General features: G+C 71.9%; 52 protein-coding genes and 1 pseudogene (1 of these 53 only partly in view). 37 read left to right on the plus strand and 16 right to left on the minus strand.

What is annotated here, in order from left to right; all coding sequences use genetic code 11:
- The coding region (locus ACW62_RS11095) for an FAD-dependent monooxygenase (RefSeq protein WP_205629285.1) at positions 1–937 on the minus strand (937 nt) is incomplete at its 3' end.
- A gap of 88 nt (positions 938–1,025) precedes the next feature.
- Here ACW62_RS11095 and ACW62_RS11100 point away from each other — a divergent pair.
- A complete protein-coding gene (locus tag ACW62_RS11100; RefSeq protein WP_053204169.1) occupies positions 1,026–1,769 on the plus strand; it encodes an IclR family transcriptional regulator in 744 nt (247 codons plus the stop codon).
- Between the two features lie 18 nt (positions 1,770–1,787).
- On the opposite strand, the gene ACW62_RS11105 is transcribed toward ACW62_RS11100, so the two are convergent.
- On the minus strand, positions 1,788–2,393 hold the full coding sequence (locus tag ACW62_RS11105; protein ID WP_053204170.1) for a M15 family metallopeptidase: 606 nt from the start codon (positions 2,391–2,393) through the stop codon (positions 1,788–1,790).
- 79 nt (positions 2,394–2,472) lie between these two features.
- Positions 2,473–4,032: an MFS transporter gene (locus ACW62_RS11110; RefSeq protein ID WP_205629286.1), complete on the minus strand. Its 1,560-nt coding sequence runs from the start codon at positions 4,030–4,032 to the stop codon at positions 2,473–2,475.
- A gap of 130 nt (positions 4,033–4,162) precedes the next feature.
- On the opposite strand from ACW62_RS11110, the gene pdxR reads away from it, so the two are divergent.
- The gene (gene pdxR, locus ACW62_RS11115) at positions 4,163–5,551 is read left to right on the plus strand and encodes a MocR-like pyridoxine biosynthesis transcription factor PdxR (RefSeq protein WP_205629287.1); all 1,389 of its coding nucleotides are present in this window, start codon (positions 4,163–4,165) and stop codon (positions 5,549–5,551) included.
- Between the two features lie 31 nt (positions 5,552–5,582).
- Here the strand turns inward: pdxR and ACW62_RS11120 are convergent, their stop codons facing one another.
- A complete protein-coding gene (locus ACW62_RS11120) occupies positions 5,583–6,374 on the minus strand; it encodes a carbon-nitrogen hydrolase family protein (RefSeq protein ID WP_053204172.1) in 792 nt (263 codons plus the stop codon).
- A gap of 138 nt (positions 6,375–6,512) precedes the next feature.
- On the opposite strand from ACW62_RS11120, the gene ACW62_RS35185 reads away from it, so the two are divergent.
- From ACW62_RS35185 to ACW62_RS11140, 4 genes and pseudogenes are all read left to right on the plus strand, one after another.
- Complete coding sequence (locus tag ACW62_RS35185; RefSeq protein ID WP_053204173.1) at positions 6,513–7,049, plus strand: RICIN domain-containing protein; 537 nt, start codon at positions 6,513–6,515, stop codon at positions 7,047–7,049.
- Between the two features lie 88 nt (positions 7,050–7,137).
- Positions 7,138–8,004, plus strand: coding sequence for an SDR family NAD(P)-dependent oxidoreductase (locus ACW62_RS11130; RefSeq protein WP_053204174.1), 867 nt, complete (start codon positions 7,138–7,140; stop codon positions 8,002–8,004).
- Positions 8,005–8,396: 392 nt separating this feature from the next.
- Positions 8,397–9,790: pseudogene (locus tag ACW62_RS11135) on the plus strand (IS256 family transposase).
- Positions 9,791–10,078: 288 nt separating this feature from the next.
- A complete protein-coding gene (locus ACW62_RS11140) occupies positions 10,079–12,403 on the plus strand; it encodes an arylsulfatase (RefSeq protein WP_053204175.1) in 2,325 nt (774 codons plus the stop codon).
- Positions 12,404–12,420: 17 nt separating this feature from the next.
- On the opposite strand, the gene ACW62_RS11145 is transcribed toward ACW62_RS11140, so the two are convergent.
- Positions 12,421–13,071, minus strand: a complete 651-nt coding sequence (locus ACW62_RS11145; protein WP_053204176.1) for a TetR family transcriptional regulator — start codon at positions 13,069–13,071, stop codon at positions 12,421–12,423.
- 104 nt (positions 13,072–13,175) lie between these two features.
- Between ACW62_RS11145 and ACW62_RS11150 the strand changes: the two genes are divergently transcribed.
- The 14 genes from ACW62_RS11150 (at position 13,176) to ACW62_RS11215 (ending at position 28,761) form a co-directional block, all read left to right on the plus strand.
- Positions 13,176–14,297, plus strand: a complete 1,122-nt coding sequence (locus tag ACW62_RS11150) for a ferredoxin reductase (protein WP_205629288.1) — start codon at positions 13,176–13,178, stop codon at positions 14,295–14,297.
- A 141-nt stretch (positions 14,298–14,438) separates the two neighbouring features.
- The gene (locus ACW62_RS11155; protein ID WP_053204345.1) at positions 14,439–15,575 is read left to right on the plus strand and encodes a fatty acid desaturase family protein; all 1,137 of its coding nucleotides are present in this window, start codon (positions 14,439–14,441) and stop codon (positions 15,573–15,575) included.
- 80 nt (positions 15,576–15,655) lie between these two features.
- On the plus strand, positions 15,656–16,960 hold the full coding sequence (locus ACW62_RS11160) for a guanine deaminase (protein WP_053204177.1): 1,305 nt from the start codon (positions 15,656–15,658) through the stop codon (positions 16,958–16,960).
- 163 nt (positions 16,961–17,123) lie between these two features.
- Positions 17,124–18,545 carry a xanthine dehydrogenase small subunit gene (locus ACW62_RS11165; RefSeq protein WP_053204178.1) on the plus strand — a complete coding sequence of 474 codons (1,422 nt, stop codon included), beginning with the start codon at positions 17,124–17,126 and terminating at the stop codon, positions 18,543–18,545.
- Positions 18,542–20,842: a xanthine dehydrogenase molybdopterin binding subunit gene (gene xdhB, locus ACW62_RS11170; protein ID WP_053204179.1), complete on the plus strand. Its 2,301-nt coding sequence runs from the start codon at positions 18,542–18,544 to the stop codon at positions 20,840–20,842. The genes ACW62_RS11165 and xdhB overlap by 4 nt, the downstream gene beginning before the upstream one ends.
- Positions 20,839–21,660 carry a xanthine dehydrogenase accessory protein XdhC gene (gene xdhC, locus ACW62_RS11175; protein ID WP_053204180.1) on the plus strand — a complete coding sequence of 274 codons (822 nt, stop codon included), beginning with the start codon at positions 20,839–20,841 and terminating at the stop codon, positions 21,658–21,660. The genes xdhB and xdhC overlap by 4 nt, the downstream gene beginning before the upstream one ends.
- Entirely contained in the window at positions 21,647–22,885 is a 1,239-nt protein-coding gene (locus ACW62_RS11180; RefSeq protein ID WP_157574675.1) for a DUF6986 family protein, read from the plus strand. The genes xdhC and ACW62_RS11180 overlap by 14 nt, the downstream gene beginning before the upstream one ends.
- Before the next feature lie 9 nt (positions 22,886–22,894).
- Positions 22,895–23,782: a factor-independent urate hydroxylase gene (pucL, locus tag ACW62_RS11185; protein ID WP_053204181.1), complete on the plus strand. Its 888-nt coding sequence runs from the start codon at positions 22,895–22,897 to the stop codon at positions 23,780–23,782.
- Entirely contained in the window at positions 23,782–24,222 is a 441-nt protein-coding gene (locus ACW62_RS11190) for a 2-oxo-4-hydroxy-4-carboxy-5-ureidoimidazoline decarboxylase (protein WP_053204182.1), read from the plus strand. The genes pucL and ACW62_RS11190 overlap by 1 nt, the downstream gene beginning before the upstream one ends.
- Positions 24,219–24,521 carry a hydroxyisourate hydrolase gene (uraH, locus tag ACW62_RS11195; RefSeq protein ID WP_053204183.1) on the plus strand — a complete coding sequence of 101 codons (303 nt, stop codon included), beginning with the start codon at positions 24,219–24,221 and terminating at the stop codon, positions 24,519–24,521. Before ACW62_RS11190 ends, uraH begins: the two co-directional genes overlap by 4 nt.
- Positions 24,511–25,845 carry an allantoinase AllB gene (allB, locus tag ACW62_RS11200; protein ID WP_053204184.1) on the plus strand — a complete coding sequence of 445 codons (1,335 nt, stop codon included), beginning with the start codon at positions 24,511–24,513 and terminating at the stop codon, positions 25,843–25,845. Before uraH ends, allB begins: the two co-directional genes overlap by 11 nt.
- Entirely contained in the window at positions 25,842–26,654 is an 813-nt protein-coding gene (locus tag ACW62_RS11205) for a bifunctional allantoicase/(S)-ureidoglycine aminohydrolase (RefSeq protein WP_053204185.1), read from the plus strand. Before allB ends, ACW62_RS11205 begins: the two co-directional genes overlap by 4 nt.
- Positions 26,655–27,415: 761 nt before the next feature.
- Positions 27,416–27,835 (plus strand): DUF7144 family membrane protein, encoded by a 420-nt coding sequence (locus tag ACW62_RS11210; RefSeq protein ID WP_053204186.1) that lies wholly within the window; start codon positions 27,416–27,418, stop codon positions 27,833–27,835.
- Positions 27,835–28,761 (plus strand): HAD family hydrolase, encoded by a 927-nt coding sequence (locus tag ACW62_RS11215; RefSeq protein WP_053204187.1) that lies wholly within the window; start codon positions 27,835–27,837, stop codon positions 28,759–28,761. The genes ACW62_RS11210 and ACW62_RS11215 overlap by 1 nt, the downstream gene beginning before the upstream one ends.
- A gap of 4 nt (positions 28,762–28,765) precedes the next feature.
- Here the strand turns inward: ACW62_RS11215 and ACW62_RS11220 are convergent, their stop codons facing one another.
- Both ACW62_RS11220 and ACW62_RS11225 read right to left on the minus strand, forming a co-directional pair.
- Positions 28,766–29,425 carry a hypothetical protein gene (locus ACW62_RS11220; RefSeq protein ID WP_053204188.1) on the minus strand — a complete coding sequence of 220 codons (660 nt, stop codon included), beginning with the start codon at positions 29,423–29,425 and terminating at the stop codon, positions 28,766–28,768.
- 75 nt (positions 29,426–29,500) lie between these two features.
- On the minus strand, positions 29,501–30,649 hold the full coding sequence (locus tag ACW62_RS11225) for a glycoside hydrolase family protein (protein WP_157574676.1): 1,149 nt from the start codon (positions 30,647–30,649) through the stop codon (positions 29,501–29,503).
- Positions 30,650–30,811: 162 nt separating this feature from the next.
- Between ACW62_RS11225 and ACW62_RS11230 the strand changes: the two genes are divergently transcribed.
- The 5 genes from ACW62_RS11230 to ACW62_RS11250 are packed head-to-tail and all read left to right on the plus strand — an operon-like array spanning position 30,812 to position 35,734.
- Positions 30,812–31,720: a nucleoside hydrolase gene (locus ACW62_RS11230; protein ID WP_053204190.1), complete on the plus strand. Its 909-nt coding sequence runs from the start codon at positions 30,812–30,814 to the stop codon at positions 31,718–31,720.
- 36 nt (positions 31,721–31,756) lie between these two features.
- A complete protein-coding gene (locus ACW62_RS11235; RefSeq protein WP_053204191.1) occupies positions 31,757–33,067 on the plus strand; it encodes an ABC transporter substrate-binding protein in 1,311 nt (436 codons plus the stop codon).
- Positions 33,067–33,996 (plus strand): carbohydrate ABC transporter permease, encoded by a 930-nt coding sequence (locus tag ACW62_RS11240; RefSeq protein ID WP_053204192.1) that lies wholly within the window; start codon positions 33,067–33,069, stop codon positions 33,994–33,996. The genes ACW62_RS11235 and ACW62_RS11240 overlap by 1 nt, the downstream gene beginning before the upstream one ends.
- A complete protein-coding gene (locus tag ACW62_RS11245; protein WP_053204193.1) occupies positions 33,993–34,829 on the plus strand; it encodes a carbohydrate ABC transporter permease in 837 nt (278 codons plus the stop codon). Before ACW62_RS11240 ends, ACW62_RS11245 begins: the two co-directional genes overlap by 4 nt.
- A complete protein-coding gene (locus ACW62_RS11250) occupies positions 34,826–35,734 on the plus strand; it encodes a ribokinase (protein ID WP_053204194.1) in 909 nt (302 codons plus the stop codon). The genes ACW62_RS11245 and ACW62_RS11250 overlap by 4 nt, the downstream gene beginning before the upstream one ends.
- Here ACW62_RS11250 and ACW62_RS11255 read toward each other — a convergent pair.
- Positions 35,728–36,747 (minus strand): LacI family DNA-binding transcriptional regulator, encoded by a 1,020-nt coding sequence (locus ACW62_RS11255; RefSeq protein WP_053204195.1) that lies wholly within the window; start codon positions 36,745–36,747, stop codon positions 35,728–35,730. The two genes, ACW62_RS11250 and ACW62_RS11255, sit on opposite strands and share 7 nt — an antisense overlap.
- 67 nt (positions 36,748–36,814) lie before the next feature.
- Here ACW62_RS11255 and ACW62_RS11260 point away from each other — a divergent pair, with 67 nt between their 5' ends.
- Positions 36,815–38,002 carry a nucleoside hydrolase gene (locus ACW62_RS11260; protein WP_053204196.1) on the plus strand — a complete coding sequence of 396 codons (1,188 nt, stop codon included), beginning with the start codon at positions 36,815–36,817 and terminating at the stop codon, positions 38,000–38,002.
- Here ACW62_RS11260 and ACW62_RS11265 read toward each other — a convergent pair.
- The 3 genes from ACW62_RS11265 to ACW62_RS11275 all read right to left on the minus strand — a co-directional run bounded on the left by ACW62_RS11265 (position 37,949) and on the right by ACW62_RS11275 (position 40,639).
- Positions 37,949–38,866, minus strand: a complete 918-nt coding sequence (locus ACW62_RS11265; protein ID WP_053204197.1) for a hypothetical protein — start codon at positions 38,864–38,866, stop codon at positions 37,949–37,951. The genes ACW62_RS11260 and ACW62_RS11265 overlap by 54 nt on opposite strands.
- A 113-nt stretch (positions 38,867–38,979) precedes the next feature.
- On the minus strand, positions 38,980–40,329 hold the full coding sequence (gdhA, locus tag ACW62_RS11270) for an NADP-specific glutamate dehydrogenase (protein WP_053204198.1): 1,350 nt from the start codon (positions 40,327–40,329) through the stop codon (positions 38,980–38,982).
- Positions 40,330–40,417: 88 nt separating this feature from the next.
- Positions 40,418–40,639: a hypothetical protein gene (locus tag ACW62_RS11275; protein WP_053204199.1), complete on the minus strand. Its 222-nt coding sequence runs from the start codon at positions 40,637–40,639 to the stop codon at positions 40,418–40,420.
- A gap of 171 nt (positions 40,640–40,810) precedes the next feature.
- Between ACW62_RS11275 and ACW62_RS11280 the strand changes: the two genes are divergently transcribed.
- From ACW62_RS11280 to ACW62_RS11295, 4 genes are read left to right on the plus strand one after another with little or no spacing between them, the layout of a single operon-like run.
- Positions 40,811–41,827 (plus strand): NAD-dependent epimerase/dehydratase family protein, encoded by a 1,017-nt coding sequence (locus tag ACW62_RS11280; protein WP_053204200.1) that lies wholly within the window; start codon positions 40,811–40,813, stop codon positions 41,825–41,827.
- Positions 41,827–42,861, plus strand: coding sequence for a dihydrodipicolinate synthase family protein (locus ACW62_RS11285; RefSeq protein ID WP_053204201.1), 1,035 nt, complete (start codon positions 41,827–41,829; stop codon positions 42,859–42,861). Before ACW62_RS11280 ends, ACW62_RS11285 begins: the two co-directional genes overlap by 1 nt.
- A gap of 45 nt (positions 42,862–42,906) precedes the next feature.
- Positions 42,907–43,662, plus strand: a complete 756-nt coding sequence (locus tag ACW62_RS11290; RefSeq protein ID WP_053204202.1) for a 6-phosphogluconolactonase — start codon at positions 42,907–42,909, stop codon at positions 43,660–43,662.
- A 4-nt stretch (positions 43,663–43,666) separates the two neighbouring features.
- A complete protein-coding gene (locus tag ACW62_RS11295; protein WP_205629289.1) occupies positions 43,667–44,695 on the plus strand; it encodes an N-acetylglucosamine-6-phosphate deacetylase in 1,029 nt (342 codons plus the stop codon).
- Between the two features lie 4 nt (positions 44,696–44,699).
- On the opposite strand, the gene manD is transcribed toward ACW62_RS11295, so the two are convergent.
- The 4 genes from manD to ACW62_RS11315 are packed head-to-tail and all read right to left on the minus strand — an operon-like array spanning position 44,700 to position 48,596.
- Positions 44,700–45,938 carry a D-mannonate dehydratase ManD gene (manD, locus tag ACW62_RS11300; RefSeq protein WP_053204204.1) on the minus strand — a complete coding sequence of 413 codons (1,239 nt, stop codon included), beginning with the start codon at positions 45,936–45,938 and terminating at the stop codon, positions 44,700–44,702.
- A 17-nt stretch (positions 45,939–45,955) separates the two neighbouring features.
- Positions 45,956–46,732 carry an SDR family oxidoreductase gene (locus ACW62_RS11305; protein ID WP_053204205.1) on the minus strand — a complete coding sequence of 259 codons (777 nt, stop codon included), beginning with the start codon at positions 46,730–46,732 and terminating at the stop codon, positions 45,956–45,958.
- Positions 46,729–47,727, minus strand: coding sequence for a Gfo/Idh/MocA family protein (locus ACW62_RS11310; protein ID WP_053204206.1), 999 nt, complete (start codon positions 47,725–47,727; stop codon positions 46,729–46,731). Before ACW62_RS11310 ends, ACW62_RS11305 begins: the two co-directional genes overlap by 4 nt.
- Positions 47,724–48,596, minus strand: coding sequence for a Gfo/Idh/MocA family protein (locus ACW62_RS11315; RefSeq protein ID WP_053204207.1), 873 nt, complete (start codon positions 48,594–48,596; stop codon positions 47,724–47,726). The genes ACW62_RS11310 and ACW62_RS11315 overlap by 4 nt, the downstream gene beginning before the upstream one ends.
- 259 nt (positions 48,597–48,855) lie before the next feature.
- On the opposite strand from ACW62_RS11315, the gene ACW62_RS11320 reads away from it, so the two are divergent.
- Positions 48,856–49,881, plus strand: a complete 1,026-nt coding sequence (locus ACW62_RS11320; protein WP_053204208.1) for a Gfo/Idh/MocA family protein — start codon at positions 48,856–48,858, stop codon at positions 49,879–49,881.
- A gap of 9 nt (positions 49,882–49,890) precedes the next feature.
- Here the strand turns inward: ACW62_RS11320 and ACW62_RS11325 are convergent, their stop codons facing one another.
- Positions 49,891–50,568, minus strand: a complete 678-nt coding sequence (locus ACW62_RS11325; RefSeq protein WP_053204209.1) for an N-acetylmannosamine-6-phosphate 2-epimerase — start codon at positions 50,566–50,568, stop codon at positions 49,891–49,893.
- Positions 50,569–50,723: 155 nt separating this feature from the next.
- On the opposite strand from ACW62_RS11325, the gene ACW62_RS11330 reads away from it, so the two are divergent.
- The 6 genes from ACW62_RS11330 to ACW62_RS11355 all read left to right on the plus strand — a co-directional run.
- Positions 50,724–51,731: a Gfo/Idh/MocA family protein gene (locus ACW62_RS11330; RefSeq protein WP_053204210.1), complete on the plus strand. Its 1,008-nt coding sequence runs from the start codon at positions 50,724–50,726 to the stop codon at positions 51,729–51,731.
- The gene (locus tag ACW62_RS11335; RefSeq protein ID WP_053204211.1) at positions 51,728–52,660 is read left to right on the plus strand and encodes a dienelactone hydrolase family protein; all 933 of its coding nucleotides are present in this window, start codon (positions 51,728–51,730) and stop codon (positions 52,658–52,660) included. The genes ACW62_RS11330 and ACW62_RS11335 overlap by 4 nt, the downstream gene beginning before the upstream one ends.
- Complete coding sequence (locus tag ACW62_RS11340) at positions 52,657–53,661, plus strand: hydroxyacid dehydrogenase (RefSeq protein ID WP_053204212.1); 1,005 nt, start codon at positions 52,657–52,659, stop codon at positions 53,659–53,661. The genes ACW62_RS11335 and ACW62_RS11340 overlap by 4 nt, the downstream gene beginning before the upstream one ends.
- 190 nt (positions 53,662–53,851) lie before the next feature.
- Complete coding sequence (locus tag ACW62_RS11345) at positions 53,852–55,078, plus strand: ABC transporter substrate-binding protein (RefSeq protein WP_053204213.1); 1,227 nt, start codon at positions 53,852–53,854, stop codon at positions 55,076–55,078.
- A gap of 79 nt (positions 55,079–55,157) precedes the next feature.
- Positions 55,158–56,072, plus strand: a complete 915-nt coding sequence (locus ACW62_RS11350; RefSeq protein ID WP_053204214.1) for a carbohydrate ABC transporter permease — start codon at positions 55,158–55,160, stop codon at positions 56,070–56,072.
- Positions 56,069–56,729: the 5' portion of a carbohydrate ABC transporter permease gene (locus ACW62_RS11355; protein ID WP_157574678.1), read on the plus strand. Its footprint extends 239 nt past the window's final position; the window shows 661 of its 900 coding nt (coding positions 1–661); it begins with the start codon at positions 56,069–56,071; the stop codon falls past the right edge of the window. Before ACW62_RS11350 ends, ACW62_RS11355 begins: the two co-directional genes overlap by 4 nt.

Raw genomic sequence — 56,729 nt, forward strand, 5'->3', positions numbered from 1 at the left:
TGGACCCTCGCGGCACCATCGGATGGGCCGCGTCACCCAGCAGGGTCAGCCGCCCGCGGCTCCAGAACGGGAGCGGATCCTGGTCGACCATCGGATACTCGAGGATCTGCTCGGACTGCCCGAGGAGCTTCGGCACGTCGAGCCAGTCGAAGCGCCAGTCGGCGAACCGGTCGGCGAAGTCCGTCAGGCGTCCCCGGCTCTGCCAGTCCCGCTCGCCCCGCCGCGGCATCTCGATCTCCGCGACCCAGTTGACCAGTTGGAGGCCACCGGGCAGGCCGTTGCGGATGGGGTAGGTGACCAGCTTGCCGGGCTGGAGCCAGCCGGCGCGGACCATCGTGGCGCCGCTCAGGAAGCGCGGGTGGGCGGCCACTCCCCGCCACATCATCACCCCGGAGTAGCGCGCGGGTCCTTCGTCCGGATGCAGCGTCTTGCGGATCACCGAGTGAATCCCGTCGCAGCCGACGACGGACTCGGCGACGACCGGGTCGAGCGGGTCGCCGTTGTCATCGGCGAACTCCAGCTCGACGCGGTCGCCGACCTCCCGGACCCGTTCGAGGCGGCTGTTCGTCACGATGGCGTCGGAGCCGCACCGGCGCCGTACCGCGTCCACCAGGACGGACTGCAGGTCGCCGCGGTGGATGGAGAACTGCGGGTGGTCGTGCCCCGCCCACCGGCCGGCCGGCTCGGTGAAGATGTGCTGACCGAAACGGTTGAAGAAGGACGCCTCGCGCGTCAGCACCGCCCGATCCGTGAGCTGCTCCTCGAGCCCGAGCCCGGCCAGGACCGCCGAGGCATGCGGCAGCACGTTGATCCCGACGCCCAAGGGCTGCAGGCGAGGCGCCGCCTCGTAGATCCGGCTCCGGATGCCGTGCCGCTCCAACTCCAGCGCCAGCACCAGACCCCCGATGCCGCCGCCGATTATGGAAACGGTTCTCACGCGTCCTCCCAGCTCGTCTCGTCCAGCGTGCGGCTCAGGCTACTGACGTGTTTCCGGCATGCGGGCAAGACTGCTAGGATTTCCCGCCATGCGGGAAACGCTCACGTCCGTCGTCAACGCCGTCCGCCTCGTACGACTGCTCGCCGAACGTGGTCACCTGCGGGTCACGGAGGCGAGCAAGGCCCTGGGAATCAGCACGTCCACCAGCCATCGACTGCTCACGACGCTGGAGGACGAGGGGTTCGTCGAACGCGATCGCGTCACCAAGGACTACCGACTGGGCCGGGTGCTGGTCGAGATCGGCCTTGCGGCCCTGGGCGATCTCGACATCCGCCGGTCCGCGCACCATCACATGGCGCGACTCGCCGCCCGGCTGGACGAGACGGTGCACCTGCTGGTGCTCCAGGGGGCCGGGGCACGGTTCATCGACGGTGTCGAGAGTCAGCAGTTGATCCGCGTGACGATACGGACGGGCACGCTGCTGCCGGCGCACGCGACCTCCGGTGGGAAGGTGCTCCTGGCCGAGATGCCGCGCAAGGAACTGGAACGGCTGCTCAGCGCCGACCTGCCGACCGTCACCGACCAGACCATCCACGCCCTCCCTGACCTGGTCGAGGAGTTCGAGGAGATCCGAAGGCTCGGCTACGCCCTCAACCGCGGTGAGAGCGACCAGGCGCTACGCGCCATCGCGGTACCGATCCGCGACGGCGCCGGTCGCGCCGTGGCCAGCATCGCCATCAGCGTGCCCACCGCCCGCGGCAAGATCAGCCGGCTTCGTGGTTTCGTCGAGCCGCTCCAGCAGACCGCCGCGGCCATCTCCAAGGATCTGTGAGCCGGCCGCGGGCGTCGCTCAGGATGCGCTGTCGGAGCGGGACGGCGGGCAGCTGTCGCCGGGTTCCACCGTCAGCTCGTAGTGCCAGATCTCGTTGGCGTAGGTCTGGCACAGTCCGTAGTCGGAGCCGTAGCGGCTCATCCAGTACGCGGCGTCGGTCGGCCCGACGTCCACGGCGTCGCCGGTGACGTGCGCCGACTCGTCGGGGGTCGACACCCAGCGCAGCGCTTCCTCGCGGCTGCCGTGTTCGTCGATCGCCTGGTCGAGGAGCCGGTTCTGGTAGTCGGGGTCGCGCCAGCCGCTGTTGAGCTGGATCGTGATGCCGTCCTCGGCCGCGTCGTGGGTGGCGTCCCGCAAGGCGGCGAGAAGGTCCGGGTCGAGGTTGGCGACGGCCGGCTCGTCGGTGTCCGCGACGGTCACGACGCGGTCTCCGATGTCCCCGTCGTCGGCGACGCTGCGGTTCCGCCCGGGCTCGTCCGAGGCCACGGTGCGCCCGGACGTCACGGGATCCGCGGGATCGCCGCCGCAGGCGGTGAGGGCGAGCAGGCTAGCCACAGCGGCGAACGCCAAGGCCCGGGCCGGGATCGTTGCCTTCGGGTCGAACGAGGGGGTTGAGATCGTCATGCTCGGCACGCTACGAACGGCCGCCGGCCCGGGTCCTCCGTCCCAGGTGCCGAAGCAGAGTCCCCGAGGACAAGAAACCTCACCGCGAGGACGAGGCGGTGGCCAGCTCGAGGACCGGGTGGATGGCCACCATCCCCGCGGCCGTCGCGATCACCATCTCCAGGTAGTGCCGGACGAACCTCCGCCTCGAGACGCTCGTGCGGCAGGCCGCGCGGACGACCGGGGTCGGATTCCGGATCGCGAGCAGAGCGACCACGGCCGCCACGGTGGCGACGGCGGACGCGAGAGCGAGCCCGTGGGTGATTCCGGTCCGGCTGGTGCCGGCGATGCTCGCCGCGGCGAGGCTGGACGTGGCAGCCACACCGAGGGCGGCGCCGAACTCGTGGAAGGTGCTCAGGATGCCCGAGGCGATGCCGGCCTCGTGCTGCCCGGCCCGGGAGAGGGCGATGGTGGAGGCGCCGGCGAACACGGCGCCGAGCCCGACCGCGGCCACGCTCATCCCGGCCACGATCACCCCCGTGCCGGCGAGCACCACGGGCAGCGCGGTGCCGGCCGCGGCCACCAGCAGGCCGGCCGCGGACACCGGGCCGGGGCCGCGACTGCCGACCAGCCGGGCCGCGAGGTTGGCGCCGGCGACGGTGCCGAGCGCGACGGGCAGGAACATCAGGCTGGTGGCCAGCGCGCCGTACCCGCGGACGTGCTGCAGCGCGAACGTGCCGAGGAAGAACACCGAGATCATCAGCGCCGTGGCCACCATGATCAGGAACGTGCCGGTCGCGACCGAACGTCGCGCCAGCAACGCGGGGTCGATCAGCGGCGCGGCCGCTGCCCGCTGATGGGCGGCGAACCCCAGGGAGAGGGCGACGGCGACCGTGGCCGGCAGCAGGGTCGGCACGGCCAGCCAGCCGTGCTCGCCCGCGTTGGTCAGCCCGTACGCCGCGCTCGCCGCGGCGGCGGTCACCAGCAGCGCGCCGGCCGGGTCCAGTCGTCGCGTTCCGGCCGCGGCCGGGCGGTCGTCGCCGAGCCACCGGGCGAGCACCAGCAGGAGCACCACGCCGATCGGGACGTTGACGTAGAACACCCATGCCCAGCCGGGACCCGCGGTCAGCACCCCACCCAGGAGCACGCCGAGCGCCGCACCCGCGCCGCTCAGTGACGACCAGATGCCCAGCGCCTTGGTGCGCTCCTCCCCGTCGAACAGCCTGACCGCCAGCGAGAGGGCCGCCGGCGAGAGCAGGGCCGCGCCGAGCCCCTGCGCCGCCCGGCCGCCGATCAGGCTGCCGGGGCCGTCGGACAGCCCGATGACCAGCGACGCCGCGGTGAAGATGCCCAGTCCGGCCAGCACCACGGTTCGGCTCCCGAGCAGGTCGCTGAGGCGGCCGCCCAGGAGCAGCAGGCCGCCGAAGGTCAGCGTGTACGCGCTCACCACCCAGGTCAGTGACGACCGGCTCAAGCCGAGATCGGCGCCCAGCTGGGGCAGCGCGATCACCACCACCGTCACGTCGAGGATCACCATCAGCTGCGCCACGCCCAGCAGCGCCAGCATCCGCCACCGCCTCGACACGGGCCCGGCCATCGACCCTGACCCCGATGCCGTCGGCTGGCCGGCCGGATTGGCCGCCGTCGCGTTCCCGGTCATCGCCTGCCTTCTTCGACGTCGAACGGGCAGCTCGCGTCGATCACGTCCGCCACCGTAGGGGCGGGCCGGACCGCTGATAAGATCCAGTTCGATGACCGCTAAAGGGTCCACTTCGCCCGACCTGTTGCTCATGCTCGATCGGTCCCGCCCGCGCTCCTTGCGGGTGCAGATCGAGGCCGAGCTGCGCCGGGCGATCCGGGCCGGTCGGCTGCAGCCGGGATCGGCGTTGCCGTCGACCCGGGCGCTCGCGGTCGACCTCGGTGTCACGCGGGGTGTCGTCGTCGACGCGTACGATCAGCTGACCGCCGAGGGATACCTGCTGTCGCGGCCGGGCTCCGGAACCGTGGTGAGCCCGGCGACCGCTCGCCCGGCGAGCAGCCCGCCCACCGTCCCGGCTGACGCCGGTGTCGACGTCGACTTCTATGCCGGCGAGTCCGATCTCGACGGGTTCCCCCGTTCCGCCTGGGCCAGGGCCACCCGTACCGCGCTGCAGACCATGCCGACCAGCGAGCTCGCGTACGGCCACGTCCAGGGCATCCCGTCACTGCGACACGAACTCGCCGACTACCTGGGCCGGGTGCGCGGAGTCGACGCCGCGCCCGAGCACATCCTGGTCGGGCACGGGTTCAACCACGTCTTCGGTCTCGTCAGCAGGGTGCTCCGCGACTCCGGGCGGACGATCTTCGCGGTGGAGGACCCGGGCTACGATCGCGCCCGCGCCGGGCTCGAGTCGCTCGGCATCGCCTACCGCGGTGTCGACGTCGACGACAACGGCCTCGTGGTCGACCAGCTCCGCGCCACGGGCGCCCGGGTCGTCGTCGTGACACCGGCCCACCAGCACCCCACCGGGGTCGTTCTCACGCCCGAACGCCGGCATGAGCTGGTCGACTGGGCCCAGTCCGTCGACGGGTACGTGATCGAGGACGACTACGACGCGGAGTACCGCTACGACCGGCGCCCCGTCGGGGCGGTGCAGGGACTGGCGCCGGACCGGGTCATCCACGCCGGGACGACGTCGAAGGCGCTGGCGCCGGGCGTCCGGCTGGGCTGGCTGGTGCTTCCCCCTGCCCTCGTCGACCGCGTGGCCGATCACCGTCGCACCACCGACGGATCGACGTCGGGCATTCTCCAAGCCACGTTCGCATCGTTCCTGGGCAACGGCGATCTCGACCGCCACCTGCGGCGGATGCGTCGCGTCTATCGACAGCGCCGGGACGGACTGGTCGCCGCGCTGGCCCGGTGGCTGCCCGAGCTGACCCCGAGCGGGGCGGCCGCGGGACTCCACGTCCTGGTCCGGCTACCACCTCAGGCGGACGAGTCCGAGGTCGTCGATCGAACCCTGGCGGCGGGCGTCCGGGTCTACCCGCTCGCGCAGTACCGGCCACCGCACGGTCGTCCGCTTCCGCCGGCCCTCGTGCTGGGCTACGGCTCCGTCACGCCGCAGCAGTCCGATCACGGGGTGCGGGTGCTCGCGACGACGCTCGAGGAGGCGTTGCGCACGAGATCGGGACGCCGCTGAAGGACCGGGCGCCGCACCCGGGGGATCCCGCTCACAGGGTTCGGCGCACGCGTGGGCCCAGGGATCGACGCCGGTCCCTCCACATGCGCTGGTCTTCCCGGGTCCGAGCGACCAGCGCCGGGTCGATCTCGGCCATCGCCACACCCTCCTCGGCGCCGAGTCGGACGATGGGCCGGCCGAGCGGATCGTAGACCGCCGACCCGCCGATGAAGTCGCTCGGAGCGCCGACGAGGCCGCTGAACACGACGTACATCCCGTTGTCCAGCGCGCGGGCGGCCTTGTGCAGGTCCCGGCGATGACCGCCGCCGGGAAAGTAGGCGCCGCTGTTGACATAGACGATGGCACCGCCCGCGGCGGCGGCAGCGGCGTGCTCCGGGAAGTTGGCGTCGTAACAGACCGACAGTGCGAACTCGACCCCGTCGAGGCGGAAGCCGGCCCCGTTGTCCCCGGCCGTGAACACGGGGGTTTCCAGGTGGAAGAGGTGCTGCTTGTCGTACGCGGGCCAGGGCGCGTGGTCCGCCGAGAGGACGAGACTCGTGAGCGTCCTGCGGTCACCTCGATCCAGCGCGCTGTTGAGCACGACCACCACCCCGGTGGCGTCGACGACCGCTTGCACCGGAGCGAGCCACGCCGGCTCGTCGAGCGTGGGAAGCCCGCCCGTGAAGACCGTCGGGTCGTACCCCGTCGAGACGGCCTCCGGCAGGACCACGAGCTCGGCGCCCCCGTCGACGGCCTGGCCGACCCAGCGCGCCGCCACCTCCATGTTCCGGGAGACGTCGCCCGGCACGGCCTCGAACTGCACTGCGGCGACCCGCACACCCATCGGGACAGCATGACACCCGGCGACAGGGCATGAAGCCGGCGTGACGCCGATGCGACGTCACGTCCGGGTTGTCTGCCCTCGTCAGAGCTCACGGAACCACAAAGGCGGACCCGAAACATGAGATCAGGAAACCAGTGGATGACGTCCCCGGCGCGCGGTCGAGGGCGCACCCGGATCGTCATCGTCGTCCTTGTCGCGATCTTCGCCGCGGCCATGTCAACGGCCAGCGCGGCCGCCCGGCCCATTGACGTCCCCGTCCAGCCGAGCGACGTGGTCGCCCCGTCGGGGGTCTATATTCCGCCGGGCACCCCGGGGCCGTTCAGGATCCGGAACCCCACGACGGATATGTGCCTGGATTCCAACAGTACGTACATCTATTACGGAAAATGCAACTCCTCGGATGCAGGGCAGAAATGGGGTTGGTGGAACGGTGGATGGCTGATCAGCCTCCAGACGGGGAAGTGCGTCGCCCCCTACGGGGACTGGCTCCCGCCGTACCTCTCGCTAGGCTCCTGCTGGCCGGAGCCCAAGAGTCTGCAATGGGTCCATCAGAACCAGGCGATCAAGAACGAGCTCAATGGAAACTGCGTCCATGCGGGGCCTGAAGGCAACATCGTGTTCACGCAATCGTGCTCGACGTCGCAATTCCAGGCGTGGTCAGTGACGTACTGGTAAGTGGGCGGTCCGGTGGCGATGTCACAGCCTTGCCGGTCCATCTCGTCTGGGGGTTGAGAGTCAACCCCCAGAGAGATTCGGAGCAACGATGAGCAAGGTGTGGTTCGTCACCGGTTCGTCCCGCGGCCTGGGTCGCGAGTTCGTCGAGGCGGCCCTGTCCCGCGGTGACAAGGTGGCAGCGACCGCCCGGAACAGCGCGACCCTGAAGGATCTGGTCGCCGCCCACGGCGATGCGGTGCTCCCGCTCGACCTGGACGTCACCGACAGGGTCGCCGTGTTCGCGGGCGTACGGCGGGCCGCCGAGCACTTCGGCCGTCTCGACGTCGTCGTCAACAACGCCGGCTACGCCCTGGTCGGCGCGGTCGAGGAACTGGCCGAGCAGCAACTGCGGAACGTGCTGGAGACCAATCTGTTCGGCGCGCTGCGGGTCGTCCAGGCAGCGCTGCCGTACCTGCGCGCGCAGGGCAGCGGGCACGTCATCCAGATCTCGTCCATGGCCGGCCTGTTCTCGGCGCCACTCGGCGGCGGATACCACGCGTCGAAGTGGGCGCTGGAGGGCCTGATCGACTCCCTCGCGCAGGAGGTCGGCCCGTTCGGCATCAAGGTGACGGTGGTCGCGCCGGGCGGCTTCGCCACCAGGCGTGGCGGGGAGAAGCCCGATCCGCTCACCGACGGCGACCAGGCCGAGCGCAACCCGATCTACGACGGCATCCGTGAGCGCATCGCCGCGTTCGTGGACAAGTCGCCCGGCGGCGACCCGGCGGCCGCGGCCCGGGCGCTGCTCACGATCGTCGACGCCGAGAACCCGCCATTGCGGGTGTTCTTCGGCCCGCAGGGCTATCAGATCGTCCAGAAGGTCTACGCCGACCGGCTCCAGACCTGGGCCGACTGGCAGGAGCTCGCCGTCGAAGCCCACGGCAAGGCCGAACACGACCTCGGGCCCACCGAGGTCTGAGCACTTCTGTGACCCACGGCATAGGCCGCTCCCGTCAGCAATCGGGGCGCCGTCCCGGGGGTCGTGCTCTGGGTGTGTCGAGGACGGTTTCTGCCATCGAGGACGGCTTTCGCTGGTGAGGACGGCGGGGCGGGTCCTGGTCTGGGGTGACGTCCTGGTCTGTGGTTGCGCTTTATGGCGGGGTTCGGGGCTGGTGGCGTGACTGGGGACCAGGACGTGACGGCAGACCAGGACGTCGGCGCTACCAACCTGGGTGTGAGGCGCGTCCTGGGTGTGAGGCGCGCTTTCGGGCTCGAAATGGGTGTTCGGCGCGCGTGAGACCCAGGACGCGCCTCACGCCCGGGCGTGTCAGATGGTCTGTGTAAGCGGTCGGTCCTACCGAAGGGGCCATCATGACCGCTGTGACCAATGGGACTGGCGTGACGAGGGACAAGAAGGGCGCTGCGGCGCGGCGGGCTGACCGGGCGGATCTGCCGGGTTCGAGGGCCGCGGCCGAGCTGGCCGGGTCCGGAGCGCTGGACGAGTTGTTCGCGAAGATCGATGCTGGCGAGATCGAGTTGACCGGCGACGGCGGGTTCATCCCGGGTTTGATCAGGGCCACCCTCGAGCGCGGTCTGCAGGCCGAGCTGACCGAGCACCTGGGGTATGAGAAGGGCGACCCGGACGCGGCGCAGTTCCCGAACAGCCGCAACGGGTCGACGCCGAAGACGGTCGCTACCCAGACCGGTGACGTCGACCTCGCGATCCCACGCGACCGCGACGGCGTGTTCGTGCCGCGGCTGGTCCCGAGGGGCAGCCGCCGGCTGGGCGGGCTCGACGAGATGATCATCTCGCTGTATGCGGGCGGGATGACGGTCCGCGACATCGAGCACCACCTCGCGACCACGATCGGCACCGAGCTGTCGGCCGAGACGATCAGCAACATCACCGACCAGGTCGCCGACGAGGTGCTGGCCTGGCAGCAGCGGCCGCTGGACGCGCTCTACCCGGTGATCTACCTCGACGCCATCATCGTGAAGGTCCGCGACGGCGCGCACGTGGTCAACAAGGCCGCCCACATCGCCGTCGGCGTCGACATGGACGGCATCAAGCACGTGCTCGGGATCTGGCTCCAGCACAGCGAGGGCGCGAAGTTCTGGGCCGGGGTGTGCGCCGACCTGGCCAACCGCGGGATCCGCGACGTGCTCATCGTGTGCTGCGACGGACTGGCCGGGCCCCCGGAGGCGATCGAGGCGACCTGGGCGGCAGCCACCGTCCAGACCTGCGTGGTCCACCTGATCCGCGCCTCGATGCGGTTCGTCGGCTACGGCGACCGCAAGGCCGTCGCCGCGGCGCTCAAGCCGGTCTACACCGCCGCCGGCGCCGATGCCGCCCGGACCGCGTTCGAGACCTTCCGCGACACCGCGTTGGGCCGCAAGTATCCTCACGCGGTCGCGACCTGGGAGAACGCCTGGGAGCGGTTCATCCCGTTCTGGCGTTCCCGCCCCAGCTGCGCCGGGTCATCTACACCACCAACTCGATCGAGTCGCTGAACTACCAGCTACGCAAGATCATCAAGAATCGCGGCCACTTCCCCAACGACGACGCCGTGATCAAGCTGCTGTGGCTGGCGATCTGCAACATCGAGGACAAACGAGCCCGGCAACGCGCCAAAGAACGCGGCATCCCCGCCGACCAACGCAAGGCACCCGGCCGACTCGTCGAGGGCCAGATCGTCACGAACTGGAAACAGGCCCTGGCCCAACTCGCCATCGCCTACCCCGACCGCATCAACCCCCACCTATAAACCGCTCACGAGAGAAGAACAACCGGCTCCTTACACAGAAACTTGACAGGCTCACGGCCAACGTGTGGACCCCGGCGAACGCGGCAGACCCGGGCGCACGGTCGGCCAGCCAGCGAGAAGCCCGGCCCGACCGGGCCGGTCGGCAGCACCGGCAGCAGCGGCCGCCGGGCGAAGGCAGTCTCACCCCGATCGGGTGGTGAAAGGAACGTCCCGGCGACCGAACGATGGATGGACCCGACATCGGCCGGTCGACGAGCGGCGTACTCGCCGGAGAGGAGCCCCCCAATCATGGCTGACAAGGACTTCAACGGGGTGATCAACCTCGATGTCCGCGACTCCGTGCCCGACTGGGGCCCGTACACGCTGCCGACGGCGCCCGAGGACGCACCCAACGTGCTGGTCGTCCTCTACGACGACACGGGGATGGCGTCCTGGTCGCCGTATGGCGGGCGGATCAACATGCCGACCCTGCAGCGGCTGGCGGACAACGGGCTGACCTATACGCAGTGGCACACCACGGCGTTGTGCTCGCCGACGCGTTCCTGCCTGCTCACCGGCCGCAACCACACGATGAACGCGATCGCGAACATCATGGAAGGCGCGAACGGCTTCCCGGGGAACTCCGGCCGGATCCCGGCCGAGTGCGCCACCGTCGGCCACGTCCTGCAGGACAACGGCTACAGCACCTTCTGGCTGGGCAAGAATCACAACGTTCCCGAGCAGGACAACTGCAGCGGTGGCAGCCGGTCGCAATGGCCGCTGCAAATGGGCTTCGACCGGTTCTACGGCTTCCTCGGCGGCGAGACCAACAACTGGTACCCCGACCTGTGCGAGGACAACCACTACATCGAGCAGCCCTACACGCCGGAAGAGGGCTATCACCTGTCCAAGGATCTCGCCGACCAGGGCATCAAGATGCTCCGTGACCAGCAGGCGTCGAATCCGTCGAAGCCCTGGTACATGTGGTTCTGCCCAGGGGCCAACCACGCGCCGCACCACGCCCCGAAGGAGTACATCGAGAAGTACCGGGGCAGGTTCGACGACGGGTACGAGGCGTACCGCGAATGGGTGCTCGCCCGGATGGTCGAGCGTGGCGTGCTGCCGGCCGGTACCGAGCTGACGCCCGTCAACCCGATGGCGGACGACGCGGCCAACCCGGCCGATGTCGTGCGTCCGTGGGATTCGCTCAGCGACGACGAGAAGAGACTGTTCGCCCGCATGGCCGAGGTGTTCGCCGGGTTCTCCGAGTACACCGACGCCCAAGTGGGCCGCATCGTGGACTACCTGGAAGAGACCGGCCAGCTGGACAACACCATCATCTTCTACTGCGCCGACAACGGGGCGTCGGGGGAGGGATCGCCGGACGGATCGGTGAACGAGAACAAGTTCTTCAACAACTACCCCGACGACATCGACGAGAACCTGGCGCAGTTGGAGAACCTCGGCAGCCCGGAGACCTACAACCACTACCCGACCGGTTGGGCCGTGGCCTTCAGCACGCCGTTCCAGATGTTCAAGCGGTACTCGCAGTACTCCGGCGGGACGTGCGACCCGATGGTGATCCACTGGCCTCAAGGTATCGAGGCGCGCGGCGAGATCCGCCACCAGTACCACCACGCGACCGACGTGGTGCCGACGGTCCTGGACGTGGCCGGCCTGGAGATGCCGGACACCTACCGCGGGGTTCGCCAGCACCCGCTGGCCGGCGTGTCGATGCGCTACAGCTTCGACGCGCCCGACGCGCCGACGCGGAAGCGGCGCCAGTACTACAACATGCTCGGCACCCGCGGCATCTGGCAGGACGGCTGGAAGGCGTCGGCCGTGCATGCCCCGTTGACCAGCAAAGGGCACTTCGACCAGGACGAGTGGGAGCTCTATCACGTCGACGAGGACCGCTCCGAGTCGAAGGATCTGGCGGCGGAGCACCCCGAGAAGCTGCGGGAGTTGATCGGCGTCTGGTTCGAGGAGGCCGAGGCCAACAACGGGCTGCCGCTGGACGACCGCACGGCGATGGAGCAGCTGACCATCGAACGGCCACAGGCCGAGCCGCCGCGGACCCGCTACGTCTACTACCCGGGCAGCAGCGCCGTCCCCGAGGGCGTGGCGGTCAACGTCCGCGGCCGGTCATTCAAGATCATCGCGGACGTCGACCTCACCGAGGGCGCTGAGGGCGTGATCTTCGCCCACGGCTCCCGGTTCGGCGGTCACGCCCTGTTCCTCCAGGACGGGAGACTGCACTACGTGTACAACTTCCTGGGCATCCCGCCGGAGCAGGCCTTCCGGTCCGACCCGCTCACCCCCGGCCCGCACGCGCTGGGCATGGCGTTCACCCGGGAGGCGGCGGGCCCGCACAAGGAATCGGTCGGCACCACCCGGCTGTACGTCGACGACCAGGTGGTCGCCGAGGGGCCGATGCGGGCCCAGGTCGGCAAGTTCACCCTCTGCGGTGACGGCCTCTGTGTCGGCTTCGACAGCGCCGACGCGGTGAGCCGCGGCTACCGGGCGCCGTTCACCTTCACCGGCGGCAAGATCCTCGGCGTCGGCGTCGACATCAGCGACGAGAGCTACCTCGACCTCGAAACGGAGGCGATGGCGGCGCTGGCCCGGGACTGACGCGCGCCGGCCCGGGATCACCGATCGTCGTCACGCCGGGCCGCGGAGCGCCAGTCGCGGAAGCCGATGACGATGACCCGCATCTCGCGGCGGGCGCCGTCCTTGATCCGTTCTTCGAGGTCGGGACGTCCGTCGGGCAGGTCCGCGACCTCTTCGGCGTGGGAGACCATGTTCCGCACGAACAGCCGCGCGACCATCTGCACGTCCTCGCTGCTCCAGGTCTCGATGTGCGGCAGCCGCGCGAGCACGATCGCCAGCTCGCTGACGAACAGGTCGAGTTCGTGCTGGATCGCCCGGCGGACGGCCGGCGATCCGCCGACGCGTTCCCGGGCGACGAAGTCGAAGTGCGCGCGGTTCTGCTTGACGGCGTCGACGAGGATCTCCGCGGACGCGTCGATGATGTGGTCGAAGACGTGCGGGTCGCGCTGTGCGTCGCGGATCATCCGCCGCAGCGTCGCGAACGACTGCTCGACCAACGCCAGGCCGAGTTGTTCCATCGAGTCGAAGTGGCGGTAGAACGCCGTCGGCACGACGCCCGCCCGGCCGGCGACCTGCCGCAGGCTGATCTGCGCGAACCCGTAGCGGCGGCTCAGCTCGAGAGCGGCGTGCAGCAGCGCCTCGTGGGTGCGTTCCTTCTGAGCTTGTCGGGCGGCGGCCTGGGCGGGCATGACGCCGAGCTTAGGGCGTGTCGCCGGTGTACGCGTGTTCTCCTCGTGCGCGAGGTCACACGGCGTTCCCATTGTCTTTCGCCCGCGCTCGGCCCACGATTTGAGTGCACGCGTGTTCACTGAGCGAGGAGGCCGCGATCAGCGTCATCCGCAGGCTGCTCGGCTCGCGCGCCGTGGCGGCGCTGACCTCACCGCACTCGGTCGACCACTACCTCGAGTATCTGCATCCGATGCTCACGGTCGCACTCGTCCGCGCCCGGGTCGTCGAGGTGATCCGCGACACCGCGCAGGCGAGCACGGTCGTGCTGCGCCCGAACGGGGCCTGGGACGGCTTCGCCGCGGGGCAGCACGTGCAGTTCGGGGTCGAGGTCGACGGCACCCGGCGGATTCGCTGCTTCTCCGTGTCCAGCTCGGCCGCTCGCGCCGATGGCACCTTCAGCGTGTCGGTCAAGGCGCATCCGGACGGCTATGTCTCGCAGTTCGTGCACCGTGACCTCCGGCCGGGCACCATCGTCCGGCTCTCCCAGGCCGGCGGCGAGTTCGTCCTGCCCGCCCGGGTTCCCGACGACCTGTTGCTGCTCAGCGGCGGCAGCGGCATCACGCCGCTCATGTCGATGCTGCGCACGCTGCGCGACACCGGGCACCGCGGCCGGGTGACGTTCCTGCACTATGCCCGCTCCCGGGCGGACGAGATGTTCACCGCCGAGCTCGACCAGCTGGCCGGCGCCGAGTTCGCGCACCTGCACCGCGTCTACACCCGCGAGCCCGGCCGCGGCGGCGAGCTCACCGGACGGTTCACCCCCGAGCACCTCGAGCGGCTCGGCGTCGACCCCGCCGCCACGCTCGGCTACGTCTGCGGGCCGGCCGGGCTCATCGCGACCGTCCGGGACACCTATGAGCGCCTCGGCGCCGGCGCGATGCTCCGCACCGAGCACTTCAAGGTGCCCGCGGTCGACACCGACGCGGCCGACGCCACCGGGGCGCTGACGTTCGACGAGAGCGACGTCGTGGTCGACAACGACGGCGGCACCATCCTGCGGCAGGCCGAGGCGGCCGGCCTGCGCCCGGACTTCGGCTGCCGGATGGGCGTCTGCAACACCTGCGCGGTCAAGAAGAACCACGGCGCCGTACGCCACGTCATCAGCGGCGACGTGAGCGCCAACACCGACGAGACGATCAAGATCTGCGTGAACGTCCCCGTCGGTGACGTGAGCATGGCCCTGTGACGGGCGACGGAGAGGACACCGATGTTCGGCAAGCGCAAGCCCGCACCGATCGAGCCGTTGAGCGCCTCCAGCCACGACGAGGCGCCGAAGCCGCTGGTCGGCGCCGACGCTGAGAAGCGGTCCCCGATCGGCCTGGACTACATGAGCTACGAACAGCTCGAGGAGTTCGGCAACGAGCTCGACACCGTCCGCCGGCGCGTCCTCGACGATCTCGGCCAGACCGACGCCGACTACATCCGCCGGGTCATCAAGGTCCAGCGCGCCTTCGAGGTCCTCGGGCGCATCGGGCTGTTCTTCCCGTTCTTCTGGCCGGTGTTCGTCGCCGGCATCGCGCTGCTCGCGCTGGCCAAGATCCTGGAGAACATGGAGATCGGGCACAACGTCATGCACGGCCAGTACGACTGGATGAACGACCCGATGGTCGACGGCAAGCGGTACGAGTGGGACATCGTCGCGCCCGCGCAGGACTGGAAGCACGGTCACAACTACGTCCACCACACGTACACGAACATCCACGGCATGGACCGCGACATCGGCTACAACCTGTTCCGCATCGACAAGGACCAACCCTGGTACCCCAGCCACCGCTTCAACCTGCCGCTGGCATTCGGGCTCATGCTGGTCTTCGAGTGGGGCGTGATGTACCACGGCGTCGAGCTCGACGAGTACCTCGCGGGCAGGCTGCCGAAGGACGAGTTCCAGGCCCGCAAGAAGCGGGCGCTGCGCAAGATCGGCCGCCAGCTGCTCAAGGACTACCTGCTCTTCCCCGCGCTCACGCTGCCGCTGGTGCCGTTCACCTCGTGGTGGGTGCCGCTGGCGGTCCTGGGCGGCAACGCCATCGCCAACGTCATCCGCAACATCTGGGCGTTCAACGTCATCTTCTGCGGCCACTTCCCGGCCGACGTGGAGACGTTCGCCAAGGAGGACGCCGAGAACGAGACGCGCGGCCAGTGGTACCTGCGCCAGCTGCTCGGCTCGGCCAACATCAGCGGGAGCCGGCTGTTCCACCTGCTGACCGGCAACCTCAGCCACCAGATCGAGCATCACCTGTTCCCCGACATCCCGGCCCGCCGCTATCCCGAAGTGGCCCGGGACGTGCGCCGCCTGGTCGAGAAGTACGGGCTGCAGTACAACACCGGGCGGTTGTCCAAGCAGCTGCTCAGCGTCGCCCGGCAGCTGGCCACCCTCGCCGTCCGGCCGGACGATCCCTACCAGCGCGGCAACAGCCCGGAGTCCAAGGCCCTGCGCCGGGCCCGGCGCGAGCGGCAGGCGGCCTGACGCTCTGCACGCGTAGTGCCTGCCATGATGGGGGAGCGTCGCCGCGCAGGTCCCCTCGCCGCGAACGCGAGGGGGTACGCATGACGATCTTCCGCGGGGCGGTGTTCGACACTCCGGAGAGCCCGTTCGCCGGCGGACGGCTGCGTGCGTCCTCGGACGAGGGCATCGTGGTGCGCGACGGGGTCATCGAGGCGCGCGGGCCGTTCACCGAGCTGCGCGGCGCCCACCGGGACGACGACGTCGTCGCGCTGGACGGTGGGCTGCTGCTCCCGGGGTTCGTCGACACGCACGTGCACTTCCCGCAGGTGCGGGTCATCGGCGGGATCGGCCTGCCGCTGCTGGAGTGGCTGGAGCGCCGGGCGCTGCCGGAGGAGGGCCGCCTGGCGGACCCGGCGTACGCGGCGCGGGTGGCGGCGGATTTCGTGTCCGGGCTGGTGGCCGCGGGTACCACGGCCGCGATGGTGTTCGGGTCGCACTTCCAGGCAGCGGTCGACGCGCTCTTCGAGTCGGCGGCCACGGCCGGGCTACGGGTGACCAGTGGGCTCGTCGTCAGCGATCGGAACCTGCCCGCGGAGCTGCTCAGCACGCCGGAGCGGGCCTACGAGGAGAGCGCCGGGGCCGCGCGTCGCTGGCACGGCGTCGGGCGGGCCCGGTACGCCGTCACGCCGCGCTTCTCGCTGTCGTCCAGCGACGCGCTCCTCGCGGCCTGTGCGGCCGTGCTCGACGACGTCCCCGGCGCGTTCTTCACGTCGCACGTCAACGAGAACCTCCAGGAGATCGAGCAGGTCACCCGGCTCTTCCAGCTGAGCACGTACGTCGCCACCTACGATCGGCACGGACTCCTCGGCCGGCGCAGCGTGCTCGCGCACAACGTCCACCCGGGTGACGACGAGCTCGCGACGCTGGCCGCGCGGACCGCGTCGATCGCGCACTGCCCGACCAGCAACGCCGCGCTGGGGAGCGGTCTCTTCCCGCTGGCCCGGCACGTCCATCAGGGCGTCCGGGTGGCCCTCGGTTCGGACGTCGGGGCCGGCTCCGGCTTCTCGCTGCTGAAGGAGGGCCTGCAGGCGTACTACACGCAGCAGCAGCTCGGTGCGGACGGTTATGCGCTCTGGCCCGCCCACCTGCTCCACCTGGCGACGTCGGCCGGCGCCGCCGCGCTCGACCTGCCCGACGTGGGTCACCTCTCCGTCGGGCAGCGGTTCGACGCGGTATGGCTGCGGCCGGCGCCGGGCTCGACGTACGACGTGGCGTTGCGGCACGCGAGCGGGCCGGACGACGCGCTGGGCAAGACCTTCACGCTCGGCACGACGGCCGACGTCGCCGGGGTGTGGATCGACGGCGAGCCCGTGCGGCTCGTTGACCGGCGGCGACCCACGGGCTAGCGTGGATCGCATGAGGACGTCGCCGTCGGTTCCGGGTGACGTTCGCGCGCGCGTGCATTCGACCGCGTGGACTCGAGGCCGTATCGCCCACGGCGTCTAGCCGACCTCCAAACCGCCGATCACACCCATCGAACGATGGGGCGATACGACTTTGGAGTGCCGTATGGCCGAGATCATGGTCAATGGCCGGTCACATGACCTGACCGGTGTTCCACCACACACCAACGCCCTCGACTTCTTCCGTGCCTGCGGTCTGACGGGCGCCAAGGAGGGGTGCGCCGAGGGCGAGTGCGGCGCCTGCGCGGTGCTGGTCGCGCGGCCCGCCGCCGACGGCTCGGGGACCGCCGAATGGACCGCGATCAACTCCTGTCTCGCGCCGGCGGCGGCGCTGGACGGCCAGGAGGTCGTCACGTCCGAAGGCCTCGGCACGCCGGACGCGCTGCACCCGGTCCAGCGGGAGCTGGCGGTGCGCGGCGGCTCGCAGTGCGGGTACTGCACGCCCGGCTTCGTCTGCGCGATGGGCGCGGAGTACTACCGGACGGATCGGGCGCCGGCCGGAGCCGGCGGCCGCTACCACGGCGCGAACGGCTTCGACCTGCATGCGATCGGCGGCAACCTGTGTCGCTGCACGGGCTATCGGCCGATCAAGGACGCCGCCTTCGCGCTCGGCTTCCCGGCGCCCGACGACGTCATGGCGCAGCGTCGCGAGCAGGCCGCGCCGGCCGCGGTGGCCACGACGCTCGGCGGCGACGAGGCGGCATTCGTCCGGCCCGCGAGCCTGGCCGACGCGCTGCGCCTGCTCCGCGAGCACCCGGGCGCCGTGATCGTCGCGGGCAGCACGGACTGGGGCGTCGACGTGAACGTGCGTGGCCATCGGGCCGGGCTGGTGGTCGCGGTCGACCGGCTGCCGGAGCTGCGCGGCTTCTCGGTGACCGATGCCGAGCTGCGCATCGGCGCGGCGCTGACCTTGACCGAGGTCGACACGCGACTGGCCGGGCGACTCCCGCTGGTGTCCGCGATGATCGCGCGGTTCGCGTCGCGGCTGATCCGCAACAGCGCCACGCTCGGCGGCAATCTCGGCACCGGCTCGCCGATCGGCGACGCGCCGCCGGCGCTGCTCGCCCTGGACGCCGCCGTGGTGCTGGCCTCGGCAGAGGGGACACGGACGCTGCCGCTGGCCGACTACTTCACCGGCTACCGGGAGTCGAAGCGCCGTCCGGACGAGCTGATCACCGAGGTGGTCGTGCCCCGGCCGGTGAGCGAGCTGACGGCGTTCCACAAGATCGCCAAACGGCCGTTCGACGACATCTCCTCGGTGGCGGCCGCCTTCGCCCTCGACGTCGCCGCCGGCGTGGTCCGGCGGGCGCGCGTCGGGCTCGGCGGGGTGGCCGCGACGCCGATCAGGGCGCTCGCGACCGAGGCCGCACTGGAGGGGCGCCCGTGGACCGCCGAAACCGCCGACGCGGCCGCGGCGGTGCTGGCGGCCGAGGGCACGCCGATCTCGGACCAGCGGGCGAGCGCGGCCTATCGGTCGGCGATGCTCGGGCAATCGATCCGCAAGCTGTTCGCGGAGGTGACACCATGACGACCATCGCCAGTCCGGTGGGCAGCCCGCTCAGCCGGCGGCCGGACGACGCCGTCGTCGGGACGCCGCTGCCGCACGAGAGCGCGGCCCTGCACGTCACCGGTCAGGCGCTCTACACCGACGACCTGGTCGGCCGCACCAGCAACGTGCTGCACGCGCACCCGGTGCAGGCGCCGCACGCCCACGCGACGATCACGAGCCTCGACGTCGCCGCGGCCTACGACGTGCCCGGCGTCGTCCGCGTGCTCACCGCCGCGGACGTTCCCGGCACCAACGACGCCGGCGTCAAGCACGACGAGCCACTGTTCCCGTCCGAGGTCATGTACCACGGCCACGCGATCTGCTGGGTGCTCGGCGAGTCCCTCGAAGCCGCCCGGCTGGGGGCGGCGGCGGTGGCGGCGACGTACGCGCCGCTGCCCGCGCTGCTCACCGTCGAGGAGGCGATCGAGGCGGAGAGCTTCCAGGGCGCGCGCCCGACGCTCGCCCGCGGCGACTCCGCGGCCGGGCTGGGGCGAGCGTCCCGCGTCTTCGCGGGTGTGACGTCGTTCGCGGGGCAGGAACACTTCTATCTGGAGACGCACTGCTCGCTGGCGCTGGTCGACGAGGGCGGCCAGGTCTTCGTCCAGTCGAGCACCCAGCACCCGACCGAGACGCAGGAGATCGTCGCGCACGTGCTCGGCGTCCCGAGCCACGCCGTCACGGTCCAGTGCCTGCGCATGGGCGGCGGCTTCGGCGGCAAGGAGATGCAGCCGCACGGGCTGGCCGCCGTGGCTGCCCTGGGCGCGACGCTCACCGGGCGGCCGGTGCGGCTGCGGCTGACCCGGGCCCAGGACATGACGATGACCGGCAAGCGGCACGGCTTCCACGCGACCTGGCAGGCGGGGTTCGACGCCGACGGGCGGTTCACCGGGCTGGAGGCGACGCTGACGTCCGACGGCGGGTGGAGCCTCGACCTGTCCGAGCCGGTGCTGTCGCGGGCGATGTGCCACGTCGACAACGCGTACTGGATTCCCGACATCACCGTGCACGGCCGGATCGCGCGGACCCACAAGACCTCGCAGACCGCGTTCCGCGGCTTCGGCGGGCCGCAGGGCATGCTCGTGATCGAGGACATCATCGGCCGGTGCGCGCCCGCGCTGGGGTTCGACCCGGCCGAGCTGCGCCGCCGGAACTTCTACGTCGAGGGACAGACGACGCCGTACGGCCAGCCGGTGCGGCATCCGGGGCGGCTGGTGACGGCCTGGGAGCAGGTCAGCCGGACGTCGTCGCTGCCGGCCCGGCGCGCCGAGATCGACCGGTGGAACGCCGGCCGGCCGCACCGCAAGCGCGGCATCGCCATCACGCCGGTGAAGTTCGGCATCTCGTTCAACCACACGACGTTCAACCAGGGCGGCGCGCTGGTGCACGTCTACAAGGACGGGTCGGTGCTGGTCAGCCACGGTGGCACCGAGATGGGCCAGGGCCTGCACACCAAGATGCTGCAGGTCGCGGCGACGGCGCTGGGGGTGCCGCTGGAGCGGGTCCGGCTGGCGCCGACGCGCACGGACAAGGTGCCGAACACGTCCGCCACCGCGGCGTCGGCGGGCGCCGACCTGAACGGCGGCGCCGTCAAGAACGCCTGCGAGCAGATCCTGGCCCGCCTGACGCCGGTCCGCGACCTGGTACCCGACGCGTCGTGGAACGAGCTGGTCGCGACGGCGTACCGCGAGCGGGTCCAGCTCTGGGCCGCCGGCTTCTACCGGACCGAGGGGCTGCGCTGGGACGCCGCCACCATGACCGGTCATCCGTTCAAGTACTTCGCCTACGGCGCCGCGGTGACCGAGGTCGAGGTCGACGGGTTCACCGGGGCGAACACCACCCGGCGGGTCGACATCGTCCACGACGTCGGCGACAGCCTGTCGCCGCTGGTCGACCTCGGGCAGATCGAGGGCGGCTTCGTGCAGGGCGCCGGCTGGCTGACGCTGGAGGACCTGCGCTGGGACGTGTCCGACGGGCCGGGCCGGGGCCGGCTCGCCACCCAGGCGGCGTCGACCTACAAGCTGCCGTCGTTCTCGGAGCTGCCCGAGCGCTTCGACGTCGCCCTGCTGGACGAGGCGCACGAGGACGGCGTCGTCTACGGGTCCAAGGCGGTGGGGGAGCCGCCGCTGATGCTGGCGCTCAGCGTGCGCGAGGCGCTGCGCGACGCGTGCGCGGCGTTCGGCCCGGCCGGGCACTCGGTCGAACTCGCCTCGCCGGCCACGCCGGAGGCGGTCTACTGGGCCCTCTCCGCCGCCCGCGCCGCCGGGGGTGCGTCGTGACGACGTGGCTCGCGGGGGTGGCCGGGCTGCGGGCGGCACGGGAGCCCGGAGTGCTCGTGACCATCACGGGCGTGCGCGGCCACGCGCCGCGCGAGGCGGGCGCCAAGATGGTCGTCTCGGCATCGTCGAGCTGGGCGTCGATCGGCGGCGGCAACCTGGAGGCCGACGCCGTCACCCGGGCGCGCACCCTGCTGTCCGCCGGCGGCGTCGCGCCCGAGTCGTACACGGTGAGCCTGTCGGACAAGGCGCCCGGGCCGCACGGCGTCCAGTGCTGCGGCGGTGAGGTGACGGTGTTGCTGGAGCCGCTGCCGGTCGTGCCGGCCGTCGCGATCTTCGGGGTGGGCCACGTCGGCCTGGAGCTGGCCCGGATCCTGGCCCGGCACGACCTGGAGCTGCACCTGGTGGACTCGCGTGCGGAGTCGCTGTCCGACGCCGCCCTCGCGCCGCTGGCCGACGCGGTCGCGGCCGTGCACGCGCACCACATCCCGGTGATCCCCGAGCTGGTGCTGGCCGAGCTGCCACCCGGCACCCGCGTGCTGGTGCTGACGCACGACCACGCCGAGGACTTCGCGATCGTCGACGCCGCGCTGCGCTGCGACCATCTCGGCGGCATCGGGCTGATCGGATCGTCGGCGAAGTGGGCGCGGTTCCGGTCCCGGCTGCTGGAGTCGCTGCCGGCCGAGGTCGTGGACCGGGTGGAGACGCCGATCGGGCTCGCGGGCCTCTCGACGAGTAAGGACCCGGCCGCCATCGCGGTGTCGGTGGCCGCCGCGCTGCTGGCCGCGACCGAGCACGAGGAGACCCATGCCGGACGGTGAGGCGCGCGGCGTCGAGGAGCTGGCGGCGTCGTTGCTCGGCCAGTTCGACGCGCGGCTGGCGGCGGCGGACGCGGCGCTGGCCAGGGCGTATCCGGGGGCGCGGCCGGGGCGGCAGCCGGTGCACACGGTGTACGTCCCGGCGGACCGGCACACCGCCGGGCTGGTGCCGGCCTACGGCGCTGTCGCACTGGAACTGCTGGACGAGCACGCGGACCGGTTCGCGGCGATCGTCCGGGACCCCGACCTGGTGGCGCGGGTGCGGGACAAGCTCGCGGCCGAACCCGTCGAGGACCTCCGCGTCGACTTCGAGGACGGCTATGTCGGCCGGACCGACGCCGACGAGGACGCCGACGTCGTCCGTTCCGCCACGGCCCTGGTGCAGAGCAGGGCGACGGGCGAGGCGGCGCCGTTCGGCGGCATCCGGATCAAGAGCCTGGAGGCCGCGACCCGGGCCCGCGCCGTCCGGACCCTCACGTCGTACGTCGCGGCGCTGGCCGGAGCCGGCGCCGGCCTCGACGGCTGGGTCGTGACGCTGCCCAAGGTGACCAGCGTCGACCAGGTCGCGGCGATGGTGCATGCGTGCGAGGTGCTGGAGACCGGGCTGGGCCTGGAACCGGGCGCGCTGAGGTTCGAGGTGCAGGTCGAGACGCCGCAGTCGATCCTCGGACCCGACGGGACCGCGCTGGTGGCGCGGATGGTCCAGGCGGCCGGGGACCGGCTGACCGGGCTGCACTACGGCACCTACGACTACTCGGCCTACTGCGGGATCGCCGCCGAGCAGCAGTCGCTGGAGCATCCGGTGGCCGATCACGCGAAGCTGGTGATGCAGGCCGCCGCGGCCGGCACCGGCGTGCGGCTGTCCGACGGCTCCACCAACCTGCTCCCGGTCGGCGGCGCCGACGACGTCGCCGCGGCCTGGGCCAACCACCACCGCCTCGTCCGCCGGTCGCTGGCGCGCGGCTTCTACCAGGGCTGGGACCTGCACCCGGCGCAGTTGCCGACGCGGTACGCCGCGACCTACGCCTTCTACCGGGACGGACTGGCCCGCGCGACGGCCCGGCTGGCGGACTACACCCGCAACACCATGACCGGCATCGCCGACGAGCCGGCGACCGCCCGGGCGCTGGCCGCGTTCCTGCTGCGCGCCGTCGACTGCGGTGCCGTCGACGCGGCCGAGGTCGTCGACGCCGATGTCCTCCACACGCTGGCCAACCCGAGACGCTAGGAGCAGCCGATGGCCCACACGCTGGGGCTCAACCAGTACGGCAAGGCGGAGTCCCGCGTCGTCCGGATCGTCCGGGACACGCGGCGGCACGAGCTCCGCGACCTGAACGTGTCGACGTCGCTGCGGGGCGACTTCGCCGCCGCGCACATCACCGGCGACCAGGCCGCGGTGCTGCCGACGGACACGCAGAAGAACACCGCGTTCGCCTACGCGAAGCTGCACGGCGTCACGTCGGTCGAGGACTACGCGCTCGCGCTGGGCAGACGGCTGCTGGAGGCGTGTCCCGCCGCCGAGGCGGCGCAGGTGCGGGTCGAGGAGTACGGCTGGGACCGCATCGGGGACCACTCGTTCGTCCGCCGCGGCGGCAGCGTCCGCACGGCCGCGGTGACCGTCGGGCGCGACGCCACGCACGTGCTGTCGGGGATCTCGGGCCTCGCGCTGCTCAACACGACGGACTCGGAGTTCACCGGCTTCCTGAAGGACGAGTTCACCACGCTGGCCGAGACCGACGACCGGGTCCTCGCCACCTCGCTCGTGGCGAGGTGGCGGCACACCGACGTTGACGGCGTCGACTGGAACGCCTCGCACGAGGCCGTCACCGCGACGCTGCTGAGCACCTTCGCCGGCACGTATTCGCGCGCCCTGCAGGAGACGCTGTACGCGATGGGCTGCGCCGTTCTCGACGCGCAGCCGGGGCTGGCCGAGATCAGGTTCTCGGCGCCCAACCTGCATCACTTCCCGGTCGACTTCAGCGGCTTCGACGTCGACGGGCTCAGCAACGACGGCGAGGTGTTCGTCGCCGCGGACCGGCCGTACGGGCTGATCGAAGCGCAGGTGACCCGCGACGACGTCCCACCCGCGGACGACGCGTGGCTGGCCGTTGCGGGGTTCTGCTGATGCCCGGCGTGGCGACGACGCGGGAGACGCTGCTCGGCTGCCTGACGGTGCCGCGCTGGGCCGACGACGTCCTGGCCGGCCAGCCGTACGCCGACCGGGCGGCGCTGCTGCGGGCGGCCTCCGTGGCCGCCGGTGAGTTGACTGACGAGGAGCTGGACCAGGCGCTGGCGGGTCATCCGCGCATCGGTGAGCGCGGGGACGCGCAGTCGCAGCGGGAGCAGTCGGGGGCCGGGGACCCGACCGGGCGGCTGGCGGCCGGGAACGCGGCGTACGAGCAGCGGTTCGGCCGGGTGTTCCTGATCCGTGCGGCCGGCCGCGACGCCGAGCAGATCCTCGGTGAGCTGGACCGGCGGCTGCGCAACGACGACCGGGCCGAGCGGGCCGAGACCGTCGACAACCTACGAGAGATCGCGCTGCTGCGACTGGAGGCGACCTTGTGAGCACCCTGTCCACGCATGTCCTCGACACCGCCGCCGGCCGGCCGGCCGAGGGCATCCGGGTCACCCTGGAGACGCGCGACCGCGACCCGCTCGGCGAGGGCGTGACGGACGCGGATGGCAGGGTCGCCGCGCTCGGCCCGGACCGGCTGGACGCCGGCGACTACGTGCTCCGCTTCGCCACGGCGGGCTCCTTCTACCCGGAGGTGGTCATCGTCTTCACCGTCGCCGACGCCGGGCAGCACTACCACGTGCCGCTGCTGCTGAGCCCCTACGGCTACACGACCTACCGTGGCAGCTGACCTCGACCTCGTCGTCCGCGCCCGGCGGGCTGTCGTCGGCGCGGCCGAGGTGCCCGCCGCCGTGGGCATCGCGGACGGGCGGATCGCCGTCGTCACGACGTACGACGACGCGCCGCCGGCCGCCCGGACCGTCACCCTCGACGACGACGAGGTGCTGCTGCCCGGCCTGGTCGACACGCACGTGCACGTCAACGAGCCGGGCCGGGCCGAGTGGGAGGGGTTCGCCACCGCGACGCGTGCGGCCGCCGCGGGTGGCGTCACCACGATCGTCGACATGCCGCTGAACTCCGTCCCGCCCACCACCACCCTCGCCGCGCTGGAGGTCAAGCGGCGGACGGCCGAGGGCCGGGTCTGGGTGGACGTCGGCTTCTGGGGCGGCGCCGTGCCGGGCAACCGCGCCGACCTGGAGCCGCTGCACCGGGCCGGGGTGTTCGGCTTCAAGTGCTTCCTGCTCGACTCCGGCGTGGAGGAGTTCGGCCACCTCGAGCCCGACGAGTTCGCGCTGGCGATGCGGGACTGCGCCCGGCTGGGTGCGCTGGTGATCGTCCACGCCGAGGACGGCCGGCTGCTCGACGAGACCGCGCTCGACGGAGCCCACTACGCCGGCTTCCTCGCCTCCCGCCCCGAGGCGGCCGAGCGGGCCGCCGTCGGCCTGGTCATCGAGCAGGCCCGCGGGACCGGCGGCCGCGCCCACATCGTCCACCTCAGCAGCGCCGCGGCCGTGCCGGCCCTGCGCGAGGCCCGCGCGGCCGGCGTCGACGTCAGCGTCGAGACGTGCCCGCACTACCTGACCTTCGAGGCCGAGCAGATCGCCGACGGCGCCACCGAGCTCAAGTGCTGCCCGCCGATCCGCGACGCGGCCAACCGCGAGGGGCTCTGGGCCGCGCTGGCCGGCGGCGACGTCGACTTCGTCGTCTCCGACCATTCGCCGTGCACCGCCGAGCTCAAGGCGCAAGGCGGCGGCGACTTCGGCGCGGCGTGGGGCGGGATCGCGTCGGTCCAGCTCGGGCTGCCGGCGGTGTGGACGGCCGCCCGGGCCCGGAACCACCCGCTGGTCGACGTCGTGCGGTGGATGGCGGCCGCGCCGGCGGACCGGATCGGGTTGCGCCACAAGGGCCGCATCGCGGCCGGAGCCGATGCCGACCTGGTGCGATTCGCGCCGGACGAGGAGTTCGTCGTGGATGTCGCGAAGCTGCACCACCGCAACCCGGTCTCGGCCTACGCCGGGCGCCGGCTGACGGGGGTGGTCCGCGAGACGTGGCTGCGCGGCCGGCCCGTCGCCGACACACCCCAGGGGCAGCTATTGAGGAGTGGGGAGCGATGAACGACTACTACGTTCCGCGGGGCGGGTTGCCGCCGCAGACGGCCCTCACCACGGACCGCGCGCGTTTCACCGAGGCCTACGCCGTGATCCCGGCCCGCACGCTCAGCGACATCACCGCGTCGTTCCTGCCCGGCTGGGCGAACACGCGGCTCTGGGTGCTGGCCAGACCACTGTCGGGCTTCGCGGAGACGTTCAGCCAGTACGTCGTCGAGGTCTCGTCCGAGGGCGGCTCCGACCGGCCCGAGCCGGACCCTTCGGCGGAGGCCGTGCTGTTCGTCGTGGACGGGTCGCTCACCCTGACCGTCGACGGCGGCTCGCAGGTGCTGGGGCCGGGCTCGTACGCCTACCTCCCGCCCGGCACGTCCTGGTCTCTGCTGAACGAGGCTGAGGCGACCGCGACGTTCCACTGGATCCGCAAGCGCTACCAGCACGTCGACGGCGTCGACGTCCCGCCCGCCTTCGTGACCCGCGAGCAGGACGTCACCCCGGTCGACATGCCCGGCACCGGCGGCGCCTGGTCGACGACCCGCTTCGTGGACACCGCCGACCTGCGGCACGACATGCACGTCAACATCGTGAACTTCCGGCCCGGCGCGACGATCCCGTTCCCGGAGACGCACGTGATGGAGCACGGCCTCTACGTCCTGGAGGGCAAGGCGGTCTACCTGCTCAACGAGGACTGGGTGGAGGTCGAGGCCGGCGACTTCATGTGGCTGCGGGCCTTCTGCCCGCAGGCCTGCTACGCCGGCGGGCCCGGGCCGTTCCGCTACCTCCTCTACAAGGACGTCAACCGGCACGTCCCACTCTGACGCCAGCTGACCGGCCGGCACCAGGGACGACGTGGTGGCGCCCAGTGCGGTGGAACGTTCTAGCGATCTCGGCCGCGACGACGGTGCGCCCGCCCCCCGGGTGCGCCGCTGGGTGGGATCACTGTGCTTGCTGGGTGGCGTTGCTGTTGCCAGGGGAACAGTGATTCGCCCCACCCGGCGCAGCGGATCCACACGGTGGCGTTGGGGATCGTGTAACGGTTCGCCGTTGTCCCGCAGTTCGCCGTTTTGCGGCAGTGGGCCGTCCCCCTGCTGCCCATTTTCTTAGCCGCGCACGCGCGCGGTCTAAGAACGGGCAGCTATCAGGGGGACGGGGGAAGTGCGGGCAGAGCCCGCCCGAGTGCGCCGTTCGCCGTTCCTGCCGTGCACCGTTGCGTCGTCCTCGACTCCCGGAGCCGTCTTCGATGGCGGGAGTCGTGTTCCGGGCGCCGTTGGACGATTCTGGCCATCGAAGACGACCCAGATCGTCGACGTCACTCGTCTCGTGGGCACGTCACCCGCCGCAGCACCGGATGACGGTCGTCGTCGCGGCCATGCGGTGCTTTCGCGGGTGAGGTGCACCCGGCGCGGGTGAAGTGGGGCGTGCCCAGTCTTTCCCCGTCCCCCTGACAGGCCCGGCTCAGGCGGCCGCCCGGCGGATTCACCCAGGCGGGGTGAGGCGCCGGCCGGTCCTCGACGGCGATCCTCGTGAAGCGACGACCGCACGTGACCTGGTCGAATCGTCTCGAGGCGCGGGAGCTTCCATGTCCGACATCCGATCAGCCACCGACGACGGGTCGGGGCCGGCGACCGCCGCGCACCGCAGCGCCGCGGTGCCGGCAGCGGCGCTCATGATGCTCGTCGGCGCGTTCCAGGTGCTGCAGGGGCTGGCGGCGATCCTCGACGACGATGTCTTCGTCGTGCGCGCCAACTACACCTACGACTTCGACGTCACGGCATGGGGCTGGGGCCACCTGATCATCGGGGCGATCCTGGTGGTCTCGGGTCTCTTTCTCCGCACCGGGAGCGCGATCGCCGGTGGCGTCGGCATGGCGCTGGCCGGGATGAGCGCGATCGCCAACTTCGCCTTCATACCGTATTACCCGTTCTGGGCGATCCTGATCATCGGGCTCGACGTCTTCGTGATCTGGGCCATCGCGAGGTCGGGAATCCTGGAGTCCTGATGAACGCCGAACTCAGTTCGTGGCGCGACGGCGATGCCCGCGTGGCGATCACCGACTTCGTCCGCCGGGTCACGACCGAGGGCGGCGCCGACTACGTCGACCCCGTCGATCGGGTCGCCGTGGTGGACAACGACGGCACGCTGTGGACCGAGAAGCCGATGCAGATCGAGATCGGCTTCATCCTCCAGCGGCTGGCGGCCATGGCCGAACAGGCTCCGGAGCTGCGGGCGAAGCAGCCGTGGAAGGCGGCCTACACGGACGACTACGAGTGGCTGGGCGGCGCCATCACCAAGCACTATGGCGGCGACGACTCCGATCTGAAGGTGCTGATGGGCGGCTTCGTCCAGGCATTCGCCGGGATGTCGGCGGAGGACTATCTGGCGGCTTCGGGGGAGTACCTGCGCAACGGGTCGCACCCCACGCTGGGGCGGGCGTTCCGTCAGTGCGCGTACCCGCCGATGGTCGAACTGCTGCGCTACCTGGAGGCGCACGGCTTCGCGGTCTACATCGCCTCGGGCGGCGACCGGGACTTCATCCGGGCGATCAGCGACGAGGTGTACGGCATCCCGTCCGAACGGGTGATCGGCAGCTCCAACGCCCTCGCCTACCAGGAGGACGAGCACGGCGCCGCCGTCGTGTACCGGGCGCAGCCCGACGTGTTCGACGACGGGCCGGTCAAGGCGGTGCGGATCTGGAGCCGCATCGGTCGCCGGCCCATCCTGTCGGCCGGGAACGCCAACGGTGACCTCCCGATGCTGGAGTTCACCGGCGGGCCGTCGCTGCCCGCGCTCCGGCTGGTCGTCCTGCACGACGACGAGGAACGCGAGTTCGCCTACACCGACGGCGCCGACGAGCTGCTCGAACGGGCCGACCGCAAGGGCTGGACGGTGATCAGCGTCCGGGACGACTGGACGACCGTCTTCTGACCCCTCAGATGATCTTCGGGAAGGCGATCAGCAGGCCCACGCCTACGAGCAGCAACGTCGTCGCGCCACCGAGGACGACCCAGGTCAGCGTCGCCGACCGGAGGCGCTGCGACACCGCGGTGAAGAAGAGCACGAGCGCGAAGAGGACGGTCAGCAGCGTGTAGTCGTCGCCGCGCTGGTTGCTCTCCAGCGCCTTCGCGAACAGCGTGTCGGCACGTGCGTCGGACTCCTCGGCCTCGGCCGCGCCCGGCGGCTGGTACTCCGGTAGCGCGAACGGGCCCTTGGGCGCGTCGGGGTTCTCCAGCGGCCTCATCGCGATCCAGGCATCGAAGGCCACCGCGAAGTGGTCGGTGAACCGCGTCTCGACGAAATCGGTCAGCGCGTCGTCACCTTCGGCGACGGCCTGCACGTACACCGCGAAGACGTCGAGGTCGAAGTTCCGGGCCGCATCGGCCTCCGCATCGAAGCGCGACGCCTCGATCCGTGCCCCCGACGCCTGGGAGAAGGCGATGGACATCTCGCCGCCCCACTTGCTCGCCTCGAAGCCGCTCCACGCGGTGAGCACGGCCGTGACGGAGAGCAGGACGACCGCCACCAGTTCACGGGCACCCGCGCTCGCGTCGCCGCTCGCGTCGTCCTCGTCCTCGGCCTCGGCCTCGGGCACCGTCAACCTCCATGGTCCGACTGCACCTACGGTGCTGCTCGACCAGGGGGGCCGGCATCACCTCGTCCGGGTGAATCAACCGCGGGCGGCCCACCGGCCGGTGATCGACCAGAGGTCGTAGGAGTACAGCGTGTCGCAGGTGGCCTGGCTCCAGTCGGGGTCGTCGATGGTGGGCAGGCTGGAGCAGGAGCTGGTGAAGACCACCTCGACGCCGCGGGCGTCGGCGAGCCGGCCGTGCCAGGTGCGCACCAGGCCGGCGTTGTGGTTGCGGGTGAACCCGGTGAGGGCGCGGTCGAGGTCGCCCAGTGGCTGCCACGTGCCCGTGCCGGCGAGAAGATCCTTCAGGCTCAGGCGGGCGACCTGCACTGAAGGGCCGATCCACCACGGGTTGTCGGTGGGGTAGGGGTGCTGTTCGCGGACGACCACGACGTCCTGCCCGGCTCGGTCGAGGGCGAGGTCGAATCCGTTGAGGTAGTCGGGAGCGCCGTCGGCGCCGGTGAGTCCGTCCGTCGGCAGCAGGACGGGCGGGCTCACCCGCAGGCGCTCCACGTGCGTGAGGTCGACGACGCTGGCGTAGGCGCGGGTCGAGGTGTCGCCGCGGGTGTAGGCCAGGAGCACCCGCCCGGAGTTCCCGGTGAGCGCGACGGCGGTCGGCTGGCCGGCGCCCCACTGGTCGGTGCGCTCCGACGTCACGATCGGCTCGGGGTACTTGACCCAGGGCCCGTCCGGGTGGGTCGCGAAGGCGACGCCGACCTGGTTGTGCGCGCTGGCGTCGACGTCGTTGCCCAGGTAGAACATCGCGTACGAGTAGCGCGTACCGCCGTACTGGAACCGTCCGGCGACGACGCTGGGGTCGCAGGTGTGGAAGCTGTCCCAGGCCGGAGCCGGTGCGGCGTGCAGGACCGACCTCGTCTCCGTCACGACCCCGTCGACGCGCTTGGTGAGGTAGATGTGGTCCTCGATCACCCGGGACTGGTCGTTGTGGCAGGACCAGATCCACTCGGTGTCGCCGTCGCGCACGACTGACGGCGCGTAGGTGTAGAACCCGGGCGCGGGCTGGTACACCGCGGCCAGCGAGGCGGGGTCCCAGGTGACCGGGTCGCGATCCGGTCGCGGGCTCGCGCCGTCCGGCGCCGCTGCCGTGCCCAGTGGCGCGAGCAGGGCGCCGACGCCCAGCGCGGCCGCCAGCATGCCGACTCGCCTGATGGTGCGGAAAGGTGCCATCGAGGGCCTCCATTGTCCGTCGTGACAGGGCATCTACTCGTGCTGCGCTATTCGAGTAGATAGATGCTTGCGGCGGCGAGTCTACTCGAATAGCATGCGTCGACGGCGGGCGACGACGACCGCTTGCGAACACGGCGATGTGCCACCGGCAGACGGGAACCCATGACCTACGACAGCTCGACGGCGCGGCCCGACGCGGACGTGGCCCGCTCCTCCTTCGCCCTCGACACCGACATCGGCACGGACGTCGACGACCTGCTCGCCCTCGCGCTGGCCCTGGGCTCGCCCGAACTGGGCGTCACGGCCGTGACGACGGTGTACGGCGACGTGGACCTGCGCGCCCGGATCGTCGCGAAGGCGTTCGCCACGGCGCAACGCCCGGCGCCGCCGATCGCCGCGGGCGAGCCGGAGACGCTGTCCGGGCGGCCGGTGTGGTGGCCGGGGCACGAGGGCTCCACCATCGCCGACCTCGCCGAACAGCGCTACACGGCCACCAGGGACGCCGTCACGGAGCTCGCGGCCAGTGCGACCGTCGTCGCCATCGGCCCGCTCACGAACGTCGCCGTCGCCCTGCGCCGGCCCGGCCGGGTGACGCAGCGCGTCGTCATGATGGGCGGCGAGTTCCGGGCCGGCGTCGTCGAGCACAACGTCCGCTGCGACGTGACCGCGGCCGCCGAGGTCTTCGCGTCCGGCCTGGAGCTGCTGGCCGTCGGCCTCGACCAGACGAAGCGCATCCGGCTCGGACGGGCCGAGCTCGACGCCATCTCGCCCCGGGGGCCGCTCGGCGCGCTGATCGGCGCGGAGATGCGCCGCTTCTGGGCCTTCACCGATCAGGACTTCAACGTGCCGCACGACCCCATCGCCGTGCTCACCCTCGCGCGTCCCGAGCTCTTCACGACCGAGCGCGGCACGATCACGGTCGAGACCGAGGGCGACGGCGCGGGAACGACCCGGTTCGCCGCCGACCCGGCGGGGCCGCACGAGGTGGTCGTCGACCTGGACGTGCCGCGGGTGACCGAGGAGATCGTGCACCGGATCCTCGCCGCGGCGCGGCCCGCCACCACCGCCTGACACCCATCCCAGCATCGCTCGAAGAGGAGAAACGCCATGGGAACGTCCACTACCCGGATCCTCCCATTCGCCGCCGCGATCGGCGCGGGACTGCTGCTGCTCGCCGGCTGCGGCGGGTCGTCGACGGACGGCTCGGGTGGTGGTGGCGGCGACGAGGAGATCACCCTGACCTTCGCGAACGCCGATCCGGCCGAGACCTGGGCCACGGTGATCGAGGGGTTCGAGGCGCAGCACCCGAACATCACCGTCAAGCAGCTCAACATTCCGTACGCGCAGTACACGAGCACCATCAACCAGCGGATGGGTTCCGGCGGCGACGGGATCGACCTCATGGTCGTCGACGCCGGCGGCGCCGTGCTCGACTGGAACAACCGGGGCTACCTGGCCGACATCACCGACCTGCGCGAGGACGCCGTCGCCGCGGCCGTGAGCGAGAGCATGGTCACCGCACGCGAGGTGGACGGGAAGCTGCTCGCGCTGGCGCCCTGGACCACCTCGCAGTTCCTCTACTACAACGTCGACGTCCTCGCCGCGGCCGGTGTCGAGCCGCCGCCCGGCGACCCGGCGACGCCGTGGACGTACGAGCAGCTGACCGAGGCGGCGCGGACGGTCCAGAGTGCCGGTGCGGCGGAGTACCCGCTGCTGTTCGACCAGTGGGACACCTACTACCAGCTGCAGATGATGGGCGTCTCCGCCGGGGGCGGCGACGGCATCGACGCCGACGGGGTGGTGGACTTCTCCGGCGACGGCTGGCAGCGCGCCCTGACCTGGTATCACGGCCTGTTCGAGGACGGGCTCTCGCCGCGCGGCATCACCAACGACAAGAACGGCGCGCTGTTCCAGGAGGGCAAGGGCGCCTTCATCATCTCCGGGCCGTGGGGCGTGAGCGTGGCGAACGCGGGCGGCATCAACTACGGAGTCGCGCCGGCGCCCTACTTCGAGGGCGGTGAACCGGCGACGTCCACGGACTCGTGGGCGGTGGGCATCTCGGCCAAGTCGGAGAACCTCGACGCCGCCAAGGAGTTCCTGCGCTACCTGACCATCGACCCGGCCGGCAACGCCCAGGCGGCCGAGGTGGCCGGCATCACGCCCACCAACAAGGAGGCGTTCGCGGCCTACGTCGAGGGGGTCGAGGCCTCGGCGGGTGCGGCGACGGCCGGCTTCGGGGCGATCCTGCAGTACCAGCTCGAGAACAACGCCGTGCACCGCCCGGCCGTGGTCGGCTACAGCGTGTTCGAGCCGGGCGCCGGGCAGTTGTTCTCCGACATCCGCAACGGCTCCGATCCGGCCGAGCGTGCCGCGCAGGCCGACGAGGAGATCGGCGCCCAGATCGAGCGCTTGCGGTGATGCGCGCGGCGACGGCGACCCGGCGGACGGCCGCGCGGCCGGCCGGGTCGGGTCGCCGGCGGCGCCGGTCCGTCCGGACCACGCTGGTGGCCCTCGCCATGCTCAGCCCCGCGCTCATCGCCCTGGTGCTGATGCGGGTCGTGCCGATGATCAGCGCGGTGAGCGAGAGCTTCCGGCACGTCTCGCTGGCGACCGGCGCATCGGAGTTCGACGGCCTCTCGAACTACACCTATCTGCTCACGGACTCCGGGTTCCACTCGGTGCTCGTGGTGACGCTCGTCTTCAACCTCGTCCTCAATCCCGCGATCGTGCTGCTGTCGACGGCGCTCGCGCTGCTCACCGCGCAGCGGCTGCCCCTCGTCGGGCTGTGGCGCTCGATGATCTTCGTGCCCGCCGCCGTGCCGGGCGCGGTGGTGGCCCTCATCTGGAGCACCGCGCTGCAGCCGGACGGCCTCGTCAACGCCCTGCTGGAGGTCGTGGGCCTGCCGCCGCAGCCGTTCCTGACGTCGGCGAGCCAGGCGGCGTTCTCCATCGGCATCATGGTCACCTGGGGCGCCCTCGGGTACTGGATGATCTTCGTGATCGCCGGGCTCAAGGACATCCCCGACTCGCTGTACGAGGCGGCGGCGCTCGACGGCGCGGGGTGGTGGCGCCGGCTGTTCTCGATCACGCTCCCGCTGCTCAAGCGGCCGATGGCGTTCGTCCTGATCGCCTGCACGGTGGGCTCGTTCCTGTTGTTCGCGCCGGTGCAGATCCTGACGAAGGGCGGCCCGAACGGGTCGACGAACCTGATCATGTTCGACATCTACAACCGGACCTACCTGCTCGGCGACGTGGGCGTCGGGCAGGCGGAGGTCGTCATCCTCATGCTGCTGCTCGCCGTCATCGTGGCCGTCCAGTTCCGGCTGCTCAGGGAGGAGAAGGCATGAGGCGCTCGCGCGGCGGGACGGTCGTCCTCACGGCCGCGGCGATCCTCGCCGCGCTCGCGGTCTTCCTCCCGGTGTGGTGGGTGTTCGTCTCGTCCACCCGGCCGGGCAACAGCTACGTCGAGAACATGACGCCGTTGTCGTGGCTCGCGTTCGTGCCGGTGGGCGGCGACCTCACGAACTACTCCGGGCTGTTGTCCGGGCCGTTCCTCACCGGTCTGTTCAACAGCTTCCTGGTGGCCGGCCTCACCATCGCGCTCGGCCTGGCCATCGCGGTGCCCGCGGCGTACGCCCTCGCGACGATCGACTTCCCGGGGCGCGGCGTCGTGTTCACCTTCATCGTCGTGGTGGCCATGATCCCGTTCGACGCCATCGCGATCCCGCTGTCGAGCCTGTTCCAGGACTGGCACCTGAGCGACTCCTACGCGGGCCTGGTGCTGCCCGCGCTGGCCAACGGCTTCGCGATCTTCGTCCTGCGGCAGTTCTTCCTGGGCATCCCGGCGGAACTGCTCGAGGCCGCGGAGGTCGACGGGCTCGGACGCATCGCCACGCTGTGGCGCATCGTCCTGCCGTTGTCGAAGCCCGCGCTCATCGGCGCCGGCATGATGCTCTTCCTGTCGCAGTGGCAGGCCTACCTGTGGCCGCTGCTCATCGGGACCTCGCCGGAACGACAGCTCGCGCCGATCGCCCTGGCCAACCTCAGCACGCTGTTCACCGTCGACCTCGGGCAGATCTTCGCCGGCTCCTTCGTGCTGACGATCATCCCGATGGTGCTGTTGCTGTTCTTCCAGAAGCAGTACACGGAGTCGTTGTCGACGACGGGGCTCAAGGGATGACCGCGCCGGTCGTGGTCGTGGGCTCGCTCAACGTGGACCGCACGTACCGGGTGCGGCGGCTGCCCGCGGCGGGGCACACGATCCACGCGCGGAGCCGCTCGACGGCGGCGGGCGGGAAGGGCGCGAACCAGGCCGTCGCCGCGGCACTCCTCGGCGCCGACGTCGCGCTCGTGGGCGCCGTGGGCGACGACCAGGGCGGCGACGACCTGGTGGAGTCGGTCGCCGCGGCGGGGGTCGACGTCACGGGCATCGTGCGGGTGGACGCGCCGACGGGCGAGGCCGTCGTCCTCGTCGACGCGGACGCCGAGAACCTGATCGTCGTCAGCGGCGGGGCGAACCTGTGCCTCGACGCCGCGGCGGTGACCTCGGCCGTGCGGGCCGCCCGGTTCGTCGTCGCCGGCTTCGAGGTGCCCGACGACGCCGTGCTCGCCGCCGCGGCCCGGGCCCGGGAGCTCGGCGCGCGCTTCGTCCTCAACCCGTCGCCGATGCGGCGGCTGCCCGCCGGACTGCTCGGACCGGGCGCGCTGCTCGTGGTGAACGAGCACGAGCTCGCGATGCTGGCCGGCGGCGACGCGACGGTGGGCGAGCGGGCCCGCGCGGCGAGCGGGCGGCTCGGCGGCTGTGACGTCCTGGTGACGCTGGGCGCGCGGGGAGCGCTCCTCCACGAGGCGTCGACCGGTCACCCGGCCGAGATCGTCGCGCCGCGGGTCGACGCGGTGGACACCACCGGGTGCGGCGACGCGTTCATGGGCGCCCTGGTGGCCGGGCTGGCAGCCGACCTGGACCCGGCCGCCGCCGCGACCCGGGCCGTCGAGGCCGGCGCGTTCGCGGCGACGCGGCCCGGGGCGCAGAGTTCCTATCCGACGTCAGAGGAGCTCACCCGGTGGCGCCGCGACCGTCAGTGACCCGGCGGGCAGCCGCACGAGGCGCGCACCACGAGGCGGACGGGGACGAGGCCGGCCGCGGCGGGCGTCGCCCGGCCCAGGACCGCCCGCAGCGCCGCATCCGCGATGGCCGGGACGGGCTGTTCGACGGCGGTGAGCGGCGGGTCGCTGAACACGGCGTCGTCGGTGCCGTCGAACGAGACGACGGCGAGGTCGTGCGGCACCGAGATGCCGAGCTCGCGGGCAGCGGCGAGCAGGCCGAGCGCCTGCACGTCGGAGGCGACGAACACGGCGTCGGGCCGGGGCGCCCGCGTCAGGAGATCGATCGCCGCCTCATGGCCGGCGACCCGGCTGTACTCCGCGGTCCGGAGCAGGTCGGGTTCGGCCGGCAGCCCGGCCGCCGACAGCGTGGCCGCCCAGCCCGCGCGCCGTTCGTCGGCGCCGGGTGCGCCTTCTCGTCCGCCCAGGTGCGCGATGCGGCGCAGCCCGTGCTCGACCAGGTGGGTCACGGCGAGCCGCGCGCCGCCCTCGTTGTCGACGATGACGGACAGCTGGCCGGGCTGGCTGCGCTGGTTGAGGTACACCGTCGGCGTGCCGTTGACGTCGGCCATCGAGTCCGGGTCGAGGCTGACGATGATCAGGCCGTCGATCTGGTGGCTCACCAGGGACTCGATCTGCGCGCGCTCGCGGTCGGGATCGTCGTCGGAGTCGCCGAGCAGCAGGGCGTAGCCGGCCGTGAACGCCTGGTTCGACAGCTCGCGCGCCAGCGCCCCGAAGTAGGTGTTGCTGACGTCCGGGACGACGAGGCCGACGGCCTGGGCGCGTTGAAGGCGCAGCGCCCGGGCGACGGCGTTGGGGCGGTAGTCGAGCTCGCGCATCGCCGCCAGCACCTTCTCGCGGGTGGCGGCGGCCACCGGGCGCGGGCCGTCGTTGGTGACGTAGCTGACGACGGCCGTGCTCACCCCGGCCAGCCGGGCGACGTCGGTCCGCGTGGGTGCGCGTCGGCGCTGGGTGTGGCCGGAAGAGTCGTTCATCGAAACCTGCGCCTTTCGTCGTGCGACGAGTATAGGAGCACGGTATCTATTCGAGTAGAGTCCTGCCATGCCGACCCCCGTCATCGTGGTCACCGACCTCTACCAGCCACCCGAGGACCCGGGTGACAACTTCGACCTGCTGCTGCCGTTCGGGCTCGACCGCATCGACCTGCGGGCGATCGTCCTGGACGTGTCGATCGAGAAGCGCGAGTCGGTGAGCGAAGGCGTGCCGGGCTACCCAGGGCCGCGGGAACCGGGCATCATCCCCGTCACGCAACTGAACGCCCTGTTCGGCCGGCAGGTGCCGTACGGCATCTCGCCGTTCGCCCGCATGCGCACCGTCGACGACCAGCTGCGCGACGTGCCGCCGTTCCAGCAGACCGGGCCGGAGCTGCTGCTGGACACCCTGCGGGCGTCGGACACGCCCGTCCACCTCATGTCGTTCGGATCGGCCCGCCCGATCGCCGTCGCGTTCAACCGCGACCCGGGCCTGTTCCGCGACAAGGTCGCGCGCATCCACCTCAGCGCGGGATCGACGTCACTGGACTACCTGGAGTGGAACGTCTACCTCGACCCGCTGGCGATCATCCGGCTGGTCGACGCCGGTCTGCCGCTCGCGCTGTACCCGTGCGCCACCGAGGTCGACTGCTTCTCCTACGGCGCGCACAACACGCTCTGGTGGTTCGACGACCTGCGCTGGATCGATGGCCTCCACCCGGCGCTCAAGCGCTATCTGCTCTACGGGCTGGGCGTGTCGACGCGGATCGACTTCCTGCGAGCGCTCGACGAGGATCCGCCGGCCGAGATCGCCGAGCGCGTCTACGGCCGGCGGCACGCGGTCTGGGAGACCGCCGCCTGGATCGAGGTGTCCGGCTCGGCGCTCGTGCGGCACCAGGACGGTACCCACGAGATCGTCGCCGCGGCCGACGTCGCGCCCGGCGATGTCGTGGTGCGGAACGAGCTGGCGCCCTGCCACGCCGCATCTCATCCGACCGGCCTCTACACGTTCGAGCTGACCGGCCAGGACCCGAACGCGCTCGTGTTCGTCCGGGACGATCCGCAGGAGTACGAACGGGCGCTGCGCGACGCGTTGCCGCGGCTCTATGCCTCGTTCACGCCGGCCGGCTGGCTCGGATCGACCCTCGGCCCGCTGCGCGACCCAGGGCCACGGCAGTACGCCGGCCCCTTGGGCCAGGCGCGCCTACCGCTCGGCGAGGACGATGGGGCCGCTCGGCCCGCTGCCGCCGGCGGGTAGGGCGAGGAACGGCGCGAGCGCTTCGGCCGTGGCGTCCAGGCGTTGCCACACCCGCGGCGAGCGCAGCCGCAGGAACCCTCCGGTCAGCAGGAACAGCTCGTTGCCGACGATCTCGACCTCGGCCGACCGGCCGAACCCGAGCGCGTGCTCGACGACGCCGGTGTCGAGCAGCAGCCGCTGCAGCAGCGGGTAGCCGGGCTTGGTGCTCCACACCCGGGTCCCGGCCGGGCCGTCGACCGGATCGACGTCGCGGAGGTTGCGCGGCCGGCCCTGCGCGCGTGTCGTCACCAGGGTGTGCGGATAGGACTCACGCAGGGTGAAGACCACGTAGCCGGCCTCGAAGGTGTCGGACTCCGAGGCGCCGTCGTCGTAGGTCTCCTGGTAGTTCGCGACGACGAAGCCCCGCGGCTCGGGCGCCTCGAAGCGGTCCAGGTGACTGCGCCGGGTGGCGGAGCCGAAGATGTGCGCCTGCTGCCGGGGGCCGCCCGCCTCTGGTTGGTACCGCAGGCCGTTGGCCAGGGCGAACTCGGTCAGCCGGAGCCTGGTGCGGGCGCGCGGGCCCCAGGAGTCGTGCCGCGTCCACCAGGTGATGACGACGACCGCCACCATGCTCGCCGCCCACAGCGCCGCCATGGACACGCCCAGGACGGTGCGTCCTTCGGTGGCGAGCACGGCAACCGGCAGCACGGGCGCGCCGACGACGAGCAACGTCGTCAGCAGCGCGAACTGGGACCGCTTCCACCAGCGGGGTTCGGCGAGATCGGCGCCGTGCCGGCCGGCGATCGCCTCGGCCCGGAACCGGCGCCACCGCGACCACGTCGCGCGACGGGACAGCGGCGTGGTGTCGAGCCTTTCGTGGGCCATGGGCCTCGGCCTCCCGGGGGCGACGGCGGCAGGAGATCCCCATGTTCCCACGCCGGGGTGGACAGCTCAGCACCAGTCATTCGACCGATGCAGCCGGACTCGGGAGACGCGCCCTAGACCAGGCCGAGGGCGAGCATGGCGTCGGCGACCTGGATGAAGCCGGCGATGTTGGCGCCAGCGACGTAATTGCCGGGTGCGCCGTACTCGTCTGCGGTGACCAGGCAGCGCTCGTGGATACCGCGCATGATGGCCGCCAGCCGTTCCTCGGTGAGTTCGAAGCTCCAGGAGTCGCGCGAGGCGTTCTGCTGCATCTCCAGGGCGCTGGTGGCGACGCCGCCGGCGTTGGCGGCCTTCCCGGGGGCGAACGTCACACCGGCCTCGCCGAGCAGGCGCACCGCGTCGGGGGTGGTGGGCATGTTCGCACCCTCGGCGACGATGCGGCAGCCGTTCCTGGTCAGGGTCGCGGCGGCGTCGCGGTCCAGCTCGTTCTGGGTGGCGCAGGGCAGGGCGATGTCGCAGGGCACGTCCCAGACGCCGCGGCCGGCGACGTACCGAGCGTGCTCGCCGCGCGCCTGGGCGTAGTCCTCGATCCGGCCCCGCCGCGACTCCTTCACGTCCTTGAGCAGGTCGAGGTCGATGCCCTTCTCGTCCAGGACGTAGCCGCCGGAGTCGGAGCAGGCCACCACCGTGCCGCCGAGTTCGTGCACCTTCTCGATGGCGTAGATGGCGACGTTGCCGGCGCCGGACACCACCACCCGCTTGCCGTCGAAGGAGTCGCCTCCGGCGCGGAGGATCTCGTCGACGAAGAACACCACGCCGTAGCCGGTGGCCTCCCGGCGCACCTGGGAGCCGCCCCAGCTCAGGCCCTTGCCGGTGAGCACGCCGGACTCGTAGCGGTTGGTGATGCGCTTGTACTGGCCGAACAGGTAGCCCAGTTCGCGCCGCCCGACGCCGGTGTCGCCGGCCGGGACGTCGGTGTGCTCGCCGAGGTGCCGGTACAGCTCGGTCATGAACGACTGGCAGAACCGCATGACCTCGCCGTCGGAGCGGCCCCGCGGGTCGAAGTCGCTGCCGCCCTTGCCGCCGCCGATGGGCATGCCGGTCAGGGCGTTCTTGAAGATCTGCTCGAAGCCGAGGAACTTGACGATGCCCAGGTAGACGCTCGGATGGAAGCGCAGGCCGCCCTTGTACGGGCCGAGCGCGGAGTTGAACTCGACCCGGAAGCCGCGGTTGATCTGCACCGCGCCGGAGTCGTCGACCCAGGGCACCCGGAAGATGATCTGCCGCTCCGGCTCGCACAGGCGCCGGATCACCGCCGCGTCGGTGTACTCCGGATGCTTGCTGACCACCGGTCCGAGGCTGTCCAGCACCTCGTGCACCGCCTGGTGGAACTCCGTCTCGCCAGGATTGCGCTGGAGCACTTCGGCGTAGATGCCGCTGAGCCGGTGATCGAGCTGAGACACACGGCGGCCCTTCTCGTGGGTGACGGTTGCCGCCGATGGACGACCTCGTCAGCCTAGCCAAGGGCCGCCGGACGACGTGCACGACGGGTCAGCCGACGTGCTGTTCGACCGCGGTGTCGGGGCGGACACGGTCCTCGTCGGGGATGTCGCCCATGAACGCCAGCCACTGGGAGAACCGGTCGCCGCGGCGGACGAGCTCGAGGCCGTAGAGCTCGTCGATGCCTTCGGGGTTGACGACCAGCTTGTAGCGGTCGTCGCGCAGCATGCGCTGGGCGTAGGGGAAGTGGTGGCCGTGGAACTCGCACAGCACCTCCTGACGCCAGTCGGCCGGCTGCCCACCATGGGCGAGCGGGACGAGGCTGCGGCCGCGCCACGGAGGCCGCGGTTCCCGGTCCGCAGGGTTGGCTTTGCAACCGCTTGCACCTATGCTGACGGCACACGCGTGCCACCCGACCCGGACCGACGATCGACGAGGTGTCCCATGAAGACGCTGCCCGAGCTCCATCGAGCTCTTGCCACGCCGAGCGCGGCACTGGTCGAGGATCTGCGGGACACCCCGGGTGACATCGTCGTGCTCGGTGCGGCCGGGAAGCTCGGGCCGAGCCTCGTCATGCTCGCGCTGCGCGCTCTGGCCGAGGCCGGCTCGGCGGCGAGGGTGCACGCCGTCTCGCGTTTCGGCGACTCCGCGGTGGCCGACGAGCTGCGCGCCGCGGGTGCGCACGTCATCGTCGCGGACATCGCCGGCGACGACGCCCTGGCCGCGCTGCCCGACGCGGAGAACGTGATCCTCCTCGTCGGGGCGAAGTTCGGCACGCAGGGCAACGAGGCCGCCATGTGGGCGACCAACACCTACCTGCCCGGACGGGTGGCCGAGCGCTACCGGTCGGCGCGGATCGTGGCGCTGTCCACCGGCAACGTGTACCCGCTGGTGGCCACGGCATCAGGCGGCGCCAGTGAGGCCGACCCGGTGGGGCCGGTGGGTGAGTACGCGATGTCGTGTCTCGGGCGCGAACGCGTCCTCGCGCACGCCGCCCGCGAGCACGGAACGCCGCTCGCGCTGATCCGGCTCAACTACGCGGTGGAGCCGCGCTACGGCATCCTCGTCGACCTCGGCCGGCAGATCCTCGCCGGCGAGCCGGTCGACGTCACCACCGGGCACGTCAACCTCGTCTGGCAGGGCTATGCGAACGAGGTGATCCTGCGGGCGTTGCGCCATGCCGCCAGCCCCGAGTTCGTCCTCAATCTCACCGGTCCCGAGACGCTGTCCACCCGCCGGCTGGCCGGGAAGCTCGGCGCCGCGTTGGGCCGCGACGTCACCATCACCGGGCAGGAGGCGCCGACCGCACTGCTGGCCGACGCCGCACGATGCCACGCGCTCTTCGGCTACCCGGCGCGGAGCCCCGACGACCTGGTGCGTGACGTCGCCGAGTGGCTGCTCGCCGGGGGAACGGTGCTCGACAGACCCACGAAATTCCAGGTGCGGGACGGGAGATTCTGATGCCACCGTTGGAGACCTTCGCTGCCGGGACGGTGATTCCCGCCATGCCGCTGGCGCTCACCGAGGAGTTGTCCTTCGACGAGCGGCGGCAGCGTGCGCTGGTGCGGTACTACCTCGCCGCGGGCGCGGGCGGACTGGCCGCGGCCGTGCACTCCACCCAGTTCGCGATCCACACGACGCACGCCGGCCTGCTGCGGCCCGTCCTGGAGCTGGTGGCCGACACCGCCAGGAAGGAGGGCTCGCCGGACCTCGTGCTGGTGGCCGGGGTGGTCGGCGAGACCGATCAGGCGGTCGCCGAGGCGGAGCTCGCGGCGTCGCTCGGCTACGACGCGGTGCTCCTCGCCCCGTACGGCGTCGGCGACCGGAGCGAGGACGCGCTCCTCGACCGGGCCCGCAAGGTGGGCGACGTGCTGCCGGTCATCGGGTTCGCGCTGCAGCCCGCGGTCGGCGGCCGGCGGCACTCCCGCGGCTACTGGACCCGGCTGGCCGACATCCCCAGCGTCCTCGGCGTCAAGGCGGCGCCGTTCGACCGGTACGCCACGCTGGACATCGTGAGCGGCCTCGCCGCCTCGTCCAGGCGCGACGCCGTGACGCTCTACACCGGCAACGACGACCACATCGTCGGCGACCTGGTCGCGTCCTTCGCGCACGCCGACGGCAGCCGCACCCGCTTCGCCGGCGGGCTGCTCGGTCAATGGTCGGTCTGGACCCGCGGCGCCGTCGAGACGCTCGAGCTGGCCCGGCTCGCCCGGGACGGCGACCACGCGGCGCGGCTGGCCCTGGACGGCATCGACGGCCCGCTGACCGACGCCAACGGCGCGATCTTCGATGCTTCAGGCGGCTTCGCCGGGTGTATCCCCGGCATCCATGAGGTACTACGCCGGCAAGGGCTGCTGGCGGGAACGTGGTGCCTCGACCCGCACGAACGGCTCTCGCCCGGCCAGCTCGACGAGATCGACCGGATCTGGGCCGCTCATCCGCAGTTGCGCGACGACGAGTTCGTCGCCGCGCACCTCGATGAGTGGCTCGCCTGATCCGTCCGCGTCCCCGCTTCGAGAGAGACACGAGGAACCCGCTCCATGACGACGATCCCCGCCACCGACGGCGTCCCCGTCACCATCTCCCGCAGCTCCGAGGAAGCCGGCGCGTCCGCGGCGCGCGCGGCCGCCGGGGCCATCCTCGCCGCCATCGCGGCCTCGGGCCGGGCCCGGGTGATCTTCGCCAGCGCGCCGTCGCAGGAGGCGATGCTGCGAGGGCTGGCCGGCGACGCCCGGATCGACTGGTCGCGCGTTCACGGCCTGCACATGGACGAGTACATCGGCATCGATCCGGCCGACCCGCGGGCGTTCGGCGCCTGGCTGGCCGAGCGCCTCCCGGTGGACCGGTTCGCGTCGTTCGCCCGCATCGATCCGTCCGGGGACGCCGAGGCGGAGGCGCGCCGCTACGAGGCGGTGGTGCGCGCCGAGCCCGTCGACCTGACCTGCCTCGGCTTCGGCGTCAACGGGCACATCGCCTTCAACGAGCCCGGCAGCGACCTCGACGACACCCGGTTCGTCCGGACCGTCGAGCTGGCCCCGGCGTCGCGCCAGCAGCAGGTGACCGACGGGCTGTTCGGACGGGTCGACGACGTGCCCGGCCGGGCGATCACGCTGACCGTCCCGGCGCTGCTGAGCGCCCGCACCCTGGTCGCGACCGTGCTCGGGCGGCAGAAGGCGGCCGCGGTCTCGGCCGCGCTGACCGGCCCGATCTCCGCGGCCTGCCCGGCCAGCGCGATCCGCCGGCACCTGGCCGCGACGGTGCATCTGGATGCCGCGGCCGCCAGCGGGATCGACTGAGCCGGTGACGCCGCCGTCCGGTCGCCTGCCCGGGCTCGTCGACCTCCAGGTCAACGGCTTCAGCGGCATCGACCTCAATCGCGACGACCTCGCCGCCGACGACGTCGTCGCGCTGACGCGGGAGCTCTGGGCGGCCGGCGTCACCCGGTACCTGCCGACGCTGATCACCGGGAGCGAGGCGCGGCTGACGGCGGCCATGCGTGCCGTCGCCGCCGCCCGCCGGGCCGGCCCGCTGATCGCGCACAGCATCGCCGGAATCCACGTCGAGGGCCCGCACATCTCCGCGGCCGACGGCGCCCGGGGCGCGCACGACCCGGCCTGGATCAGGCCACCGGACACCGCCGAGCTGGACCGGTGGATCGCGGCGAGCGAAGGGCTGGTGCGGATCGTCACGGTCGCGCCGGAGACAGACGGCGCCGCCGCCTACATCGCGCACGCCGTGCGGCGCGGCGTCACCGTCTCGCTCGGTCACGCCGCGCCCGGCGCCGCCGACATCCGGGCCGCGGCCGGCCACGGCGCCACCCTCAGCACCCACCTCGGCAACGGGTGCGCGCCCGCCGTGCCGCGCCACCCCAACCACCTGTGGGCCCAGTTGGCCGAGGACCGGCTCACGGCGATGTTCATCGCCGACGGTCATCACCTGCCCGCCGACACGCTGACCGCGATGATCCGGGCGAAGACGCCGGCGCGATCCGTGCTGGTCAGCGATGCCGCGCCGCTCGCCGGATCACCGCCGGGAACCTACGCCACGAGCGTCGGCGGCCGGGTCACCGTCGAGCCGGGCGGCGCGCTGCGGCTGGCCGGGACGTCCCTGCTGGCCGGATCGGGTGCGAGCCTGCTCGACTGCGTCCGCTGGGCCGCCGGGCAGCTGCCGTTCGACCGCGCCGCCCTGTGGGCGATGGCGAGCACCACGCCGGCCCGCCTGCTCGGCGGGCACGACGCGAGCGGCGACAGCGTGGTGGTCGAGGCCGACGGCGACGCCTGGGCGGCCGCCCGCACCGAGGTCACCGGCACGGTCGTGCACGGACGCTGACACCTCACCAGTCGTGGACGGTGCCGTCGGTGAGGCGGTTGTAGGGCAGGTAGGCCCGCTCGTACGGATACTTTCCGGCCTCGTCGACGTCGAGTGTGACGCCGAGGCCGGGCTGGTCGCCGGGGTGCAGCAGGCCGTCGGTCCAGGTGAAGGTCTGCCGGAACACCTCGTCGGTGCGGGTGCCGTGCTTCATGTACTCCTGGATGCCGAAGTTGTGGATCGCCAGCCCCAGGTGCAGCGCGGCGGCCATGCCGACGGGGGAGATGTCGGTGGGGCCGTGCATGCCCGACTTGATCTGGTACTGGGCGGCGAAGTCGAGGATCTTGCGCAGGTGGGTGATGCCGCCGGTGTGGGTGACGGCGGAGCGGACGTAGTCGATCAGCTGCTCGGTGACGAGCGTCTGGTAGTCGTAGACGGTGTTGAAGATCTCGCCGATCGCGAGCGGGGTGGTGGTGTGCTGGCGGACCAGGCGCAGGCCCTGCTGGTTCTCGGCGGGGGTGCAGTCCTCCAGCCAGAACAGGTCGTACGGCTCCAGCGCCTTGCCCAGCTTGGCGGCCTGGATCGGGGTCATCCGGTGGTGGCCGTCGTGCAGCAGTGGCAGTTCGGGGCCGAACTCGCCCCGGACCGCCTCGAACACGCCCGGCAGGTGGCGCAGGTAGGCGCGGGTGTCCCAGTCCTCCTCTTGCGGGAAGGCGCCGCGGCTGGCCGGCTCGTAGTCGTACCGTGCGCCGGCGGTGTCGTCGGCGCGCTGGTTGGCCGCGACGCCGTAGACGGCGTTGAGTCCGGGGACGCCGGTCTGGACCCGGATGGCGCGGTAGCCCTGCTCGAGGTGGTCGCGGATGCTGTCGAACAGCTCGGGCAGGTCGCGTCCGGAGGCGTGGCCGTAGGCGAGCAGCCCGGTGCGCGAGGCGCCGCCGAGCAGTTGGTAGAGCGGCATCCCGGCGGCCTGGGCCTTGAGGTCCCACAGGGCGACGTCGACGGCGGCGATGGCGGCCATCGTGACCGGGCCGCGCCGCCAGTAGGCGCTGCGGTACAGGAACTGCCAGGTGTCCTCGATGCGGTGCGGGTCGCGGCCGATCAGCAGCGGCACCACGTGGTCGCGCAGGTACGACACGACGGCCAGCTCGCGGCCGTTCAGGGTCGCGTCGCCCAGCCCGACCAACCCGTCGTCGGTCGTCAGCCGCAACGTCACGAAGTTGCGACCCGGGCTCGTCACGACGACCTCGGCCTGTTCGATGATCATGGTTCTCCCTCGTGTGGTCAGATCGTCATCGCGGAGAAGCCGCCGTCGACCCGGACGAGCGCGCCGGTGACGAAGCCCGAGGCGCGGCCGGAGGCGAGCCACAGCAGGACGCCGTCGAGCTCCTCCGGCTCGCCGAGCCTGGCCAGCGGGGTGTGGCCGATGATCGACTCGATCCGCTCCCGCGTCAGCACGGCCCGGTTCTGCTCGGCTGGGAAGAACCCGGGCACGATCGCGTTGACGCGGATGCCGTCGGGCGCCAGCTCCCGGGCCAGGTACTGGGTGAGGTTGCCGACGCCCGCCTTGGCGACACCGTAGCCGAGGACGCGGCTCAGCGGCGGACCGGACGACGCGGACGAGACCGTGATGATCGAGGCGCCGCCGGGCCGGCCGGCCATCAGCGGCGCGAACGCCTGGCAGAGCCGGAAGACCGACCCGAGGTTGACGTCGAGCAGCCGCGACCACTCGGCGTCGTCGATCTCGGCGAACGGGGTCGTGCTGTTGACGCCCGGCGCGGCGACGAGAACGTCGAGGCCGCCCACGCGGGCGGCGGCGTCCTGCACCGAGGCCCGGTCGGTCGCGTCGACGGCGAGGAACGTCGCCCGGCCGCCGGCCTCGCGGATGGCGTTGACGACGGCCTCGCCGCGCGGCGCGGACCGGCCCAGCACCGTCACCTCGGCGCCGGCGGCGGCCAGGCTGGCGGCGAACCGGCCGCCGAGCACGCCGGTGCCGCCGACCACCGCGGCCCGCGAACCGGTGAGGTCGAACAGCTCGGCCGGTGGGCGGACGGGCGTCATCGGGGCCGCACCGGGCGGCCGGTCCGCGCGGACGCGTACGCGGCCTCGATGAACGCGACCGCAGCGCGGGCCTGGACGGACGTCACCAGCGGCGGCGTGCCCTGCTGCACCGCCGCCACGAAGTCGGACAGCTGGGCCAGCTGCTGATCGACGGGGTCGAACTCCGGGACCTCGTGGCCGTCGCGCGACACGAAGTGCGTGATCTGCTCCGAGAGGGTGACGACCGTGCCGCCGTCGCCCGTCACCGCGACCCGCAGCGGCAGGTCGCCGTACGCCGTCGTGGTGGCCAGGAACGTGAGCAGCGCGCCGCTGCGGAACCGCGCCGTGATCGTGATGGCGTCCTCGACCTCGATGCGCTCGTGGGCGAGCAGCCCGCTGTGGGCGTAGACCTCCTCGACGTCGCCGAGCAGCCAGAGCGCGAGGTCGACCAGGTGCACGCCCTGGTTCATCAGAGCGCCGCCGCCGTCCAGGGCCCAGGTGCCGCGCCATGCGCCGGAGTCGTAGTACTCCTGCGTGCGCCAGAGCGCGATCTCGATGTTCGCGGTGGTGATCCGCCCCAGGCCGCCCGAGGCGATGGTGCGGTGCAGGAACTGGTTCTCGGCGGCGAAGCGGCGCTGGCTCACGACGGTGACGACCTTGCCCGACCGCTTCTCCGCGTCGATGATGCGGTCGGCCGCGTCGACCGTCACCTCGAGCGGCTTCTCCAGCAGGACGTGCTTGCCCGCGTCGAGGGCGGCGACGGTGACGTCGGCGTGCAGCCCGGAGGGGACGCAGACGACGACGGCGTCGACGTCGTCGCGGGCGAGCAGCTGCTCGACCGACGGCGCGGCCTCGGCACCGTACTCGGCGCCGACGGCCCGGGCGGCGTCCGCGTCGGCGTCGGCGAGGCCGGCGAGCTCGGCCGGCGAGGCGGGCGACAACAGCCGCTCGACGTGGGAGCGGCCGATCACGCCGACGCCGATGACTCCGAGGCGCGGCCGAAGGGACGAGGTCACGGGCGTTCCCTCCGGTTCTCGAGCGCCTCGACGACGGCGCTCATCACGACGACGGGGGACAGCAGGTGCTTGCGGCCGGCCGGCGCCCGTCCCGTCTCGACGGTCGTGACGAAGCGCGCCAGCGCGGGTGCGTTGTAGTCGCGGTCGAGGGTGAGCTCGCGGGCGACGACGCCGTCGACGCCCGTCGCCGTGGCGTGGAACGGGACCCGGTGGTCGGCGTCCGGGACGATGAACGTGAGGACCACCGCCACGCCGGCGATCCGCAGCAGGGCGACGGTGGTGTCGCCGTCGCGCGTCACGCTCGCCGTCACCGAGCCGGGCTCGACGACCGGGTTGCCGAGGATCTCCAGCGCCGCCTCGACGTGGTGGATGCCGTAGAAGAACAGGCCCGAGTACTCGCTGCCGGGGTCGCCGGGCCCGACGATGCTCAGCTGGCGCAGCGCGCCCCGGGCGGCGTCGTCCGCGAGGTCCGCGATCTGCGGGACGAACCGCAGCGCCGAGCCGGACACCAGCACGGCCGGTGCCTTCTCCGCCGCGTCGAGCATCGCCTCGGCGTCGTCGATGGTCGTCGCGAACGGCTTGTCGACCAGCACGGGGATGCCGGCGGCGAGCAGCGGCTCGGCCTGCTCGCGGTGCCGGGCGCCGTCGCGGGTGGAGATGATCGCGGCGTCGACGAGCGGGATGAGGTCGGCGGGGTCGTCGACGACCTGCTCGATGCCGCCCTGGGCGCGCAGCGTCTCGTTGCGCTCGGTGCCGCCGCCGGCGAGGGCGACCACCCGGAACCCGGGGTGGCGCTGCTCGGTGTTGAGGAACCGGATGAAGTGATCGGTGTGGGAGTTCTCGGTGCCGATGAAGCCGATACGTCTCACGGTCGGGTGGCTCCCTGTGTCGGGTCGGAGGTGCGGCCAGCTTGCCGTGCAAGCGGTTGCAGGTCAAGTCTCGCGGCCCGTAGAGTGGCCCCGTGACCGCCAGGTAGCTCGCCTGCTCGCTGGAGCTCTGCCGTCGTTCTCGACTGCAGAGCACCATCGCGCGATGGAGGTCTGCAGTCGCATCCGACCGCAGAGCTCCAGCGGCTCGGCCGGGCCCCCTGCCAGCAGCTCGGACCATCGGCGTAGAAGAGGAGCGAACGTGGCAGCAACGGCACTCGGCGTCGGGATCGTCGGCCTGGGCAGCATCGGCGCGACCCATGCCCGGGCCCTACGCGACGTCGAGGGCGTCGAGGTCCGCGCGGTCAGCGGCGGGCGGCCGGACGCAGCCGCGGCGGCCGGTTGGCCGGACGCCGTCCGGCTGGCGCCCGACGAGGTCCTGCGGCACCCGGGCGTCGACGTCGTCGCCGTGTGCGCGCCGACGCAGTGGCACGCCCCGCTCGCCGTCGCCGCGGTCGAGGCGGGGCGGCACGTGGTCGTCGAGAAGCCGCTGACCACCAACGTGGCCGACGCCCGGCGGCTGGCCGCCCTGCAGCGCGAGCACGGGCGGCTGGTGGCCATGGTCGCGCAGCGCCGCTTCGAACCGGAGTACGCCGCCCTGAAGTCGCTGGCCGACGCCGGCCGGCTGGGCGCGATCCGGCTGGGCACCACGCACGTGCACTGGTACCGCGACGACGCCTACTACGCGGCGGCGCCCTGGCGGACGTCGATGGCCGGTGGCGGCGGCTCACTGCTGAACCAGGGCGTGCACAACGTCGACCTGCTCCGCTGGCTGTGCGGGCCGGTCGAGGAGGTCACGGCCCAATACGCGACGCTCGGCCGGGACATGGACGCCGAGGACACGACGGTGGCGACGCTGCGGTTCGCCTCGGGCGCGCTCGGGCTGGTCAGCACGTCCACGGCGACGCCGCCCGGCGCGCCGGCCACGGTGGCCCTGCACGGCTCGTCCGGCGTCGTCGAGCTGGGACAGGGCGAGGTGCTGCGGTGGGACGTGCCGGGGGTGCCCGCGCCCTCGTCGGACGGTCAGGTGGCCAGCGGCGCCGCCGACCCGCTGGCGATCGGCGTCGCCGGGCACGCCCGCATGTGGCGGGCGATCGTCGAGGCGATCAGGTCGGGGGAGCGCTACGGCGCCGACGCCGAGGACGCCGCCGACACCGTCCGCCTGCTCTGCGGCATCTACGAGGCGGCCCGGTCCGGCGCGCGAGTGCGCCTGACGGACCTCGCGTGACGGCACGCCTCACGGCGCCATGGCGGCGCGGAACTGCCGGGTGAGCGTGGCCGGATGCGTGATGGCGGTGCCGACACAGACCGCCCACGCGCCACGGGCCAGCCCTTCCCGGGCCTGAGCGGGGGTGTGGAAACGTCCCTCGGCGACGACGGGGAGCGTGCAGCGGCCGACCATCGCGTCGAGGAGCTCGAGGTCGGGGCCGGTGGTGCGGGCACGCTCGGGCGTGTAGCCGGCCAACGTGGTCGCGAGGACGTCGACCCCGGCCTCCTGCGCGGCCAGGGCGTCGTCGAGCGACCCGCAGTCGGCCATGACGGTGACGTCGACGAGTTCGCGCAGCTCGGCGACGGTGGTGGCCAGAGTTCGCCGGTCCGGCCGCGGGCGGCGGGTGCCGTCGACGGCGACGATGTCGGCTCCCGCCTCGGCCACCGCCAGCGCGTGGCGGAGCGTGGGGGTGATCACCACATCGCCGTCGCCGTCCTTCCAGATGCCGACGACGGGAACGCCGAGGCGGGGTCTCGCCGCTCGGATGTCGGCGGTGCCCTGGAGCCGGACCGCGACGGCGCCACCGGCGGCCACGGCGTGGGAGACCCGCGCCATGGTGCCGGGGTCGCGCATGGGTTCGCCGGGGTAGGCCTGACACGACACGATCAGGCCGCCGCGAAGCCCGTCCAGAAGGCTGCTGGTCATGCGTCCGTGCCGACATCGATGCGCATCTGCTCTCCGAGGTCGCTAGGAGTGGTGACCGGATCCCGGCCTGACGGCAGTCTGCGGTGCAATCGGTTGCAGAGTCAAGGCGCTGACCCTACCCTGGCCTCTGACATCCGAACGGCAACGGAGGCGACATGATCCGCCTGGCAGTGCTCGGTGCCGCACACGCGCACGTCGCCTACGCGCTGGACGAGGCCGCGCGGCGGGACGACGTCGTCCTCGTCGCGGCGGCCGAACCCGACGCGTCGTCGCGGACGGCCTTCCTGGCCGGCCTGGGTGACGTGCCGGTGTACGACGACGTCGCGGCGCTGCTCGACCGGCACGAGGTGGACGTCGCCGTCGTCGCCGGCGTCTACGCCCAGCGCGGCGACGGCGCCGTGGCCGCGCTGGAGGCGGGCGCGCACGTCCTGGCCGACAAGCCGCTGTGCACCTCGCTGGAGCAGCTCGACGCGATCGCCGCGGCGGCGGCGCGCACCGGCCGGCACGTCTCGGTGCTGTTCGAGAAGCGGTTCTCCCCGGTGACGCTGGCGGCGCGCCGGCTACTGGACGACGGCACGCTCGGCGACCTCGCCCTGGTCGCGAGCACGGGCCCGCACAAGCTGCGGCTGCCGGACCGGCCGCCGTGGTTCCTGTGCCGCGACGGCTACGGAGGCATCGCGGCCGACCTGCCGGTCCACGACATCGACCTCGTGCTCGCGCTGTCCGGAGCGACGTCGGGAACGGTGGCCGCGCTGGCCGGCAACGCCCGCGCGGCCGCGCACCCGGACGTCGACGACCACGTGGCGGTCCTGCTGCGCGCGGGCTCCGTCACGGCGACGATCGAGGCGCACTGGCTCTCGCCGGAGGCCGCCGACCTGCACGGTCACTATCGGATGCGGCTCACCGGCAGCCGCGGGACCGCCGAGCTGGACTGGGCCTACGGCACGCTCCAGGCGGCCACGCACGACCGCGCGCCGTGGTCCGAGCCGCTCCCGTCCGGCCGTCCGCCCGCCGCCTACTTCTTCGACGCCGTGGCCGCCGGCGCGGAGCCGGAGATCTCGACCGCCGCGAGCCTGCTCGCCACCCGGGTCGCGCTACTCGCCCAGGCCAGTGCCGACGCCGGCGGCGCACCGCGGTCCTGGTCGGCCGCGGGGAGCGAGTGACGGTGGCCGGCGAGGCGATCGAGGAGGCCGCGCTCCGCGCATGGTGGCGGACCTGGCTCGGCGCGGTGCCCGATCCCGAGGGGACGTTCGCCGTCGACGCCCCGGTGCCGGACGGCTCCGGCGTGCGGCGCCGCACCGTCCGCCTGAACTCCTACGGCTCGGTGCTGGAGGCGGCGCTCGTGTCGCCCGACGTGCCGGGCCGCCTGCCCGTGGTGGTCGTGCCGTTCTACGAGGTCGCGACGGTGCTGGGCGAGCGCACCGAGCGCACCCGCGGCTGGTCCGACGCGCGGCTGCGGTCGTGCTCGTACGGCCGGCACCTGGTGGACCGCGGCTTCGCGGTGCTCGCGGTCCCGTGGTGGTTCGAGCTGGTGGCCGGCCCGGTGGGCGAGACGGCGTCGCTGCACGAGCGGTACGGCCCGCCCGCCGCCCGCCACCAGGCGTCGCTGCCCATGACGGGTCTGGGTCGCGGCGTCGCCGATCTCCTCCTGGCCGTCGACGCACTGGTGTCGGTGCCGTGGATAGACCCGGCCCGCATCGGCGCGCTCGGGCACTCGCTCGGTGCCAAGCTGGTCCTGCACCTGGCCGCCCTCGACGTCCGCATCCGGGCGGCGGTCGCCCACGAGGCGGGCCTGGGCTTCGCCCATTCCAACTGGTCCGATCCCTGGTATCTGGGCTCGCACCTCCCCACCGGCCGTGACCAGGATCAGCTGCTGCGGCTGGTGGCGCGGCGGTCGTTCCTGCTGGCCGGTGGCGGTGCCTCCGACGGACGGCACAACGAGGAGCTGGTCGACCGGGCCCGCGAGGCGTGCGGGGACGCTGCGGGGTTGCACACGCTCTACCACGACAACGGACACGCACCGCCCGATCACGTGCTGGCCGCCTGCTACACCTGGCTGACCGCCCATCTGGAGAGGAACGCACGCCCATGACCGACCTCAAGGTCTACGTCGCCATCCGCCCGGACGAGTTCGACCGGCTGTACACGCCGGATGCGCAGGACCGCCTTCACTCGCTCGCGCAGGTCGAGGTCGCCGCCGGCGAGGGCAGGATGGCGCTGCCGGACGACGTCGCGACCGGCTACGACGCGATCCTCACGTCCTGGAGCACCGCACCGTTCCTGCCTGGGGTGGTGCGCGGCCCGCGGCTGCGCCTGGCGGCGCACACCGCCGGTTCCGTCCGAGGACTGTTCCCGCGCACCACGCTCGAGAACGGACTCCGGCTGACCCAGGGCGGCGCCGCCGCGATGGCTCCGGCGGTCGCCGAGCTGGCCATCACGCTGGTGCTCGCGCTGCTGCGCAACCTGCACCGGCACGACCGGGAGCTGTGGACGAGCCGCGACTGGGCGGCGGCGCGCGAACCGGAGCTCGGCCGGGCGTTCTCGGCCCGCCGGGTGGGCATCGTGGGGCTGAGCCGCGTCGGCCGGCACTTCGCCTCGATGGCGCGTGGCCTGGGCGTGCGGACGGTCGCCGCGTACGACCCGTACGCCGACCCCGCCTCCGCTGCCGCCGACGGCGTCGAGTTGGTGGGCCTGGACGAGCTCTTCGCGAGCTGCGACGTCATCAGTGTTCACGCGCCGTCGACGGAGGAGACGCGTCACCTGGTCGGCGCGCGGCAGCTGGCGGGGCTGCCGGACGGCGCGGTCGTCGTCAACACCGCTCGTTCGTGGAGCGTGGACCAGGACGCCCTGCTGCGCGAGGTCGCGTCCGGCCGTCTGCTGGCCGGCCTCGACGTCTTCGACGAGGAGCCGCTGCCGTCGGACAGCGGCTTCCTGGGGCTGCCGAACGTCATCGTCGCCCCGCACGTCGCCGGCGGCACCGTCGAGGCCCGGCACCAGCAGGGCGACATCGTCGTCGACGAGCTCACCCGCTTCGCCGCCGGTGCGCCGCTGCTGCACGAAGTGACCGTCGACGCCTACGACCGCCTCGCCTGACGGCACCGGCGAGTCTCGGCCGATTCGAATGCTTGACGGGCCGCAATGGCCCGGCTAGGTTATTGCAACCGCTTGCAGTGGCGCCAGGCTCGGCCGGCCGCAGTGGCCCTCGAGGGCGTGCAGGCGGACACAGAACCCAGGCCCGGAAAGGGACATCATGGGAAAGAAGAAGGTCATACGGTATGCGGCAGTGGTTGCCGGTCTGACGCTGTTCGTTGCCGGCTGCGGCGGCGACGACGACGCGGGCACAGCGTCGGACGATCCCACCACGGTGGAGGGGAACGTCCTGTTCTGGACGTATCCCATCGGCGTGAGCGGCGAGGACGGCTTCTGGGACCCGATCGTCGCCGAGTTCAACGAGCAGTACCCGAACGTCGAGATCGAGGTCGTCGTCCAGCCCTTCCAGAAGCGCGAAGAGACGCTGGTCACGGCCATCGCGGGGAACCAGGCGCCTGACGTCGTCTACCTGAACCCCAACTACATCCCGCGCTTCGGCGGCGACGGGCTACTCGAGCCCGTCGGCGACCTCGTCGACGACGAGTTCAACGACGCGGCGGTCGACTCCATGAGCTGGGAGGGCGAGCTCTACTCCGTCCCGCTCCTCATGCAGATCTTCCAGTCGGTCTGCAACACGGCGGTCCTGGACGCCGCCGGCGTCGACACGTGTCCGGAGACCTGGGATCAGCTGAGGGAGATCGCGCCCGCGGTGAAGGACGCGGGGTTCTACCCGACGCACTACGAGGGCGCGCTCGGCGTGACGCTCACCCAGACGTTCTACCCGTACCTGTGGCAGGCCGGCGGGGAGGTTCTGAACGAGGACGGCACGGAGGCGGCGTTCAACAGCCCGGAAGGGATCAAGGCGCTGGAGTTCCTCACCGAGCTCGCCGGCAACGAGTGGATCGCCGCGCGCAGCCTCACGGTGCTGGACCCGTTCGAGCAGACCCCGTCGGGCAAGGGCGAGACCGCCTACCTGCCCTCCACGAGCCTCGCGTCGCTGCGGGGCGTCGGGCTGGACGAGACCCTCGAGGTCGTACCCCCGTTGAAGGACGTCGAGCAGGTGGCCGCCGGTTCGGTCGGTGGCCTGTCGATCATGTCGTCCAGCGAGGTGAAACCAGCCGCCCGGGCATGGGTGGAGTTCATGACGTCGGCGGAGCAGATGGGCTCCTTCGTCCACGCGACCGGCTACTTCCCGGCGCGCGACACCATCACCGGGTTGTTCGACGACGATCCGAAGTTCGCCGACGGCCAGCAGTACCTGCACCTGGTGCGGGCCGGTATCGGCCATCCCGAGGAACTGGCCATCACGGACCTCATCAGCCCGCACATCCAGGCCGCGCTGCTGGGCCGGGCCAGCCCGGAAGACGCGCTCGCGGCGGCGGAGAGCGAAGTCAACGACCTGCTGGCACGGCGGGGCTGAGGACGGCCGCACAGCCAACCACCCGGCGCGTCCCACCGATGGGGCGCGCCGGGGACCGTTCTTTGAGAGGAGGGCCGCCATGACCGTCGCAGACCTGCGGCGCACCCGGTCCGGTACGACCCCGCAACGCTGGTGGAAGGCCAGGGGCGCGATCATCGCGTACGCCTTCATCGCCCCCTACGTCGTGCTCTTCCTGGCGTTCAGGATCGGGCCGGCGATCTTCGGAACATTCCTCAGCCTCGCGGAGTACGGCCTGGCCGGCGACATCACCTTCGTCGGCCTGGACAACTTCTCCAGGCTGTTCAACGACCCGATCTTCTGGAACGCGCTCAAGGTGACGGTGCTGTACACCGTCATCGCGATTCCGCTGACCGTGGCGATCTCCATCGGCATGGCCGTGCTCTGCAACAGGACGTTGCGCGGGATGAGCGCCTATCGTGCTGTGTTCTTCCTGCCGGTCGTCACCAGCAGCGTGATGTCGGGCATCGTGTGGGTCTGGATCCTCGGCGAGGAGGGCCCGCTCAACTGGCTCCTCACGTCGGTCGGCCTGCCCGCGGTGCCCTGGCTGAATCACGACATCGTCGTGCTGCTCTCGCTGGCCGTCGTCAGCGCGTGGACGCACTTCGGCTACGACATGCTCATCCTGCTCGCCGGGATGCTGGCCATTCCGACCGAGTACTACGAGGCGGCGGAGGTCGACGGCGCCAACGCGTGGGAGCGGTTCAGGCACATCACCCTGCCGTTGTTGAAGCCGGCCCTCTTCTTCGTCATCGTGCTCGAGATCATCCGCTCCTTCCAGGTCTTCGACACGATCTACGTGATGACCGGCGGCGGTCCGGTCCGCTCCAGCTATTCGCTGACGTTCATGATCTACGACCAGGGATTCGGCTACTTCGAGTTCGGCTACGCGAGCGCCGCCGGTGTCGTGCTCCTGGTCATCACCCTGGCGGTGTCGCTGGTCCAGCGGCGGCTGATGCGAGGAGGCACGACGTGAGTGCGCCGGTGAATCTCGACGAGACGCTGGAGCGGTCGACGGCACAGGCCCCGCGGGCCACGAGCGCGGGCCGGGCCGGACGCCGTGGCCGCCGGCGGCGTCCGCGCTGGATCCATGTGCCGCTGGTCGTCCTGGCGTTCGCGACCGCGTTCCCGTTCTACGCCATGGTGGTGCTGGCGCTGCAGCCGGGCAAGCCCATCGACCTGCCCGGATCGCTGCTGCCGTCGAACATCTCGTTCGACGCGTTCAGTGCGGCGCTCGGCAGCGACCGGACGGCGGGGTGGGCCTGGAACTCGGCCGTGTACTCCATCGTGTCGGTCGTGCTGGTGCTGCTGCTGGCGTCGATGGCCGGCTACGCGTTCGCCAAGAAGCGCTTCTTCGGCCGTGAGGTGATCTTCTGGGTCTTCGTCGCGACGATGATGATCCCGGGGCACCTGACCCTGATTCCGCTGTTCATCACGATCTCGGAGCTGAACGGCCTCGACACCATGTGGGGACTGATCGTCCCGACGCTGGCCAACGCGCAGGCGATGTTCCTGATGCGGCAGTTCATTCAGGAGATTCCCGACGAGCTCATCGATGCCGCACGCATCGACGGCGCCGGCGAGCTGCGCATCTACTGGTCGATCATCCTGCCGCAGACCAAGCCGATCATGG

Source organism: Jiangella muralis (assembly GCF_001270745.1).
Lineage (GTDB): Bacteria > Actinomycetota > Actinomycetes > Jiangellales > Jiangellaceae > Jiangella > Jiangella muralis.

Bases quoted from the DNA above. Each gene is read 5' to 3' on its own strand.
- ACW62_RS11225 (WP_157574676.1), bottom strand. From the start codon at position 30,649: ATGGCACCTTTCCGCACCATCAGGCGAGTCGGCATGCTGGCGGCCGCG.
- ACW62_RS11155 (WP_053204345.1), top strand. From the start codon at position 14,439: ATGAGCTACGAACAGCTCGAGGAGTTCGGCAACGAGCTCGACACCGTC.
- ACW62_RS11215 (WP_053204187.1), top strand. From the start codon at position 27,835: ATGAACGCCGAACTCAGTTCGTGGCGCGACGGCGATGCCCGCGTGGCG.
- ACW62_RS11290 (WP_053204202.1), top strand. From the start codon at position 42,907: ATGACGACGATCCCCGCCACCGACGGCGTCCCCGTCACCATCTCCCGC.
- ACW62_RS11235 (WP_053204191.1), top strand. From the start codon at position 31,757: ATGGGAACGTCCACTACCCGGATCCTCCCATTCGCCGCCGCGATCGGC.
- ACW62_RS11145 (WP_053204176.1), bottom strand. From the start codon at position 13,071: ATGCCCGCCCAGGCCGCCGCCCGACAAGCTCAGAAGGAACGCACCCAC.
- ACW62_RS11265 (WP_053204197.1), bottom strand. From the start codon at position 38,866: ATGGCCCACGAAAGGCTCGACACCACGCCGCTGTCCCGTCGCGCGACG.
- pucL (WP_053204181.1), top strand. From the start codon at position 22,895: ATGGCCCACACGCTGGGGCTCAACCAGTACGGCAAGGCGGAGTCCCGC.
- ACW62_RS11190 (WP_053204182.1), top strand. From the start codon at position 23,782: ATGCCCGGCGTGGCGACGACGCGGGAGACGCTGCTCGGCTGCCTGACG.
- ACW62_RS11285 (WP_053204201.1), top strand. From the start codon at position 41,827: ATGCCACCGTTGGAGACCTTCGCTGCCGGGACGGTGATTCCCGCCATG.
- ACW62_RS11180 (WP_157574675.1), top strand. From the start codon at position 21,647: ATGCCGGACGGTGAGGCGCGCGGCGTCGAGGAGCTGGCGGCGTCGTTG.
- ACW62_RS11130 (WP_053204174.1), top strand. From the start codon at position 7,138: ATGAGCAAGGTGTGGTTCGTCACCGGTTCGTCCCGCGGCCTGGGTCGC.
- ACW62_RS11205 (WP_053204185.1), top strand. From the start codon at position 25,842: ATGAACGACTACTACGTTCCGCGGGGCGGGTTGCCGCCGCAGACGGCC.
- ACW62_RS11210 (WP_053204186.1), top strand. From the start codon at position 27,416: ATGTCCGACATCCGATCAGCCACCGACGACGGGTCGGGGCCGGCGACC.
- ACW62_RS11240 (WP_053204192.1), top strand. From the start codon at position 33,067: ATGCGCGCGGCGACGGCGACCCGGCGGACGGCCGCGCGGCCGGCCGGG.
- ACW62_RS11280 (WP_053204200.1), top strand. From the start codon at position 40,811: ATGAAGACGCTGCCCGAGCTCCATCGAGCTCTTGCCACGCCGAGCGCG.
- ACW62_RS11110 (WP_205629286.1), bottom strand. From the start codon at position 4,032: ATGACCGGGAACGCGACGGCGGCCAATCCGGCCGGCCAGCCGACGGCA.
- ACW62_RS11100 (WP_053204169.1), top strand. From the start codon at position 1,026: ATGCGGGAAACGCTCACGTCCGTCGTCAACGCCGTCCGCCTCGTACGA.
- ACW62_RS11340 (WP_053204212.1), top strand. From the start codon at position 52,657: ATGACCGACCTCAAGGTCTACGTCGCCATCCGCCCGGACGAGTTCGAC.
- ACW62_RS11120 (WP_053204172.1), bottom strand. From the start codon at position 6,374: ATGGGTGTGCGGGTCGCCGCAGTGCAGTTCGAGGCCGTGCCGGGCGAC.
- ACW62_RS11250 (WP_053204194.1), top strand. From the start codon at position 34,826: ATGACCGCGCCGGTCGTGGTCGTGGGCTCGCTCAACGTGGACCGCACG.
- ACW62_RS11325 (WP_053204209.1), bottom strand. From the start codon at position 50,568: ATGACCAGCAGCCTTCTGGACGGGCTTCGCGGCGGCCTGATCGTGTCG.
- ACW62_RS11160 (WP_053204177.1), top strand. From the start codon at position 15,656: ATGACGATCTTCCGCGGGGCGGTGTTCGACACTCCGGAGAGCCCGTTC.
- ACW62_RS11305 (WP_053204205.1), bottom strand. From the start codon at position 46,732: ATGACGCCCGTCCGCCCACCGGCCGAGCTGTTCGACCTCACCGGTTCG.
- ACW62_RS11230 (WP_053204190.1), top strand. From the start codon at position 30,812: ATGACCTACGACAGCTCGACGGCGCGGCCCGACGCGGACGTGGCCCGC.
- ACW62_RS35185 (WP_053204173.1), top strand. From the start codon at position 6,513: ATGACGTCCCCGGCGCGCGGTCGAGGGCGCACCCGGATCGTCATCGTC.
- ACW62_RS11245 (WP_053204193.1), top strand. From the start codon at position 33,993: ATGAGGCGCTCGCGCGGCGGGACGGTCGTCCTCACGGCCGCGGCGATC.
- xdhB (WP_053204179.1), top strand. From the start codon at position 18,542: ATGACGACCATCGCCAGTCCGGTGGGCAGCCCGCTCAGCCGGCGGCCG.
- ACW62_RS11165 (WP_053204178.1), top strand. From the start codon at position 17,124: ATGGCCGAGATCATGGTCAATGGCCGGTCACATGACCTGACCGGTGTT.
- ACW62_RS11140 (WP_053204175.1), top strand. From the start codon at position 10,079: ATGGCTGACAAGGACTTCAACGGGGTGATCAACCTCGATGTCCGCGAC.
- ACW62_RS11255 (WP_053204195.1), bottom strand. From the start codon at position 36,747: ATGAACGACTCTTCCGGCCACACCCAGCGCCGACGCGCACCCACGCGG.
- ACW62_RS11330 (WP_053204210.1), top strand. From the start codon at position 50,724: ATGATCCGCCTGGCAGTGCTCGGTGCCGCACACGCGCACGTCGCCTAC.
- pdxR (WP_205629287.1), top strand. From the start codon at position 4,163: ATGCTCGATCGGTCCCGCCCGCGCTCCTTGCGGGTGCAGATCGAGGCC.
- ACW62_RS11105 (WP_053204170.1), bottom strand. From the start codon at position 2,393: ATGACGATCTCAACCCCCTCGTTCGACCCGAAGGCAACGATCCCGGCC.
- ACW62_RS11350 (WP_053204214.1), top strand. From the start codon at position 55,158: ATGACCGTCGCAGACCTGCGGCGCACCCGGTCCGGTACGACCCCGCAA.
- manD (WP_053204204.1), bottom strand. From the start codon at position 45,938: ATGATCATCGAACAGGCCGAGGTCGTCGTGACGAGCCCGGGTCGCAAC.
- ACW62_RS11260 (WP_053204196.1), top strand. From the start codon at position 36,815: ATGCCGACCCCCGTCATCGTGGTCACCGACCTCTACCAGCCACCCGAG.